This is a genomic window from Lysobacter sp. 22409 (assembly GCF_052045105.1).
In the GTDB taxonomy this organism is placed as follows: Bacteria; Pseudomonadota; Gammaproteobacteria; order Xanthomonadales; family Xanthomonadaceae; genus Lysobacter; species Lysobacter antibioticus_B.
On record NZ_JBQEOE010000036.1, the window covers coordinates 1 to 54,971 of the forward strand.

A 54,971-nucleotide genomic window follows, 5' to 3' on the forward strand; every position below is an offset into this window, starting at 1 on the left:
TCCTACCCTTTGAGCCGTCATGGCTGCAAGGTAGCTGTTGCTGTTGCCGTGCGCCATCTCAAACTCGCGAAGGCAATCGAAGACCCGGAGGGCGGCCCGCATGGATGCGGGCCGTTTTTCATCGGGACAAGGATGTCCCGTATGAAAAATACCTGCGTCAGCATCGATCGTGCGGGCCTGTGATTCAAAGTAAAGCATTTTTCTTTGGTTACCTTTCTTTTGTTGCTTATGACAAAAGAAAGTAACCCGCCGCTTTAGTGGCGGAAGCTTTTAGCGTTTGATCTAGATCTAGATCTAGATCTGGAGCTTGCTTGAGCCAGGCGCCGTAATACCGCCGCAACGCGGTCGCGGCTCGCGCCGCTCCTACCCCGGCGAAAGGACGCCGCCTCGATCGATGACAACGGCGATGCCATTCCTGCGCATCCCGCGGTCGCGGCTTGTGACCGAAGGGAATCCAGTAGGACGCCGCTCCTACCCCGGCGAAAGCACGCCGCTTCGATCGATGACAACGGCGATGCCATTCCTGCGCATCCCGCGGTCGCGGCTTGTGACCGAAGGAAATCCAGTAGGACGCCGCTCCTACCCCGGCGAAAGCACGCTGCTTCGATCGATGACGACGGCGATGCCATCGCTGCGCATCCCGCGGTCGCGGCTCACGCCGCTCCTACAGGGAAGGTGGCAGTCCAAAGGGGAAGGTGTCGCCGTCCGAATAGGGATTCGCCACCCCGCAACGAAGACAGGCCGCCCGAAGGCGGCCTGTCGATACGCTCGATTCATCCAGACCGCAGGTTTAGTTCACCGAGACCGCGCTCCAGGCGCGGGCGACGGCCTTGTACTCGTTCGAGGTGTTGCCGTAGAGATCGGTCGCGGCCTGCAGGGTGGCGGTGCGGGCCTGCGGGTAGGTGGTGCTGGAGACGAAGTAACGGGTCAGCGCGCGGTACCAGATCGCGCCGGCCTTGGCGCGGCCGATGCCGGCGATGGCGGTGTCGCCGTTGCAGACCAGTTGCGAGGGGGTGTAGTTGAAGCCGGCCGGCTTCACCGCGCCCTCGGCGAGCAGATAGAAGAAGCGGTTGCCCACGCCCGAGCTCAGGTGCGGGTCGTACTTGCCGTTCTGGCCGGTCTGCGAGGCGGTGAAGCCGCCGACGGGATAGCACGAGAACGAGCGGCCGTCGGCGTCTTGCTTGAACATCAGGCGCAGCGCCTTGGTGTCGCCAGGGTTGTTGATGTAGACCTCTTCGCCCAACAAATAATCGCCCGGGTCGTTGGCGTTGCCGACGCTGAATTCGACCAGGGTGCCGAAGATGTCGGAGGTGGCTTCGTTGAGGCCGCCGCTGTCCTTGATGTTGTAGTAGCCCAGGCGCGCGGTGGCGCCGGTCACGCCGTGGGCCATTTCGTGGCCGGCGACGTCGAGCGCGACCAGCGGGCGATAGGTCACGCCGTCGCCGTCGCCGTAGACCATCGCGCTGCCGGTCCAGTAGGCGTTGACCAGGTTGGTCGGGCCGTAGTGGACATAACTCTTCACGCCCTGGCCGTTGTTGAAGATGCCGCTGCGGCCGTGCACGTTCTTGAAGTAGTCGAAGGTGGCGGCGACGCCGTAATGGGCGTCGGCCGCGGCCGAGGCGCGGTCGGAGGTGGTGTTGTTGCCCCAGACGTTGTCGCTGTCGTTGAAGGCGACCGCGCCCGAGGTGCCGGACTGGTTGCGCGCATCCAGGGTCTGGCCGTTGCCGCGGGTCGGGTCGGTCAGGGTGTAGCCGCCGCTGATCGAATTGCTGACCAGGCCGACGTTGCCCAGGGTCAGGGTCTTGCCGGTGCCGTTGGCGGCGGCGGAATGGACGCGGTCGTCTTCCTGCAGCAGCTTGCCGGTGGCGGCGTCGAGGTAGTAGCTGATCAGGCCTGGCGCCGGGTCGTTGCGGCGGTCGCCGGTGACGTCGACTTGGTAGGCCAGGGTCGGCTCGGTGCCGCGGGCGAAGATCACCAGGGCGGCCGGCGTCATCGCCGTGACCGTGCCGTCGAATGCGGCGCCGGCTTCGACCTTGGCCTGTTCGGCGCTGATCTTCGGCTCGATCGCGGGGCGCCCGAAGCTGCGCATGTTGTCGCCCTGGCTGATCGACTTCAGCTCGCCGTTGCGCGAATGCACGACCAGGTCGCCGCCGACCACGGGTAGGCCGCGATAGGTGCGTTCCATGCGCACGTGCTCGGTGCCGTCGCGGTCGATCATGACGTCGCGGGCGACGAAACCATCGGCCTTGGCGCGATGCACTTCATCGGCGGCGACGGTCTCCAGCAGGCCGCGCGCGCGTTGCGCAGCCGGCGAAGCGGCGGCCTGTTCGGGCGAGGTCGAAGCGGCGAGGAGGTCGCTGCCCGGGCGCGCGCCGACGGCGAGCTGGCTCGGTGCCTGCGCCACATGCGGCGTGGCGACGCGGGTGGCGGCGACGGCAGCGGCGTGGGCGGTCGTGGCGGCGGCCGCAGGCGCGGTGGCGGGCGCGGCGGCAAGCGTGGTCGAACCCGAGCTCGACAGGGACACAGTCGCCAGGACGGCGATGGCGCCGACGATGGCGGTGCTCAATACGGCGGTCTTCAGTTGCATGGGTGAATCCCCTAATGAAGGTAACGGTCGTGTTTTGTGAGGTGCTGTCATTGCTTTTTCGCAGCCTCCGGCGGCGCCCTTCGTCGGCTGAGACGAGGGACGTTCGGCTTGGAGGGATCGGCCTGCCCGATGTGCGGCGGTGGCGTCTGCATGAGTCGGACGGTGGGCCTGGAGTGACGTTAGGCTGCCGGCCCGCTGTGCTTGAATGAAAAATCGGTGCGAGCGGTCACGTAACGGCGAGGCGCATTTCGCGCTTGGTCACAGAACCGGCGCGATGGGCCAAAACGCAACCGGAGCGGTGGCGGATTTCCGGCTCGATGCGCAGCGGCGGCGGTGTCGGCGCCTCGCTGCGCTGCGCTGCGGCCGAGCATGCGCTGCTGTAGGGGATCGGCCCGGCAATGCGGTCGGCATCGATGGATCGCAGCGTTCCGTTCGCTGTGCAGCCGCCTCAACCGAGGCGCAACGAGGCGCCGCCCGCCCCAAGCCGCAAAACCGGCGGCGCTCGCCGCGGCCCAGTCTTAGTACTATGCGGAACGTGCCGAGCGGTTCCCGGCGGCACCCGGGGCCGCGGCGGCAGCGCTGCGGCCCGGCCACGCGACAACGAACCGGACTGGCTGACAGGGCAAATGCGCGAAGCACAGGTGGGTGGGGTGGAACAGCGGACGGCCGCCAGGGGCGGCGAAGACGTGGTCGTGATCGGCGCGGGCGTGATCGGCCTGACCTGCGCCCTGGCCCTGCTGGAAAGCGGACGCTCGGTGCGGGTCATCGACGCCGGACGCATCGGCGGCGGCAGCTCGCACGGCAATTGCGGCACCATCACCCCGAGCCATGCGACGCCGCTGGCCGCGCCGGGCGTGATCGCCCAGGCCCTGCGCTGGATGCTGACCCCGGATGCGCCGCTGTACGTGCATCCCAAGCTCGATCCGCAGTTGTGGGGCTGGCTGTTGCGCTTCGCCGCGCGCTGCAACGACCGCGATTGGCGGGCCAGCGCACAGGCCAAGTCGGCCTTACTCAACGATTCGCGCGAACGCCTGGAAAGCTGGGTCGGGCGCTACGGCCTGGTGTGCGAATTCGACACCGCCGGCGTCGACTACGTGTTCCGCGACGCCAAGGCCTTCGCCAGCGGCCAGCTCGAACTCGATCTGCTGCGCGAGTTCGGCATCGGCGTAAGCCTGCTGGACGGCGCCGCCTACGAGGCGCAGGACCCGGCCTTCAAGCCCGGGGTCGCCGGCGCGATCCGTTTCGACCACGACGCCGTGCTGCGGCCCGACCGTTATGTCGCCGAGCTCGCGCGCACCGTGCGCGAGCGCGGCGGCCGTTTCACCGAGCAATGCGCGCTGCGCGACTTGCGTCGCGAGGGGGCGGGCATCGAACTCGACACCAGCCTGGGCCTGCTGCGCGCGCGCGACGTGGTCGTCGCGGTCGGCGCCTGGACGCCGAAGCTGTCCGACGCCATCGGCCTGCCGTCGCTGCAGCGCGCGATGCAGCCGGGCAAGGGCTATTCGATCACTTACGACCGCCCGCCGTTGATGCCGCGCCGGCCGGTGGTGCTGCGCGAGCGCAAGGTCTGCGTGACCATGTGGGACAGCGGGTTCCGCCTTGGCAGCACCATGGAATTCTCCGGCTACGACGAGAGCCTCAACCCGCGCCGGCTCGCGGCCCTGGAACGCGGCGCCGCCGAGTACCTGCACCATCCGGTCGGCCCGGTCGAACGCGAGCGCTGGTACGGCTGGCGGCCGATGAGCGTCGACGACGTGCCGCTGATCGGCCGCGTGCCCGCTTGCGAAGGGCTGTGGCTGGCGACCGGCCACGGCATGATGGGGGTGAGCATGAGCGCGGGCACCGGCCAACTCGTCGCCGACCTGATCGCCGGGCGCGAGACCGCGATCGATCCGCATCCCTATCGACCGGAGCGCTTCGCATGAGCAAGCCCCATGAAAGCGCGCCCCCCGAAAGCATGCCCCTCGAAGCCGACGACAGCCGCAGCCAGTTCGACCTGATCGTGATCGGCGGCGGTTCCGGCGGCCTCGCCGGCGCCTTTCGCGCCGCCGAGCACGGCGCACGCGTGGCCTTGCTCGAGCCTTCGCTGCTCGGCGGCACCTGCGTCAACGTCGGCTGCGTGCCGAAGAAAGCCATGTGGCTGGCCGCCGACATCGCCGGCAAGCTGCGCATGGCGCAGTCGCTGGGGTTCTCGATCGACGCCGATCCGAAACATCTTTGCGCGCTCGACTGGCCGACCTTCATCGTTCACCGCCAGCGCTACATCGCCAACATCCACGAAAGTTATCGGCGCCGCCTCGATGCCTCCGGCATCGTGGTGTTGCCGATGCGCGCGCAGTTGCTCGACGCCAATACGGTGGAGTGCGAGAACGGCGCGCGCCTGAGCGCGCCGCGCATCCTGATCGCCACCGGCGGCCACGCGGTCAAGCCGCAGATCCCGGGCGCCGAACTGGGCACGACCTCGGACGATTTCTTCCAGTGGTGCGCCGCGCCCGAGCGCGTCGCCATCGTCGGCGCGGGTTATATCGCGGTCGAGCTCGCCGGCGTGCTGCAGGCGCTCGGCAGCCAGGTCGAATTGTTCGTGCGCGGCACGCGTCTGCTCGAAGCTTTCGACGCCGAACTGACCACCCAACTGGCCGAGGACTACCGCCAGAACGGCGTGCGCCTGCATTTCGGTCACGCGGTCGCGGCGCTCGAAGCCGACGGCGCGCGCGTGCGCCTGCGCGGCGCCGACGGTGCGCTCAGCGAGGCCTTCGACCAGGTGCTGTTCGCGACCGGACGCCGGCCCAACAGCGAGCGCATCGGGCTCGACCGGGTCGGCGTGGCGCTGGATGCGCGCGGCCACATCGTCGTCGACGACCTGCATGCGACCAATGTCGCGAATCTGCACGCGGTCGGCGACGTCACCACCGACGCCCAGCTGACCCCGGTCGCGATCGCCGCCGCGCGCCGGCTCATGGACCGCGTCTATGGCGGCCGCGAGGGCCGGCTCGACCAGAACGACATCCCGACCGTGGTGTTCGCGCACCCGCCGATCGGCCGGGTCGGCCTGACCGAGGACGAGGCGCGGGCACGACATGGTGACAACCTGCACATCTATCGCGCCGGGTTTCGGCCGATGCTGTACGCCCTGGCCGAGTCGCCGCAGCGCAGCCTGTTCAAGCTGATCTGCGTCGGCCAGGAGCGCCGCGTGGTCGGCATCCATCTGCTCGGCGAGGCCGCCGACGAGATGCTGCAAGGCTTCGCGGTCGCGCTCAAGCGCGGCATCACTCTCGACGACCTGCGCGACACGGTCGCCATCCATCCGACCAGCGCCGAGGAAGTGGTGCTGATGCGCTAACGTCCCGGCGACCGTCGCCGCGTAGCGCGCGCCAGGCAGGCGATCCGAGCAGGGGCAGCGATGAATCAGGGCAAGGGACGTCATTGGATCAAGGCCGGCGCGATCGGCGTTGCGCTCTCGTGGGGCACGATCGCCGCGGCGGTCGCCGCGCCCGCAGAGCCGGCGATCGACATCGCCGACCTGCTCAGCGTGCCGCGGCCCGACCAGATGATCGGCGCGAGCGATGCGCCGGTGCTGGCCTGGGTGTCGAACGATCAAGGCGTGCGCAATGTCTGGGTGGCGCGCGCGCCCGGCTTCGCGCCCCACAAGCTCACCGCCTACGACGAGGACGACGGCCAAGCCATCGGTCCCCTGCAGCTCAGCCACGACGGCCGCTGGCTGGCCTACGTGCGCGGCAGCGGGCCGGACGCGGCCGGCAACAACAGCAATCCGACCAGCGATCCCGATGGCCAGGAGCAGGCGGTGTGGGTCGTCGCCAGCGACGGTTCCGGAAAGCCGCAACGCATCGGCGCCGGCCGCGGCATGCAATTCGCGCCGCAGGGCGACGCGCTGTTGGTGCAGGGGCGCATGCTCGGTTGCTACGCGGTGCCCGGGGGCAAAGCGCCGGAGTGGTGCAAGGAAGCCCTGATCAAGACCCGCGGCAGCAACAGTGCGGCGGCGTTCTCGCCGGACGGCAAGTTCCTGAGTTTCACCAGCGACCGCGGTGACCACAGCTTCATCGGCGTGCTCGACCTGGCCGCGCGCACGGTGCGCTGGATGGGCGCGGACTTCAATCGCGACAGCAATCCGGCCTGGTCGCCGGACGGCCGCCGCATCGCCTTCCTGCGCATGGCCGCCGCGCGCAACGGCGAGCAGTTCGACCTGACCCGCGCCAACGTGTTCGAGATCTGGGTCGCCGATGCCGCCACGGGCCAGGCCAAGCGCGTGTTCCGTTCCAACGATCACGCCGGCGGTTATGCCCAGTTCGCCGAGACCGACCCGCTGCAGTGGAGCCGCGACAACCGCCTGGTGTTCAGCTCCGAACAGAGCGGTTGGCTGCATTGGTATGCACTGTCGCCTGAGGGCGGCGAGCCGGTCGCTCTGAGCCGCGGCGAATGCGAGGCCGAAACCAGCGTGCTGGCCGAGGACGGCGGCTTCTTCTTCAGCGGCAACTGCGCCGAACTCGATTACCGGCAGATGTTCGCGGTCGACGCCAAGGGCGCCGCGCAGAAACTGTTGACCGGCAAGCACGAGATCGCGACCGAGCCGGTCGCGGTCGCCGGCGGGCAGTGGTTGGCCTTCCGTCATGCCGATGCGCGCCGGCCCAGCGCGATCGCGGTGATGCCGCGCAGCGGCGGCGAAGTGCGGCGGATCTTCCCGGCGCAGTTGCCGGCGCGTTTTCCGATTGATCGCCTGGTCGAGCCCAAGACGCTGAGCCTGCGCGCCAGCGACGGCGTGGTCTCGCATGCCACCGTGTTCGAGCCGCCGGCCTCGTTCAAGGGCAAGCGCCCGGCGCTGGTCTACGTGCACGGCGGCCCGGTCCGGCAGATGCTGCCGGGCTGGCATTACGGCAGCTATTACTACGCCGACTACGCCAGCAATCAGTGGCTGGCGAGCCAAGGCTTCGTGGTGCTGGCCTTGAATTTCCGCGCCGGCACCAATTACGGCCAGGCCTTTCGCCGCGCCGAGAAACAAGGGCCGCGCGGCTTCAGCGAGTATCAGGACGTGCTGGCCGCACACGCCTATCTGGCCAAGCGCGACGACGTCGATGCGCGCAGGATCGGCATCTACGGCGGCTCCTACGGCGGCTTCCTGACCGCCTCGGCCCTGGCGCGCAATTCGGACCTGTTCGCGGCCGGGCTCGATCGCCACGGCGTCCACGATTGGCGCGAGAGCGCCAAGGGCGGCGACAACAGCGGCCTGTGGGGGCTGGGGCCGGACGAGCTGGAGCTGGCCTGGCAATCCTCGCCGATGGCGCACGTCGACAGTTGGCGTTCGCCGGTGCTGTTCGTGCACGGCGACGACGACCGCGCGGTGAAATTCGCCCAGAGCGTCGACCTGGTCGAGCGCCTGCGCGCGCGCGGCGTGCCGGTCGAGACCCTGGTCCTGCCCGACGAAGACCATTTCTTCCTGCGCCACGCGACCTGGCTTCAGGTCCATCGCAGTACCATGGACTTCTTCCGCCGGCAGCTGAAGCCCGGCGCCGATTGAGTCCGAACGCATGACGCCGCACCCGACCGAACCCGTCTACCGACTGCACCGCGGCACCGCGCCCTTGCTGATCAGCCTGCCGCACGACGGCGCGCTGATCCCCGACGCGCTGGCCGCGCGCATGGTCGAATCGGCGCGGCGCGCGCCGGACACCGACTGGCACGTGTCGCGCCTGTACGCGCTCGCCCGCGCGTTCGGCGCCTCGATCATCGTGCCGAGCTATTCGCGCTATGTGGTCGATCTGAACCGTCCGCCCGACGACACCTCGCTGTATCCCGGGCAGAACACCACCGGCCTGTGTCCGGCGGTGCAGTTCAGCGGCGAAGCGGTGTATCTCGAGGGCCAGGCACCGACTCCGGAGGAAGTCGCCGAGCGCGTCGAACTGTACTGGCGCCCGTATCACGACACCCTGGTCGGCGAGCTCGACCGCATCCGCGGCGAGCACGGCCGTGCGGTGCTGTGGGAAGGTCATTCGATCCGCGGCGAAGTGCCGTTCCTGTTCGAGGGCCGCCTGCCGGACCTCAACCTCGGCACCGCCGCCGGCAAGAGCTGCCTGCCCGAACTGCAGGCGCGGCTCGAACGCATCCTGGGCGCGCAGAGCGACTACGAGTGGGTCGCCAACGGCCGCTTCAAGGGCGGCTACATCACCCGCCACTACGGCGACCCCGAGATCGGCGTGCAGGCGGTGCAGTTGGAGATCAGCCAGCGCAACTACATGGACGAGGCCTCGTTCGCCTACGACGAAAGCAAGGCGGTGCGCCTGCAGGTCGTGATCGAGGCCTTGCTGCGCGCGACCCTGGACGCGGACGACGCATGACCCAGGCGCCTGCGGCGCCGCGGCTGACCGTGGGTCAGGCGCGCGCCTTGCATCTGGCCGCACAAGGCCTGCTGGCCCGGCCGCGCCGGCGCGCGCGCCGGCCCGATCTGCTCGCCGCGATCGAGCGCATGCAGTTGCTGCAGATCGACACCATCCACGTGGTCGCGCGCAGCCCCTACCTGGTGTTGTTTTCGCGGGTGGGCGGTTATCGCGCGCGCTGGCTGGAAGAGTTGTTGGCCGAGCGCGAGATCTTCGAAGTCTGGGCCCACGAAGCCTGCTTCGCGCCGATGAGCGACTACTTGTTGCATCGCAATGGTTTGCCGCAACGCGCGCATCACTGGGCGATCCGCAGCGCCCAGCGTCATCGCCAGAGCAGCGGCGCCAAGATCGACCGCCTGCTCGGACACATCCGCGAGCTCGGCGCGGTCAAGTCTTCGGACTTCGAACGCGAGGCGGGCTCCGCCGGCGGCGGTTGGTGGGGCTGGAAAGAAGAGAAGCGCTGGCTCGAAGCCGGCTTCGCCCTCGGCGAGCTGATGGTCGCGCGGCGCGACAATTTCCATCGCGTTTACGACCTGGCCGAACGCGTCGCCGGCGTAGCCGTGCCGGGTTGGGATAGCACGCCGATCGAGGCCGCGACGGTGCGGCGCGACACCATCCTGAAGTCGGTGCGCGCGCTCGGCATCGCCCAGGCGCGCTGGATCGCCGATTACTACCGCTTGCGTCCGCGCCTGCGCGATGCCGACCTGGCCGAACTGGTCGAGGCCGGCGACTTGCTGCGGGTCGAGGTCAAGGGTTGGCAGTCGCCGGGCTATGTCCATCGCGATCACGCCGACTCGCTCGCGCTGGCCGCAGGCGGGCGGCTGCGCGCGACCCACTCGACCTTGCTGTCGCCGTTCGATCCGGTGGTCTGGGATCGCGAACGCGCCAGCGAATTGTTCGGCTTCGACTACACCCTGGAGTGCTACACGCCGGAGCCGAAGCGGCGCTACGGCTATTTCGTCCTGCCGATCCTGGCGCGCGGGCGCCTGGTCGGGCGGCTCGACGCGAAAGCGCATCGCGCGCACGGCGAGTTCGAGGTCAAGGCCTTGTATCTCGAAGAGGACGTCGTCGCCGACGAAGCGCTTGCCGCGGACATCGCCCGCGCGATCGACGACTGTGCGCGCTGGCACGAGACGCCGGCGGTGCGATTGACGCGGTGCCGGCCGGCAGCGTTCGCCAAACCGCTCAAGGCGGCGTTGGCGGCCTTGGCCTGAGCCGCAGGCGTCGGTGCCAGGCAGAGACCGCGACGGCTTAACCTGAGCGCTGCACGATCACCACGCAGGCCGCGACCAGGCCGAGCAGGGGGATCAGGTTCAACACCAGCGCCGGCACCGCGATGCTGTGGCGTTCGCGGCGGAACAGGGCGACGATCGCGAGCAGGCTGCCGAACAGCCAGCTCGCTGCGGTGAACAGGATCGCGCGGCCGGTGCAGTGCAGGCTCCAGGTGCCGCACTTGTCGTCCGGGGTCAGGCCGAACACGAACAGCCAGGCCAGTACCGGGCCGAGCAACAGGGCGAACCAGGCCAGGACGCCGAACAAACGCGGCCGCGCGTACTCGACGCCGGCGTCGGGAAAGGCTTCGGCCAGCGTTTCGGCGTAGGCATCGGCATCGCGCTCGCTCAAGGCGCTTTCGGCGCGTTCAACGGCCATGGCGCGGTCCCTCCGCAAGGCGCCTGCCAAGGGCGGGCCGGTAGCGATGATCGGGGCGTCCTTCCATTTCGAACTCCTTGCCCATCGATGCGCTCAAGTTGCCGCAAGCCGCGGCATGGCCGCGTGATGCCGGAGAGAACGCCGCAAGGCGCTTGTTGCGAAAAAGAAACGGGCCACAAAGAAACGCGCCGCGGGCGGGGTGGAACTCCCTAAGACGAACGCAGTCTCGGGCGAAGACCGTCCAAGATCGACGCCGCGGCAAGCTGGCGGCGCCCGAAAAAAGCCGCACGAGGCGACGGGGATTCTTTAGAAACGCCGCACAAGGCGGCGGCCAGTCCTCAAGAGAAACGCCGCACAAGGCGGCAGCCAATCCTCAAAAAGAAACGCCGCACAAGGCGGCGTTTCGTTTCTGACCCGTGGCGGAGGGCGAGATTCAGACTTCCAGCGTCGCCAGGTCGCCCTTGGTTTCCAGCCAGGACTTGCGGTCGCTGGCGCGCTTCTTGGCCAGCAGCATGTCCATCAGCGAATGGGTCTGGGCGTTGTCGTCGATGGTCAGCTGGACCAGGCGGCGGGTGTCGGGGTGGATGGTCGACTCGCGCAGCTGCGAGGCGTTCATCTCGCCCAGGCCCTTGAAGCGGGTGACGTTGACCGCGCCGCTGAGGCCCTTCTTGCGGTCGCCTTTTTCGCGCTCGATCTTTTCCAGGAGGATGCGTTTTTCCTCCTCGTCGAGGGCGTAGAACACGGTCTTGCCCACGTCGACGCGGAACAGCGGCGGCATCGCCACGAAGATGTGGCCGCTGGCGACCAACGCCGGGAAGTGGCGCAGGAACAGGGCGCTGAGCAGGGTGGCGATGTGCAGGCCGTCGGAGTCGGCGTCGGCGAGGATCACCACCTTGCCGTAGCGCAGGCCGCTGATGTCTTCCTTGCCGGGGTCGCAACCGATCGCGACCGCCAGGTCGTGCACTTCCTGCGAACCCAGCACGCTGCCGGAGGCGACTTCCCAAGTGTTGAGGATCTTGCCGCGCAGCGGCAGGATCGCCTGGAAGTCCTTGTCGCGGGCCTGGCGCGCGCTGCCGCCGGCCGAATCGCCTTCCACCAGGAACAGCTCGGTGCGCGAGAGGTCCTGCGAGCTGCAGTCGGCGAGCTTGCCGGGCAGGGCCGGGCCCTGGGTGATCTTCTTGCGGGTGATCTGCTTTTCGGTCTTCAGGCGCGCGGCGGCGCGCTCGATGGCGAGTTGGGCGATGCGCTCGCCCAATTCCGTGTGTTGGTTCAGCCACAGCGAGAACGCGTCGTGGGCGGCGCCCTCGACGAAGCCGGCGGCCTGGCGCGAGGACAGGCGTTCCTTGGTCTGGCCGCTGAACTGCGGGTCGGTCATCTTGATGCTGAGCACGAAGGCGACCCGGTCCCAGACGTCTTCCGGGGCCAGCTTGACGCCGCGCGGCAGCAGGTTGCGGAAGTCGCAGAACTCGCGCAGCGCGTCGGTGAAGCCGGTGCGCAGGCCGTTGACGTGGGTGCCGTGCTGGGCGGTCGGGATCAGGTTGACGTAGCTTTCCTGGACCAGTTCGCCGTCGGGCACCCAGGCCACCGCCCAGTCGACCACTTCGGTGTCTTTCTTGAGCTGGCCGACGAACAGGTCCGGCGGCAGCAGCTCGCGCTGCGGCTGGCCCTCGCGCAGCTCGCCCGACAGGTAGTCGCGCAGGCCGTCTTCGTAGTACCACTCGATGCGCTCGCCGCTGGCCTCGTCGAACAGCTTGACGTTGAGGCCCGGGCACAGCACCGCCTTGGCGCGCAGCACGTGCTTGATCGAGCGCAGGTTGAACTTGGGCGTGTCGAAATACTTCGCGTCGGGCCAGAAGCGCACGCGGGTGCCGGTGTTCTTCTTGCCGACCGAGTTGACCACTTCCAGCGGGGTGGCGCGGTCGCCGTTCTGGAAGGTCATGCGGTATTCGTTGCCGTCGCGCTTGATGTGCACTTCGACCAGCTTGGACAGCGCGTTGACCACGCTCACGCCGACGCCGTGCAGGCCGCCGGAGAAGGTGTAGTTCTTGTTGCTGAACTTGCCGCCCGCGTGCAGGCGCGTGAGGATCAGCTCGACGCCGGGGATGCCTTCCTCGGGGTGGATGTCGACCGGCATGCCGCGGCCGTCGTCGGAGACCTCGCAACTGCCGTCGGCGTGCAGGGTGACCTCGATGCTGCGGGCGTGGCCGGCCAGCGCCTCGTCGACCGCGTTGTCGATGACCTCCTGCGCCAGATGGTTCGGGCGGGTGGTGTCGGTGTACATGCCCGGGCGTCGTTTGACGGGGTCCAGCCCGGAGAGGACTTCGATGTCGGCGGCGTTATAGCGACTGCTCATTAACTGAAGGGCGTGGCCGTGGTGTTCGGAGCGGCGAGAATGGCGACGGCGGGCTAGGTGGTCAAGCCGCACGACGTGAAGAGTGGTCAAGAAGCTTGGCCCACTTGCGTCTCGCCCGGCGAGACCGGCTGAGACGGGCGGCCGGCCTGCTCGAGCGGACGCCGCGGCGGCCAGGCAGGGCGGGTTGATATCGGTCGATTCAGCCACCAGCATGGGGGTAGGGGTTAGGGTCCGCCGCGTCGCTCTGGGAAGCGGTGCGCCGAACGGCTCATCGCCCACGACACACGGCGCAGCCCGTCGCGCCGGTCCCCATTCCGTCAGGAGGCCACACCATGAACATCCGCAAGCTCGTGCTCCCCGCCGCCATCGCCGCCGCCCTGGCCATGCTGGCCGCGCCTGCCGCCTTCGCGCAGCAGGACCCGCAGGCCGACGCCAAGAAGGCCGAAGAGGCCAAGAAAGCCGAGGATGCGAAGAAGGCCGAAGCCCAGAAGAAGGCCAAGGCCGACAAGAAGCAGTCCGGCGACCGCGGCGTCGAGCCGGAGGAAGAGGGCGACAAGTAAGTCTTCGCCGATCTCCGGTTCCGTTGCGAAAACCCAGCGCCCCGGCCTTGCCGGGGCGTTTTCTTTGCGAGCCTCGTGCCGAGGGCTGCCGGCTGCGTGCCTCGAATGGCGGCTCGCCTCGTGCCCGACCGAGTTAATCTAGGCGTAATCGCCGATGCGGTCCCATGCATCGGCTGGCAGCGACTTTCGTTCGGGGGAGCGATGAAACTTCAACTGTGCGCCTTGTTCATCGGCGTATCGATCAGCTGCGGGGTGGCACGTTCCAAGGACGTGGATCCGGACAAGCTGGTGCCTGCGACCCAGGCCGGCGAGCTGAGATTGGATCGGTCTTTCACTTACGAGTACACGAGCTACCGGGTACTGCGCCAGTTCGTGTTGACGCCCGGCGTCTATCGGCCGGAGTTTTCGAGCAAGCAGGGCGTCTATTACCGTGGCCCGACGCATGCGGTCGAAATGGTTCTGACCTATGACAACGCCTTCGAGAAGAACCACGTCGAACGCAGGCCTCCGCTCGAGGGCGGGGTCTTCCTCGACCGTTCCGGCGCCGCGCTGATTTACCACTACGTGCAGGCCGCACAAGCGCCCGCCAGGAGTGCGCAGGAACCCGGCGGCGGGGCGATTCCCAACCTTGTCGATCGCTACCTCGCCTCCCGCGACGGCAAGATCACCTTTGCGCGGAAGATGCGGCCCAGCATGGATTTGGCGCGGCTGCTCAAGCCCGAATCGCCGCCGAGCGGGGCTGCACCCTAGACCCAGGTGGGGCATCGTCGATCGCCGGCTCGTTTTGCCTGCCGTTCCGGGGTAGCGTTAAGTCCGACAAACCCGCCGTCCGGGGAGGTTCGATGAGCGTCCGCATCGTCAGGCTTGGAAGCCCGCGCGCCGAGGGCGAGGGCACCCGCATCGGCACCGTACGGCGTCCGCCGCGCGGGGTGCCGAAGAGCGAGTTCGCGACCCAGGATTGGTACGACGTGTGGTTCCCGAATCTGGCGCCGAGCGCGGACACGATCAAGCTCGGCCAACAGGCGCAGACTCCGGCGCAATGGCAGGCCTTCGTGCGCAAGTACCGCGCCGAGATGGCCACCCCGGACGCCGGCCACACCCTGCAACTGCTCGCGACCCTGTCCCGGCACAGCGATTTCTCGGTCGGCTGCTATTGCGAGGACGAGGCGCATTGCCATCGTTCGGTCCTGCGCGAGCTGTTGGCCGAGAAGGGCGCCGAGCTGGCCTGAGCTGCTTAGCCTCCCAGGGTAGGAGCGGCGCAAGCCGCGACCGCGCGGCTTCGACCGCCGGCGCAGGTCGCGGCTTACGCCGCCCCGACCCAAGGCAGGGGACCGCGCTCGGAGAGCGCACTTGCGGCAGAGCTTGGGCCGCAACCTCCCCGGNCCCGATAACGCCGATTCCGCCGCAGGCCTTGCCGCAGCTGGCTTTGCGGGGCGTCCGGGCGATCGCCGGCGCTGTCAAGCAGTCGCGGGCCAAGCCGTCAGTCGGTAAACTACGGCTTTCCAGCGGCAGCAAAATCCATGACTCCCCTGATTTTCGTCACCGGCGGCGTGGTGTCCTCCTTGGGTAAGGGCATCGCGGCAGCCTCGTTGGCGGCCATCCTCGAAGCGCGCGGGCTGCGCGTGACGATGATGAAGCTCGACCCCTATATCAACGTCGATCCGGGCACGATGAGCCCGTTTCAGCACGGCGAGGTCTACGTCACCGACGACGGTGCCGAGACCGACCTCGACCTCGGCCACTACGAGCGCTACCTGCGCACGCGCCTGAGCCGCAAGAATTCGATCACGACCGGCCGGATCTACGAGAACGTGATCCGTAAGGAACGCCGCGGCGATTACCTCGGCGGCACCGTCCAGGTCATCCCGCACATCACCGACGAGATCAAGCGCTGCATCGTCGAGGCCACCGAAGGCTTCGACGTCGCCCTGGTCGAGGTCGGCGGCACGGTCGGCGACATCGAGTCGTTGCCGTTCCTGGAAGCGATCCGCCAGTTGCGCACCGAGCGCGGCCCCGAGCACGCGCTGTTCATGCACCTGACCTTGGTGCCGTTCATCGCCGCCGCCGGCGAACTGAAGACCAAGCCGACCCAGCACTCGGTCAAGGAACTGCGTTCGATCGGTATCCAGCCCGACGTGCTGCTGTGCCGCAGCGAGCAGCCGCTGCCCGACAGCGACCGCCGCAAGATCGCCTTGTTCACCAACGTGCCGGAAAAGGCCGTCATCTCGGCGGTCGACCTCGACAACATCTACAAGCTGCCGCAGTGGTTCCACGAGCAGGGCCTGGACGCGATCGTCCTCGACCGCCTGCGCATCCAGGCCGGCCCGGCCGAACTGCGCGAATGGAACGAAGTGGTCGATGCCACCGAGCATCCGGTCGACGAGGTCACCATCGCCGTGGTCGGCAAGTACATCGACCACCAGGATGCCTACAAGTCGCTGTCGGAAGCGCTCAAGCACGGCGGTCTGCGCCAGCGCACCAAGGTCAAGCTGAAGTGGCTGGAATCCAGCGAGATCGAGCGCGACGGCGTGGAATCGCTGAAGGGCGTCGACGGCATCCTGGTGCCGGGCGGCTTCGGCGATCGCGGCTTCGAGGGCAAGGTCACGACCGCGAACTACGCACGCGAGCAGAAGATTCCGTACTTCGGCATCTGCTACGGCATGCAGGCGGCGGTGGTCGACTATGCGCGCCACGTCGCCGGCCTCGACAACGCCAACAGCACCGAGAACGACAAGAACAGCCCGCACCCGGTCATCGGCCTGATCACCGAGTGGCGCACCGCCACCGGCGAAGTCGAGCGCCGCAGCGAAACCAGCGACCTCGGCGGCACCATGCGTCTGGGCCTGCAGGACCAGCGCATCAAGCCCGGCACCCTGGCGCGCGAGTTGTACGGCAAGGACGTGGTCGGCGAGCGTCACCGCCACCGCTACGAGTTCAACAACCGCTATCGCAGCCAGCTCGAGGACGCCGGCCTGGTGATCTCGGCCAAGTCCATGGACGACCTGCTGGTCGAGATGGTCGAACTGCCGCGCAGCGAGCACCCCTGGTACCTGGCTTGCCAGGCACACCCGGAATTCCTGTCGACGCCGCGCGACGGCCATCCGCTGTTCATCGGTTTCGTGCGCGCCGCGCGCGAGGCCAAGGCCGGCGGCAAGCTGCTGCGTGAGGTCACCGGTTGAATCCGGCTCCGGCCGATCCGGACCCGGGCGCGCAAGCGCGGGCGAGCGTCGGCCGGCCTGCACGTAACGATTTTCGCGGTACCGGCCGTTGGCTGATGTGGCTGGCCGCGGCTGTGCTGGTCGCCGGATACCTCACGTATCGGGCGATCCTCGGCGAGGCCGCCGACGGTCTCGGCCTGCTGGGCGCGACCGTATTCACCATCACCCTGGCCATCGCCGGACCTTTGGGCTTGATCGGGGGCGTACTGTGGCTGGTCGGTGTGGTGCGTTCGGCGCGTTCGAAACGCTTAAGCGGGCCCGGGGCATGATCGCCGGGCCGCGATCGCCGGGCTTGTCTGCGGCGGGCGCGGCAACCACTGATGAAGATTCCTTCGTACTCATGAATTCAGGAAGCAAGCGATGAAACTCTGCGGCTTTGACGTCGGCCTCGACCAGCCTTTCTTTCTGATCGCCGGCCCCTGCGTGATCGAGTCGATGCAATTGCAGCTCGACGTCGCCGGCCAGCTCAAGGAAATCACTTCCTCGCTCGGCATTCCCTTCATCTTCAAGTCGAGCTTCGACAAGGCCAACCGCACCTCGGCGACGAGTTTCCGCGGCCCGGGCATGGAGGAGGGGCTCAAGGTCCTGGCCGAGGTCAAGCGCCAGATCGGCGTGCCGGTGCTGACCGACGTGCACGAGTACACGCCGATGGACGAGGTCGCCTCGGTCGTCGACGTGCTGCAGACCCCGGCCTTCCTGTGCCGCCAGACCGATTTCATCCAGAAGGTCGCGCGCGCCGGCAAGCCGGTCAACATCAAGAAGGGCCAGTTCCTCTCGCCCTGGGAGATGAAGCACGTCACCGCCAAGGCCCAGGCCACCGGCAACCAGCAGATCATGGCCTGCGAGCGCGGCGCGAGCTTCGGCTACAACAACCTGGTCAGCGACATGCGCTCGCTGTCGGTGATGCGCGACACCGGTTGTCCGGTGGTGTTCGACGCGACCCACTCGGTGCAGTTGCCCGGCGGCATGGACGGCAAGTCCGGCGGCCAGCGCGAGTTCGTGCCGGTGCTGGCGCGTGCGGCGATCGCGGTCGGCGTCTCGGGTGTGTTCATGGAAACTCATCCGCGCCCCGAGGAAGCCCTGTCCGACGGCCCCAACGCGGTGCCGCTGCCGAAGATGCGCGCGCTGCTCGAGACCATGGTCGAACTGGACCGCATCACCAAGAAGAACGGCTTCCTGGAACAAGATTTCTGATGTCGCCCGCGTTGCGGTTCGAACCCGGCCGCAGCGCGGCCGTCGCTGGGCCGGGGCGCGCGTCGTCCCGCCCGCATTCCGGCAAGCACATATCGGGCTGGCCGGAGCGGTTCTGCCGCGCTGCCTGCAGCGTGTCCGTGCGGCCCCTCCGGATCGATTCGATCCGCCACCGAATGTCGCCAATTTCGACGGCGCCCACCCGGGCCGGCCGCGATCTCGGCTATCGTTCGTCCCGACCCCTTTCCCACTGAACCCCGACTCTTCCGACATGAGCACGATCACCCAGATCCACGCCCGCGAAATCCTCGACAGCCGAGGCAACCCGACCCTGGAAGCCGAGGTCACCCTGGCCGACGGCAGCTTCGGCCGCGCCCTGGTCCCCTCCGGCGCTTCGACCGGCAGCAAGGAAGCGGTTGAACTGCGCGACGGCGACAAGACCCGTTACCTCGGCAAGGGCGTGCGCAAAGCCGTCGAGAACGTCAACACCACCATCGCCCAGGCGCTCAAGGGCCTGGACGCGACCGACCAGGCCGGCCTCGACCGCCGCATGATCGATCTGGACGGCACCGAGAACAAAGGCCGCCTGGGCGCGAACGCGCTGCTCGGCGTTTCCCTGGCCAATGCGCATGCGGTCGCCGCCTCGCGCAAGCTGCCGCTGTGGAAGCATCTGGCCGGCGACCGCGCCGCAGTGCTGCCGGTGCCGATGATGAACATCATCAACGGCGGCGCCCATGCCGACAACAACGTCGACCTGCAGGAATTCATGATCCTGCCGGTGGGCGTGCCGACCTTCGCCGAGGCGCTGCGCGCCGGCGCCGAGGTGTTCCACGCGCTGAAGTCGGTGCTCAAGGGCCGCGGCCTCAGCACCGCGGTCGGCGACGAGGGCGGTTTCGCCCCCGACCTGCGCAGCAACGAGGAAGCGCTGGAAACCATCCTCGAAGCGATCGGCAAGGCCGGCTACAAGGCCGGCGAAGACATCCTGCTGGGCCTGGACGTCGCCTCCACCGAGTTCTTCGACAACGGCAAGTACCACCTCGTCGGCGAAGGCAAGCGCCTGACCAGCGAGCAGTTCGTCGACTTCCTCGCCGGCTGGGCCGCGCAGTACCCGATCGTGACCATCGAAGACGGCATGGCCGAGGACGATTGGGCCGGCTGGAAGCTGCTGACCGACAAGATCGGCAACAAGGTGCAGCTGGTCGGCGACGACCTGTTCGTGACCAACCCGAAGATCTTCAAGGAAGGCATCGACAAGGGCGTGGCCAACTCGATCCTGATCAAGGTCAACCAGATCGGCACCCTGACCGAGACCCTGGAAGCGATCGCGATGGCCGACGCGGCCAAGTACGCGGCCGTGGTCTCGCACCGTTCCGGCGAAACCGAGGACACCACCATCGCCGACATCTCGGTGGCGACCACCGCGACCCAGATCAAGACCGGCTCGCTGTGCCGCAGCGACCGCGTGGCCAAGTACAACCAGCTGCTGCGCATCGAAGAGCAGCTCGGTGCCGCGGCGAAGTACGCCGGACGCGATGCGTTCGTGTCGCTGCGTCGCTGAGCGCGGCTGAGTCGCGATGGTCGAGAAGACGGGCAAGCGCTGGCTGAGCGTGCTGGTACTGGCGTTGCTGGCGCTGCTCGCTTTTCTGCAGTATCGGTTGTGGTGGGCCGGCGGTGGCAGCGGCGGCAGCGTCGCCGCGCTGCAGGCCCAGGTCGACGGCCAGACCCGCGAGAACCAGGGGCTGCAGCAACGCAACGACGCGCTCGCCGCCGAGGTCGAGGACCTCAAGTCGGGCGAGGCAGCGGTCGAGGAGCGCGCGCGCAGCGAGCTGGGCATGATCAAGCCCGGCGAGACGTTCTATCGCGTGGTCGAAGCCAAGCCGCAGGCGCCGGGTGCGAATGCGGCCGCGGCGGTCAGCGCGGTGCAGAACGGCGCGGTGCCGGGCGAGCAGGCCGCGCCGGAAGAATCGAGCCTGGAAGAACAGGTCGACGAACCGCCCAGCGAACTGCCGCCTCCGGCGCCGGAGCCTGTGCCGTCCGGGCCGCCGGCGCATTGAAGCCGTGAGCGCGGAGACAGCGTCGGGCATCTGTTACCGCAAGGGATACGAGACATGATCTGGGCCGTGATTCCCGCTGCCGGCCGCGGCCAGCGCTTCGGCGGGCCGACGCCGAAACAATATCTGCATGCGGCCGGCAAGCCGCTGATCGAGCACGCTCTGAACGCCTTGCTTGCGCACCCGCGCGTGGCCGGGGCGATGGTCGCGCTGTCGCCCGCCGACACGCTTTGGCCGGGCTGGACCGAGCTGCACGGCAAACCGGTGTTGCGTTGTATCGGCGGCGGCGAGCGCGCCGATTCGGTGCTGGCGGCCTTGCGCGCGCTGCCCGAGGAGGTCGGGGACGAGTCCTTGGTGCTCGTGCACGATGCGGCCCGGCCGAACCTGCGTCGCGGCGATATCGATCTGCTGATCGCGGCGGCCGAAACCGGCGCCGACGGCGCGATTCTCGGTGCGCCCTTGCGCGACACCCTGAAGCGCGCCGCCGTCGGCCGCATCGCCGCCACCGAACCGCGCGACGGCCTGTGGCGCGCGTTCACGCCGCAGGCCTTCCGTCGCGGCGCCTTGACCGCGGCACTGGATGCGGCGGCGCAGGCCGGCGTGATCGTCACCGACGAGGCCTCGGCGATGGAGCGCATGGGCGCGAAACCGCACCTGGTCGAAGGCCGCGAGGACAACCTCAAGGTGACCACGCCGGCGGACCTGGCGTTGGCGGAATACCTGCTAGACAAAATCTGAGGAGATCGAAGTGAGGAGTGAAAAGTGAGGAGTGAGGAGCGAGCGAAAGCGCCGCATGCCGGCGCAACGCTCGGCTCCTGCTTCCGCTCACTCCTGAGTCCTCTTCGCTCACTCCTTCTGTGAGGAGTGAGCGACGGCGCGGCATGCTGGCGCCCAACGCTCCGGCTCTTGCTTCGGCTCACTCCTCACTCCTCTTCGCTCATTCCTTTACCGCAGGTCCACTCATGAATATTCGAATCGGCCAAGGCTACGACGTCCACGCATTCGGCGACGGCGACCACATCATGCTCGGCGGGGTGCGCGTGCCGCACGACCGCGGCGTGGTCGCGCATTCCGACGGCGACGTGGTCATCCACGCGCTGTGCGACGCGCTGCTCGGCGCGCTCGCGCTCGGCGACATCGGCCAGCATTTCCCGCCCAGCGACGAGCGTTGGCGCGATGCCGACAGCCGCCAATTCCTGCGTCATTGCCAGGTGCTGATCGCCGAGCGCGGCTACAAACTCGGCAATGCCGACGTCACCGTGGTCTGCGAACGGCCCAAGGTCGGCCCGCACGCGCAGGCGATGCGCGAGGCGTTGGCCGCCGATCTCGGCGTCGAGCTCGATGCGATCAGCATCAAGGCCACCACCAGCGAACAACTCGGTTTCACCGGCCGCCGCGAAGGCATCGCGGCGATGGCGGTATGCCTGCTGGTGTCGGCATGAGCGAGGATTCGCAGGACGGTATGGCGCCGGTCGGCGCCACGCAGGACGCCGCGCTCGCCCGCGCCCACGGTGCGGCCGTGCTCAGCGCGCGCATCCGCACTTCGTCGGAGGATTTCCGGGTCGAGGAACTGCCCGGTTTCGCCGCCAGCGGCAGCGGCGAGCATTTGCTGCTGACCGTGGAAAAGCGCGGCATGAACACCGCCTTCGCGGCCAAGCGCATCGCCGCCTGGGCCGGCATCGGCGAGGTCGGGATCGGCTACGCCGGGCTCAAGGACCGGCATGCGGTCACCGTGCAGCGCTTCAGCGTGCACCTGCCCAAGCGCATCGCGCCGGACCTGGCCGGCCTGCAGGACGACGAGTTGCGCGTGCTCGACAGCCAATGGCATGCGAAGAAACTGCCGCGCGGCGCCTTGGCCGGCAACCGCTTCGTGCTGACCCTGCGCGAGATCGAAGGCCAGCGCGAGGCGATCGATGCACGCCTGGCCCACATCGCCGCACGCGGCGTGCCGAACTATTTCGGCGAACAACGCTTCGGCCGCGACGGCGACAACGTCGCCAACGCCCTGGCGATGTTCGGCGGGCGCCGGGTGCGCCGCGAGCAACGCAGCCTGTTGCTGTCGGCGGCGCGTTCGGAACTGTTCAACCGCGCCCTCGCGGTGCGTGTGGCCGACGGCAGTTGGGACGGTTTGCGCGACGGCGCGCCGCTCGCCGGCGAGGTCTGGGCCCTGGCCGGCAGCCGCAGCGTGTTCGGCCCCGAAGCCTGGAGCGAAACGCTCGCGCAACGTCTGGCCGCTTTCGACATCCATCCCAGCGGACCCTTGTGGGGGCGCGGCGAACTGCGCAGCACCGACGCGGTACGGGCGTTGGAGCTGGCCGCGCTCGAAGGCGAGCAGGTCTTGGCCCTGCGCGCGGGTCTGGAAGCGGCGGGACTCGATCAGGAGCGCCGTGCGCTGCGTCTGCGCCCGGATGGCCTGGCCTGGCGCTGGCTCGACGACGGTGCCCTGGAAGTGTCTTTCGCTTTGCCGGCCGGCGCCTATGCGACCGTGGTTCTGGCCGAGCTCGGCGAGATCCGTTCCGGCCCGGGCTGAGGTCGAATCCGCGTTCGCGCGATTCTCGCCAACCCAGGCGGCGCTTGCCTCAAACCAACGGATTCGCCCGCGTTCTCGCCGCTTTCGGCCTTCGTAAACGACCGTTCGTCGGGTGCGACGTGGTGGCACTGGTTCACGATTCCGGCCGGCGTATAAGCCGAAGGTGACAGCCGGCAGGTGCCGGTTGCCGTTCGGTCGCGCCAAGCCGCCGCCGGACTCCACCGCGTCAGGGAGTCGGGTCATGAACGCTATGTTGCGTATTGCCGTCCTGTCGTTGTCGGTGCTGGGCCTGGCGGCGTGCGCCGGCACCCAGACCAAGAGCAGCTATGCCGAGCCGTCGGTTTCCAGACACGCCGTCGCCGGCATGTCGCGCGACGATCATTACGTCAGCGCGGTCGAGCGCCTCGCCAAGAGCCGCGGCATCGAAGTGGTCTGGGTCAATCCGCCGGACCGCCGCACGATAGGCGGGCATCAGGAAGAGTGACGCCGCCGGCGGGTCCGCCCCGAGGGTCGGGTTCGAACTCGGCCCAGGGGCTCAGCGCCGTTTGCGCGGCGCGAGCAGTACCAGCACCGCTCCGGTGCCGCCCTGCGCGGGCGGTGCCGAGTGGAAGGCCAGGGTGTCGGCGCGCTGGCGCAGCATCCGGTCGACCAGGTTCTTGAGCACCGGCAGGCCGCGGCTGTCGACGAAGTCGTTGCCGCCGCCGCGGCCTTTGCCGTGGATCACCCGCACGCAGCCCACGCCGTGTTCGCGGGCATCGTTGAGGAAGGCGCGCAGCAGCGCCTCGGCCTCGCGCACAGGGCTGCCGTGCAGGTCCAGTTCTTCCTGCGCCGAGATCTCGCCGCGTTTCAGGCGCGCGAACACCCGCGGCGGCAATTCGTCGCGGCGATAGCTCAGCGCATCGCCGGCTTCGAGCAGGTTTTCTTCCAGGGCATGGCGGAACTCGTCGCGGGCCTCGGCCTCGTCGCGTTCGGCCATGCGTGCGCGCGGGCGCGGCTTCGGCGAGGTCGGCGGCAGCGGCGCGTCGGGCAGGCGGCGGACCTCGCCGATCGCGGCACGGAACAGGGCCGCGTCGTCGCTGTCGTCGTCGGGACGGTCGGGTGGGGGCGTCATGGCCACAGCATAAAAGCCCCGGCCCATCCTTGGGACCTGCGACCCGTCGGTATCGGGCCGGCACCGGGGAAAAACGAAAGAGCGGTGCGCGCCAAGAAGTCCCCTCGCGCCGTTCGGCGCGCATGCGTCGGCGAACACCGCGAGCATTCAGTTCAGCATGGACGGCGGGCGATGCGTGGGCCGGCCTGTAAGAACAGACAGGTGAGGGCCGGGCAGGGCAGATGCGGCCCGGGCGAGTGCCGGGGCCGAATCGCCGCGGGCTCGCAGGCGGCCGCAGCGATGACAGGCAGCGGGACAGACTGCGGTTATAGGAAGATCAGCCCCAGCGCCACCGCACGCGCGCAGGCGGCGCGCCGGCCCTTGACGCCGAGCTTGCGCGAGACCTGCTGCAGGTGGAAGTTCACCGTGCGCTCGCTGATCCGCAGGATCACCGAGATCTCCCACGAGGTCTTGCCGACCGCCGACCAGCGCAGCACTTCGCGCTCGCGTTCGCTGAGCGTCGGCAGCGGTTGGCGCTGGCGCATCAGGCGGTCGAGGGTGGCCTGCATGCAATTGACGAAATACACCGCCGAGGCGACCGTCGGGACCATCTCGCGCGGGTCGACGATCGCGGTGTGGGTGAAGGTCATGAACGACCAGCGCATGCCCTGCGACCAGCTCGGCACGGTGATGCCGCCGCGCAGGCCGTGTTCGCCGGCGATCTCGAGCGTGCGTCGCGTGCGCTGCATCAGGTAGACGCGTTGGCCGAGCTCGTAGCTGGTCTGGCCGCGACAGTTCCATGACGCCGCCGGCAGGCCCTCGCGGGCCTGGATGATGCGCGGGTCGGAGCGTTCGGCCTGGGCCGAGGCGAGGCCGGGATAGGTCTTGGACCAGTCGCTGGCGAAATCCTCGAAGTAGAAGAAATCCTTGGACGGCCCGCCGCCCTGGCCGGGCTGCAGCGCCGGCTCCTGCAGTTTCATCGCATAGCCATGATGCTGAAACCCGAGCGCCCTGGTATAGGCGGACGTGGCGGACTTCACTTCGTCGAGCGACTGGGCCCGAAACACGCGATCGATATGCTCCCAATACTGCATGCCTTACCTGCATTCAGTCGGTACGGAGCCCATCTTAACGCCAGGCGCCTGTCCGAACCCCCCGGCCAGATCGGGTATCATCCTGCCTTTGATTGCGGAATCCTCATGCGCGTATTGGTCAGCAACGACGACGGCGTCGACGCACCCGGCATTCGCATTCTCGCTCAGGGGCTGCGCGAGGCCGGTCACGAGGTGCTGGTGGTTGCTCCCGATCGCGACCGCTCCGGCGCCAGCAATTCGCTGACGCTGGACATGCCGATCCGCGTGCACAAGCTCGACGAGTCGACCTGGCGCGTGTCCGGCACCCCGACCGACTGCGTGCACGTGGCGATCACCGGCATGCTCGAAGCCGAGCCCGACATCGTCGTGTCCGGCATCAACAATACCGCCAACCTCGGCGACGACGTGATCTATTCGGGCACCGTCGCCGCGGCGATGGAAGGCCGTTTCCTCGGCCTGCCGGCCGTGGCCATGTCGCTGGCGACCGCCGACCACGTCGGCCATCACTACGAAACCGCGGCGCGCGCGGCGGTGGAGATCATCGCCCGCCTGCGCACCGATCCGCTGCCGGCCGACACCATCCTCAACGTCAACGTGCCCGATCTGCCCTGGGGCGAGATCGCCGGTTTCGAAGTCACCCGCCTGGGCAACCGCCACCGCGCCGAAGCCTGCACCCCGCAACAAGACCCGCGCGGCCGCCAGTGGTGGTGGATCGGCGCGGCCGGCGCCGAGCAAGACGCAGGCCCCGGCACCGACTTCCAGGCCGTGCGCACCGGCAATATCTCGATCACCCCGATTCACGTCGACCTGACCCGCTATCAGGCGCTCGAACAGGTCGCCAGTTGGGTCGGCGGCCTGGCCGCCGCGCTCGCGCAGCCGGAGCCACGGGCGCCGGAGTCGACCGCATGATCCAGCGCATGCGCCTGCAGCCCGAAGCGATCGGCAGCGGCCTGACCTCGCAGCGCGTGCGCGACCGCCTGGTCGAGCGCCTGCGCGAGGCCGGCATCCGCGACGAGCGCGTGCTCAACGCGATCCGCACCGTGCCGCGCCACCTGTTCGTCGACGAAGCGTTGGCGATGCGCGCCTACGAAGACACCGCCTTGCCGATCGGCCACGGCCAGACCATTTCCCAACCCTGGGTGGTGGCCAAGATGACCGAGGCCCTGCTCGAAGACGGCATACCCGGCAAAGTGCTGGAGATCGGCACCGGCTCGGGCTACCAGGCCGCGATCCTCGCCGCGCTCGGCCTGGAAGTGCATACCGTCGAACGCATCGGCGAGTTGCTGCGCACCGCGCGCAAGCGATTCCGCCAACTCGGTCTCAACGTGCGCAGCAAGCACGACGACGGCCGCATCGGTTGGCCCGAAAACGGTCCCTTCGACGCGATCATCGTCACCGCGGCCGCGCCTGCGCTGGTCGATGCCTTGACCGACCAGCTCGCCGTCGGCGGCACCCTGATCGCGCCGGTCGGCGCGTCCTCGTCGCAGTCGCTGTTGAAGCTGCGCAAGGACGCCGACGGCAACATCAGCCAACATACGCTCGCGCCGGTGGTCTTCGTGCCATTGCTGTCGGGCATGATCGACTGACACCTCACCCGACAGGGGTTCGCTTTTGAAGATCTTCGGACCGCTCTACGAGCGCGCGTTGACCTGGGCCCGGCATCGCCACGCGCCGGCCTATCTCACCGGCTTGAGCTTCGTGGAAGCCATCATTTTCCCGATCATGCCCGAGGTGATGCTGGCGCCGATGTGCGTCGGTGCGCCGCGGCGCGCGTTCTGGTTCGCCACCTTGAGCCTGATCGGCTCGATGGCCGGCGCCCTGGTCGGCTATGCCCTGGGCCATTACGCCTTCGAGGCGCTCAAGCCGGTGTTCGCGGCGATGGGCATGCTCGCCGGCATCGAGTCCGGCATCGCCACGGTCCAGGCCAAGATGGCCGAATCGCCGTGGGCGGTGTTCACCTTCCTGGTCCTCGGCGGTTTCATGCCGATCCCGATGAAGGTGTTCACCTGGGCGTCGGGTATCGTCGGCGTGCCTATGCTGCAATACGTGCTGAGCATGTTGATCGGCCGCGGCAAGCGCGTGTTCCTGCTGGCGCTGGCGATCCGCATCGGCGGCGAACGCGCCGAGGCGACGCTGCGACGCTACATCGAGCCGATCGGCTGGATTGCCACGGCCATCATCGCGGTCGCCGTAGTCTGGCTGATATGGCGCTCGCAGCAGGGCTGAGGCCGCTGCGGACCCCGCAATGACGAAACACCGGTACATGGACGCTGCAAGAGGATGCGCATGATCAAGACGACCCGGACCCCGACCCTGGCGATGGCCGCCTGCGTTCTGGCCGCGCTTGCCCTGATCGGCTGTTCGAGCACGGTGGTCCGCGAACCCTCGCGCGGTCATTCCAGCCGCGGCCCGTCGCGCCCCTCCTCGCGTCCGGCGCCGCCGCGTCCATCCAGGCCGAAGCCCGGCGCGACCATCGTCGTGCAGCGCGGCGAAGGCTTGTATCGCATCGCCACCAACAACGGCATCCAGGTCGCCGACCTCGCCGCCTGGAACGGCCTCTCGCCGCCTTACACCCTTTACCCGGGCCAGCGTCTGCGCCTGTACCCGTCCAGCGGCGGCGGGACTCGCCCATCGCCAGGGGCACCGTCGAGCGCGGGCACCAGCGCGCCGCGCCCCGTGCCGGCGGCGCCGGTCGCCGCACCGATCAACAGCGGTATCCGCTGGCGTTGGCCGGCCGACGGCCCCTTGCTGAGCCGCTACGTCGCCAACGAGCCGACCAAGCAGGGCGTCGACATCGCCGGCTCCAGCGGCGCCGCGGTCCGCGCGGCTGCCGACGGCGTGGTGGTCTATTCGGGCACCGGCCTGGTCGGCTACGGCGAGCTGATCATCGTCAAGCACAACGAACAGTGGCTGTCGGCCTACGGCCACAACCGCAAGCGCCTGGTCAACGAGGGCCAGGTGGTCAAGTCCGGCGAACAGATCGCCGAGATGGGGCGCAGCGGCGCCGCGCGCGACATGCTGCACTTCGAGGTGCGCTACAACGCCAAGCCGGTCGATCCGTTGTTGTACCTGCCGGCGAAGTAATCGGCCGCGCACCCGCCGTCGCGGCGGGGCGCCGAGTCAGCCCATGGATTTCGCGACCTTGAAAGCGGCCTGGCCATGGATCGGCATCGTCGACTGTCCGGGCCGGTTCGTGCTCAAGGATGCCGATCCCGCGCTGATGCCCGCGGACCTGCTCGGTTCCGATATTCCCGTGTCCGAACACCGCAGCATCCGGGCGCGCGACGCGATTCTCGTCGCGTGGCTGATCGATGGCGGCCTGATTTCCTATCGCCGGGCCGACGGGGGCTGCCTGCACACGCTCAATACGCCCGAGGGCATGACGCGAAAACTGTCGCAGTTGGGCCTCGCGCCGCCTTAGGCGCGGCCACGCATCGCCACCGCGCCTGCCGTTTGCCGATGCGCCGTGCCCCGGGATTCGACCGCAGAAGCACCCGCGCGCGAGCGTGGGCCGGATCGATGCAGAATTAGCCGCGAAAAACAGTCTGAAGGATCAGCATGTCGACACCGCCCGACGAAGACAACACCCGGCCGCTGAGCCTGGACGAGATCGCTCGCCTGGATGCGCTCAAGTCCGACGGCGTGCCGGCTGCGATATTGATCGTCGTGGTGACGCTCGTGGTGGTGTTGATGACGTGGGAACGTTACGGCGCTTTCTGGACCGCGGTGGAGTTGCTCGTCGGCCTCGCAATGGCGGCGATGACGGTGCTGGGCCGTTCCGGCGCCAACGCGAATCTTCAGGCCGACATGGACGGCGGCATCAAGCGGCTCGCCGTGGCGACGGTGGTGAAAGTTACTCATGATGATGAGCAATCTCGCTGCCGCATCGGACTGCGGACCGAGGAAACCCCACCGTGCACGCTCGAATTTATCCCGCCGGCCCGCGTGTTCTTCGAGGTCGAATACGGCGAGCAAGTCCGCATCGCCTATGCGCCGCTCAGCAAGACCGTCATCAGCGTCGTCGCGCTGGGATGCGAGTACGAGCTGGGTGCGCAGAGTACGGCTTCGCAGGCCGCACCGGAGCACGACGATTCGGCCGACGCGCGTCTGCAACTGCGCAGGGCTCAGCGCGACGCCGCGCGAAAACTGCGACGGACCGCGCCGTCCACGCGAGCGGATCTCGACCGCCAGGACGATCTTGGTCAGCTTCGCCCGGAAGCGACGGCGAGCAGCGATGACGCGCCGCAAGCGGCGAAGCCGCGCGTAACCGGGCCCCTCAACGGACACGACCGGGACAGATTGGCTGCGAGGCGAGTGAGCGGCTGCGGAATCGTCGCGTTCCTCTGCATCCTGGGCCTGGTTTTAGCGGTGGTATGCATTTTGGCCAGCTTGAACGGCATCGACGCAGGAGCGACCGCGGCCATGGTGGTCGCGGTTCTCCTGGCGGCGGCCGTGGTGGCTTTCGTCGTGACGAACGAAGACGACAAGTTGCAGTCCGACCTGGACATGGGGGTCAAGGTCAGCGTCTGCGGCCGCATCAGCCACATGCGTACCGAGAGTTCCGAAGGCGGCGGCAGCCCTTATTGCTTCATCACGGTGACGGTCGACGAGCCGCCGCCGCGGACGATCGTGTTCCTGGTGGAAAGCCGCTTGTTCCATGCGCTGCTGCCGGAAGATGCGGTGCGCATCGTCTACGTCCCGGCGAGCAAGACCCTTCTGCATCTGCAGACCGACTCGTACAGCTACTCGTTGCGCCTGGAACCGGATTGACCGCGATCGGCGGCGCTCGATCGAGTGATGACAAGCCGAGGGGCGGCGAAGCTCGGCCGCGACGACGGGGCGGCATCGATATCGGAGGCCGGATCGATAGCGATTTCGACGCGGCAGTTCGACCGCGGCGATGGCGGCGCGCGGAGCGATGCCGCTCTTTAAAGCGCGGCGGGTCGGTTTGCCTCATGTTTCAGGCGAGTGCCGGGCACGCACTGCGATGTCCGGTAGGTGTAGTCGTGTCCCCAGGCGCGGAACCCGGTGGTGTCGATGTGCAGACGGCGAGCATCGTAAAACCCGAGGCCGAAGCCGCTCGCCGGTCCGCGCCGGCGCCAGAACGCGCACAGCTCGCGTGTCGGGGCGTCGGTGGCGAGATCGAAATCGTAGGCGCCGCCGCTCATGTGCCGGCTGCGCGAGCTGCCGCCTTCGCAGCGATTGAGGGCTTCGTCGCGGTATCCGGACGTGATCTCGGCGCCGTCGAGCAGCCCGGCGCCGCGCAGCTCAGCGATCAGGCGCAGGCTGCGCACCGTGTCGGGCCAGGCCGGTTTCGGCGGCAATGCGAATTCGGGCGCGCCGCAGATACGCCAGCGGCGGCCGCTGCGCAGTAACTGCATCATCGGTACGGACTCGCCAGCGCCGTGAGCGAGCAGATAACGGCGATATTCCTCGACCGCGGCGTGGTGGCCGTCGCCGAGCCAGCGCTGGTAGCGCTGCGCCGGCGTAGGCAGGGCGCAGGCGGCGAGCAGGATTGCCGGCATCAGTACGAGGCCACGCGTCGGCCAGCGCAAGCGCGGCCCGGCCGAGCTCATGCGCCGAGCACGAATCCCATGACGATGCGCCGGCCTTCGCCGGCCAGCACGTTGAAGGTGCGCGCGGCGGCGGGGTTGGTCATGGTTTCCAGGCCGACGCCGCGGCCGAGGCAGGCGGCCAGAGTCGCGGGCGGCGGAAACGCCTGGGTCGCGCCGCAACCGAGCACGATCAATTCGGGTTCCAGGGCGAACACCGGCGCCAGGTCTTCGATGGTCAGGGTCTTCACGTCCAGTACCGGCCAATCCTCGATGAGCCGGTTCGGCGCGAGGATGAAGCTGCGTTCCAGGCGGCGATCGTTGACCAGGGCGACCTGGCCGTCGGCGCCCCGCAGGAAGAACTCGTGATCGGGGCGTTCCAGGGTCAGTTGCATGGGGCGGGAATCGGGAATGGGGAGTCGGGAATGGCTTGAAGCCGGAGTGGAGCTGGGGTGGGGGCTTTCCGACTCCCTATGCCCGACTCCCCATTCCCGGCTTCATCAAGTCCGCGGCAGGACGATCTGGCGCTTTTCCTTGCTCGGGCGGTACAGCACGGCGGTATGGCCGATGCGTTGGACCAGGGCGGCGTCGGTGCGCTCGGCAATCTCAGCGATGGCTGCGTCGCGGGTGTCGCGGTCTTCGGCGCCGACCTTGATCTTGATCAGTTCGTGGTGCTCGAGGGCGTTATCGACCTCGGCGACCAGCGCATCGGTGATGCCCTTGCCACCGACCTGGAGCATGGCCTTGAGGTCGTGGGCCTGTCCGCGCAGGAAACGGGTCTGGGCGGAGGTCAACAGGGTGGGCATTGGGTCACACGAACGGAGCGGGAGGGGCGCTCAGGGTATCATGGCGTCCCCAACCCCCACCGGGACGGCCGCCCGCACATGGCGACCCGCAGCAAAAGCAGCCAACGCTGGCTCAAGGAACACTTCTCGGACCCCTTCGTAAAGAAGGCCAAGGCCGAAGGTCTGCGTTCGCGCGCCGCCTACAAACTCGAGGAACTGGTCGAGCGCGACCGGCTGCTCAAGCCGGGCATGGTCGTGGTGGACCTCGGCGCCGCCCCGGGCGGGTGGTCGCAATGGGTCCGCCAGGAGCTGGACCGCCTCAACGCGGCCAAGCCGGGCCGGATCATCGCCCTGGACATCCTGGAGATGCCCGGCCTGGCCGGGGTCGAGTTCATCCTCGGCGATTTCCGCGAGGACCAGGTCTTAACCCAGCTCGAGCAGGCCCTGGCCGGGCAGACCGTGGACCTTGTGCTGTCGGACATGGCCCCCAATATGAGCGGTGTGGACGCGGTGGACCTGCCGCGGGCGATGCACCTTTCCGAGCTGGCGATGGATTTCGCCGACCGGCACCTAAGGGTCGACGGCACCTTCCTGATCAAGCTGTTCCAGGGGGTGGGCTTCGATGATTACGTGCGGGAACTGCGCCGTCGCTACGCCAAGGTCTCGATCCGCAAGCCGGCGGCCTCGCGCAAGCGATCCCCGGAGGTGTACGCGCTGGCGCAGGGCAAGCGGGCCACGCCGACCTGAACGCCAAGGCGTCGGGCCGGCGGCCGGCCGACCCAGCTGCTTTTGGCAGGTGTCCGGTGGCGGGTGGTGTGACAATCTGAGCGGTACCGCCGGCGCAAGAGGCGTCGGAGGACACGAGGCCCCACAGGGCCGCAGGCTAGGAAATACATGAACGATTTGGCCAAGAATCTGCTGCTTTGGGTAATCGTCGCCGTCGTACTGATGGTGGTGTTCCAGGCGTTCGGCCCGCGTGCGGCGGGCACCGATGCGATCTCCTACGATCAGTTCATCGCCCAGGTCCAGAGCGACCGGGTCAAGGAGATCAAATTCTCCGACGATCGCACCACGATCACCGGCACGCGCAAGGACGACACCAAGTTCACCACCTACGCCGCGCAAGACCCTTACCTGATCAACGACCTGCTTAATCACAAGGTCGAGACCGTGCAGACGCCGCAGTCGAGCAGCCCGTCGCTGGTGGTGATCCTGATCAACGTCCTGCCCTGGTTGCTGTTCATCGGCATCTGGGTCTATTTCATGCGCCAGATGCAGCAGGGCGGCAGCAAGGGTGCGATGAGCTTCGGCCGTTCGCGCGCCAAGTTGCAGGGCGAGGACCAGGTCAAGGTGACCCTGGCCGACGTCGCCGGTTGCGACGAGGCCAAGGAAGAAGTCGGCGAGCTGGTCGAGTTCCTGCGCGATCCGTCCAAGTTCCAGAAGCTCGGCGGCAAGATCCCGCGCGGCGTGCTGATGGTCGGCCCGCCGGGTACCGGCAAGACCTTGCTCGCGCGCGCCATCGCCGGCGAAGCCAAGGTGCCGTTCTTCAGCATTTCCGGTTCCGACTTCGTCGAGATGTTCGTCGGCGTCGGCGCCAGCCGCGTGCGCGACATGTTCGAGCAGGCCAAGAAGCACGCCCCCTGCATCATCTTCATCGACGAAATCGACGCGGTCGGCCGTCATCGCGGCGCCGGTCTCGGCGGCGGTCATGACGAGCGCGAGCAGACCCTCAACCAGTTGCTGGTCGAGATGGACGGTTTCGAAGGCGGCGAAGGCGTGATCGTGATCGCCGCGACCAACCGCCCCGACGTGCTCGATCCGGCGCTGCTGCGTCCGGGCCGTTTCGACCGCCAGGTCGTGGTCGGTCTGCCGGACGTGAAGGGCCGCGAGCAGATCCTGCGCGTGCACATGCGCAAGCTGCCGCTGCACGACGACGTCGAGCCGATGACCATCGCCCGCGGCACCCCGGGCTTCAGCGGCGCCGACCTGGCCAATCTCTGCAACGAGGCGGCATTGTTCGCCGCGCGCGAGAACGGCAAGGACGTGCGCATGGAGCACTTCGACAAGGCCCGCGACAAGATCCTGATGGGCGCCGAGCGCCGCTCGATGGCCATGAGCGAAGACGAGAAGAAGCTGACCGCCTACCACGAGGCCGGCCACGCCATCGTCGGCCGCGTCGTGCCCGAGCACGACCCGGTCTACAAGGTCACCATCATTCCGCGCGGCCGCGCCCTCGGCGTGACCATGTACCTGCCGGAAGGCGACAAGTACTCGATGAACCGCGTGGCCATCGAATCGATGCTGTGCTCGCTGTACGGCGGCCGTGTCGCCGAGGAGCTGATCTTCGGCGTCGACAAGGTCACCACCGGCGCGTCCAACGACATCGAGCGCGCCACCAAGATGGCCCGCAACATGGTCACCAAGTGGGGCCTCAGCGACGAGATGGGCCCGATCGCCTACGGCGAAGAAGAAGACGAAGTCTTCCTCGGCCGTTCGGTCACCCAGCACAAGAACGTGTCCAACGAGACCGCGCGCAGGATCGACGAAGTCGTGCGCGGCATCCTCGACAAGGCCTACGGCCGTACCTCGCAGATCCTCAAGGACAACCTCGACAAGCTGCACATGATGGCCGAGGCCCTGCTGCAGTACGAAACCATCGACGCCGCGCAGATCGACGAGATCATGGCCGGCCGCGAGCCGGGTCCGCCGGCCGATTGGGCCAAGTCGGGCCGCATCTCCAAGGACGACCCGGGTCCGGGTCGCCCCGGCAGCCAGATCGGCGGGCCTGCGGCGCAGACCTGAAGGCCGGGATTCGGGTTTCGGAACTCGACATCGGTAAAGCAAAAGCGAACGGCGCCCGAGAAATCGGGCGCCGTTTTGTTTGGGCCGGGATTTGGGATTCGGGATTAGGGATTGGCAAAGGCCAGAGCCTGGAAGGACATCCAGGTCAGCTGGATATCTTTGCTTCCGACCGGAGATGAAAGCCCCAGGACGCTTGCGTAAGTTAGAGGCAGCGCGAAAACTCTTCCCGATTCCCGATTCCCGATTCCCGATTCCCGATTCCCGATTCCCGATTCCCGATTCCCGATTCCCGATTCCCGATTCCGGTCCCCAATCCAATGTTCGAACTCGCCACCACCCTCGACTGCAACGGCCGCCGCCTCGTCCTCGACCGCCCGCGGATCATGGGCATCGTCAACGTGACGCCCGATTCCTTCTCCGACGGCGGCGCTCACAACAGCCTCGAGGCTGCCGTGGCGCATGGCCTGAAGCTGGCCGGGGAGGGCGCCGACCTGCTCGACATCGGCGGCGAATCCACCCGCCCCGGCGCCGCCGAGGTGCCGCTGGAGGAAGAGCTGCGGCGCACGATCCCGGTGATCGAACGTCTAGCCCGCGAGACCGGGCTGCCGATCAGCATCGACACCTCCAAGCCGGAGGTCATGCGTGCCGCGGTCGCGGCCGGCGCCGGCCTGATCAACGATGTCTACGCGCTGCGCCGCGAGGGCGCGCTCGATGTCGCCGCCGAACTCGGCGTGCCGGTGGTGCTGATGCACATGCAGGGCGAGCCGCGTTCGATGCAGGCCGACCCGGTCTACGACGACGTCGTCGCCGAAGTGCATCGTTTCCTGGTCGAGCGTCTGTTCGCCGCCGAGATGGCCGGCATCGCCAAGAAACGGATCGTCGTCGATCCCGGCTTCGGCTTCGGCAAGACCCTCGCCCACAACCTGGCCTTGCTTGCGCAGTTGCAGCGTTTCGGCGAACTCGGCGTGCCGGTGCTCGCGGGGCTGTCGCGCAAGCGCAGCATCGGCGAGCTTACCGGCCGCGACGACGCGCACGAGCGCGTCCACGGTTCGGTGGCCGCGCACCTGATCGCGGCCCAGCGCGGCGCGAAGCTGCTGCGCGTGCACGACGTCGCCGCCACCGTCGATGCGATCAAGGTCTGGGAAGCGGTCGCGGCGCAGCCGATGCCGCGGCGCGCGGCCGCGTCGGCGCCGGGTCTGAAGTGGCCCGACGACGAGTAAGTCCCTTCGCCGTTGCGATGCCCGGCGCGTAGCCTCGATTACCGGAACGGAAGCGGCGGCCCGCGGCTTGAGCGCGGAAAACCGCAATCGCCGCAGCGCAGGGTCTGCGGCGCAGTGCGTTCAGCGGCAGATCGTTGCGAGCGATCTGTCGCCCGCTTAGCGCCATCTCGTCTTCAACAATCGCCATGATCGCGAAAGCCTTGCCGCGCAAGGCGTGAAACACCTTGCATGAAGATTGTCCGCAGCCTTGTCCACAGGCATCGCGGACGGCGCGATGCGCTCGCTTCGATGCGCCCGAAGCTGCGGTGCCGTCCCTCCTGAGTTTCGGGCACCGAAGCATCGAGCCGTATCGATGCCTTCGATCCTGACCTGAGCGGGCGCTCGCGAAGTCAAGCATTTGACGCGGTGGGCAAGGCTTGTTCTTCGACACGGGAGCGGCGGTCAAAATTTCGCCATAATCCGTGCGCCCTTGCCGTACAAAGCGTGAAACCCGATTCCATCGTATGTGTCCGCAGCTTTGTCCACAGCGATTGTGGACATTGCGCAAGCCGTTTCGCGCAATGAGCGGCCTGCGCTTGTGCATCGGCCGGAAAATTTGCGCGATCCCGGGCGGGAGCGAAGCCTGCCATGCGCGTTCGAGCCTCGTTCGCGCCAGGCGGGACCGATGCGCGGCCAGGCGATTTCGGCCCTTTTCGTGCGTGGTCAAATTTTCGCCATAGTTGCTTCGGCCTTGCGGCATAAGGCGTGAAACCCGATTGCATCGCCGCTGTCCGCAGGTTTGTCCACAGGCTTTGTGGACATCGCTGCGCGCATGCCGCGGGCGATGCGGTCGCCTGTTTGTTGCGAGGCGATACGACACCATGCCGTTTGTGTCCGTAGCGGCGACGGGCGTTCATCGAGTGCTGCATCGCCTTCCATGTCAAGCCTTCGGCGACGAATTCCCGCGGATTTCCTCGCGACGGACGCGTGGCGAAAAATTGATCAAACTTGTCGCGGCCTTGTCACATAAGGCGTGAAACACGGTTGCACGGTGTCTGTCCGCAGGTTTGTCCACAGCGATTGTGGACAGCGCTTCGCGTCGCTTGCGCGCGCCGTGGTCGTGCGGCGATTCGGATCGGTTGGGGATGCCGACTATGAGATGCAAGTCAAGAAAAATAAGTGATCAATAAATGATCAAACTTATCGCGAGCGTTACGCCGCAACGGATTGCGCTTGCTCCGCGACAGACTGTCCGCAGGCTTGTCCACAGGCTGTGTGGACAAACGTCATGGCCTGGTCAAAAAAACGACAAACAAGCGTGATCCCTTGCCAGGCCTGGGCGCGATGGGTTTGTCCACAGGCTTGCCCCAGTGCTTCTCCACAACGTCTGTGGAGCGCGCGTTGCCGCGCCGACCAGGTCGCGAGTGGGGCAGGTTGGGCCGAACCGCCGCTTCCTCGATGCCCGCGCCTGTGCGAGGCTGCCGGCTCGCTCCACCGCCGTGCCGCCGTCCCGCATGAACGTTTCCGCCGATCCCCGTCCGCTCGTCATCGCCCTGATGGGCCCGACCGCGTCAGGCAAGACCGCGCTCGCCCTGGAGTGGGCGCGGCGCCTCGGCGGCGAGATCGTGAGCGTGGATTCGGCCCTGGTCTATCGCGGCCTGGACATCGGCGCGGCCAAGCCGAGCGCCGCCGAGCTGGCCAGCGTGCGCCATCACTTGATCGACGTGCGCGAGCCCTGGCAGCCGTATTCGGCCGCCGAGTTCGCGCTCGACGCCCGCCGCGCGCTCGACGACATCGCCGGCCGCGGGCGCCTGCCGATCCTCGCTGGCGGCACCGGCCTGTACTTCCACGCCTTGCTGCACGGCCTGTCGGCCATGCCCGAGGCCGATCCGGCCACGCGCGCGCAGCTCGTCGCCGAAGCCGAGACGCTCGGCTGGGCGGCCCTGCACGAGCAACTGGCACAGGTCGACCCCGAGGCCGCGGCGCGCATCCACGCCACCGACGCCCAGCGTATCCAGCGCGCGCTGGAAGTGTTCCGCCTGTCCGGGCGCAGCATGAGCGAGTGGCGTCGCGCCTCGCTCGCCGCGCCGCGCCTGCCGTACCGCGTGCTCAAGCTGGTGCTGGCGCCGGCCGAGCGCGCGGTGCTGCATGCCCGTATCGAGCGCCGCTTCGAGCAGATGCTCGCCCAGGGTTTCCTCGATGAAGTCCGCGGCCTGCGCGCGTTGCCGGCGCTGCAGGCGCATCCGCGGCCGCAGGACTTGCCGGCGATCCGCGCGGTCGGCTACCGCCAGGCCTGGGAGCACCTCGACGGCGACTACGACGCCCGGGAATTCCGCGATCGCGGCGTTTACGCCACCCGCCAGCTCGCCAAGCGCCAGTTGACCTGGCTGCGCGGCGAGCTTGACGCCCGCTGGTTCGATCCTTTGCGCGATGCGGCCGAACTGGAGGGCGCCCTGGCCCTGTTTATGGGCGCCGGCCCGCTATAGACACATTCGGCGCTTAGAATGAGGCGCGTAAACCCGGAACCGGGTCGCAATGTTTGCTATCACTTGCGTTAACATCGGCCGGTCGCCCTGTGGGGACAACAGCCGGCGATACGGCCGTGCTCCGCACCATCGGTGCCGGGCGTGCCGTCCTAATAACTAGAACATGCTGGGGAATTAGAAGATGTCTAAGGGGCAATCCCTACAGGATCCTTTCCTGAATGCGCTGCGTCGCGAACGCGTACCGGTCTCGGTCTACCTGGTCAACGGCATCAAGCTGCAGGGCACGATCGAATCCTTCGACCAATTCGTGGTGCTGTTGCGCAATACCGTGAGTCAGATGGTCTACAAGCACGCCATTTCCACCGTGGTTCCCGCGCGCAATGTCCGCGTCGGTCCGGGCGGCGGCTATGTGCAGTCCGCCGATGGCAGCGACAATGGCGACGGCGGCGACGAAACTGAGTAATCCGATGACGATGGCGGCGCTCGCGCCGACGGTGCGGACCAGTGTTTGAACGTTCGCGCAAAGGTGAGCACGCGCTGTTGATCCAGCCTCATGCCGGCGGGCCGCCGGATGAGGACCTGCTGGAAGAGTTCGCCGACCTGGCCCGGTCGGCGGGCGCGAGCGTGGCCGCGGTCCTGACCGCGCGCATCGACCGCCCGAACGCGGCGACCCTGATCGGCAGCGGCAAGCTCGACGAGGTCAAGGCCGCGGCCGAGGCCAGCGGCGCCGACCTGATCTTGGTCAATCACCCCTTGTCGCCGGGCCAGGAGCGCAATCTCGAGCGCTTCCTCGAACGGCGCGTGGTCGACCGCACCGGCCTGATCCTCGACATCTTCTCCCAGCGCGCGAAGAGCTCGGAAGGCAAGCTGCAGGTCGAACTGGCCCAGCTCAAGCACATGGCGACGCGCCTGGTGCGCGGCTGGACCCACCTGGAACGCCAGCGCGGCGGCTCCATCGGCCTGCGCGGCCCCGGCGAAACCCAGCTCGAAACCGACCGCCGCCTGCTGCAGAAACGCCTGGAGCAATTGCAGCGCCGCCTCGACAAGGTCGAAGTGCAGCGCACCCAGATGCGCCGCGCGCGCCTGCGCAGCGAACTACCGCGCGTGGCCCTGGTCGGCTACACCAACGCCGGCAAATCCACCCTGTTCAATGCGATGACCGGTGCCGAGGCCTACGCCGCCGACCAGTTGTTCGCGACCCTCGACCCGACCGTACGCCGGATCGAGCTCTCCGGCGGCGCCGCGGTGCTGGCCGACACGGTCGGTTTCGTCCGCGACCTGCCGCATGAGCTGGTCGCCGCGTTCCGCTCGACCCTGTCGGAGGCGCGCGAGGCCGACCTGCTGCTGCACGTGATCGACGCCGCCGACCCGCTGCGCGACGAGCGCATCGCCCAGGTCGACGCGGTCCTGAACGAAATCGGCGCCGGCGATCTGCCGCAGGTGCTGGTGTTCAACAAGATCGACCGCCTCGACGGGGTCGAGCCGCGCATCGACCGGCCCGGCGAAGACAGCAGCCGGGTCTGGGTGTCGGCCCGCGACGGCCAGGGCCTGGACCTGCTGCGCAGCGCGCTGGGCGAGGCCCTGCAGCTGCGCCACGTCGCCGGCAGCGTGCGGATCGCGCCGCAGGACGCACGCCTGCGCGCGCGCCTGCACGAGCTCGGCGCGGTGCGTTCGGAACAGGCCGACGAGCACGGCTGGCTGGTCGAGGTCGACCTGGCCGTGGCCGACGCCCAGCGCCTGTTCGCCCAGGCCAACGGCGAAGCATTGCGCCCCTTGCTTGAGGCCGTTCAGGCCCCCACCTAGAATCGACGGGTTCGTGCGCGGGTGACTGCGTGCGGACTCCCGCGGCGCAACCGGCGCCGTGGACCGGTCGCGGCGCAGGCCGAGGCCGGTGCAGCGGGCTGGACACAGGACGTCCCGCCCGGCGCCCACATCTTTAGGAGCAGGCATGGCCTGGAACACCCCTGGCAGTGACAATTCCGGCGACAACCCGCGTCCGCCGCGACAACGCAAACCGCAAGGTCGCGGTCTCGATGCTGTGATCGAGCCCTTGCGCGGCTTGTTCGGCAACGGAGGCGGCGGGATCCTGCGCTGGGTCGCGCTGCTGATCGGCCTGTGGCTGGTGTTCAACTGCTTCGTGCTCGTCACCGAGCAGGAACGCGGCGTGGTCCTGCGCTTCGGCGTGTTCTCGCGCGTGCTGCAGCCCGGCCCGCACTTCAAGGCGCCGTGGCCGATCGAACGCGTGACCAAGCTCAACGCGACCCAGAGCCAGGCCTACACCGAGACCATCCCGGTGCTGACCCGCGACGGCAACATGGTCAACGTCGAGATCAACGCCCAGTACCGGATCGAATCGCCGCGACTGTTCCTGTTCGGCTCGCGCAAGCCCGACGACGTGCTCAAGCAGGCCGCCCAGAGCGCCGTGCGCGAGCAGATCGGCCGCTCCGACCTCGACACCGTGCTCGGCGCGCGCAGCGTGCTGACCACGCAGGTGCGCCAGCGCCTGCAGGCCTCGCTGAAGGACTACGAGACCGGCCTGATCCTGACCGAGCTCAACCTGCCCAACGCGCGCCCGCCGGACGAGGTCAAGGACGCGTTCGACGAAGCGCAGCGCGCCAACGCCGACAAGACCACCTCGATCAACCAGGCCCAGGCCTACGCCAAGCAGATCGTTCCGGAAGCGCGAGGCGAGGCCCAGCGCGTGCGCACCACGGCCGAGGGTTACAAGACCTCGACCGTCGCCCGCGCCCAGGGCGACGCGACCCGCTTCTCGCTGCTGGTCGACCAGTACAAGAGCGCGCCCGACGTCACCCGTAAGCGCCTGTGGCTCGACACCGTGCAAGACGTGTTGAGCCAGAACCGCAAGATCGTCGGCGGCGATTCGCGCCAGGTGCTGTACGTGCCGATGGATCGCAACGTGCCGACCACCCCGGGCCCGGTCAGCGTGCCGCTGGTGACCCAGCCGGAAATGCTGAGCCCGGTCACCGCGACCGAATCGCAGTCCACCGTGCCCTATGTCGGCCGCCCCGCGCGTCCGAAGTCCCGCGACGAGGTGATCCGATGAGAGTTCCCGCCCTGATTGCCGCGGGCATCGCCTTGCTGCTCGCGTTGCTGGGTTCGGTGTTCGTGGTCAGCGAAGGCCACAGCGCGATCGTGTTCCGCCTCGGCACCGTGGTGCGCGAGGACATCGGCCCCGGCCTGCGCTTCAAGTGGCCGCTGATCGAGACCGCGCGGGTGTTCGACCGCCGCCTGCAGATCCTCGAATCGCCGCCGGAGCGTTACCTGACCGCCGACAAGCTCGACGTCAGCGTCGACTTCTTCGCTCTCGGCCAGATCGACGACATGCGCCGCTTCTTCCAGGCTACCGGCGGCGACGAAACCGTCGCGGTCGAGCGCCTGGCGCCGATCATCCGCGATTCGCTGCGCAACGAGATCAACTCGCTGAATCTGCTCGACGTGGTCAAGGGCGATCGCGAAGCGGTGATCGGCAAGCAGCTCGAGACGATCAACAAGGGCGCCGCGACCCTGGGTATCCGCATCAAGGACATCCGCATCAAGCGCATCGACCTGCCGCAGGACAGCAACGTGCTGGCCTCGGTGTACAACCAGATGCGTTCGCAGCGCCTGCAGGTCGCCAGCCAACTGCGCGCCGAAGGCGTCGAACAGTCGCAGGCGATCCGCGCCACCGCCGACCGCGACAAGACCGTGATCCTGGCCGAAGCCGAACGCGACGCCCAGCGCCTGCGCGGCGAAGGCGACGCCGAAGCCACCCGCCTGTACGGCGAGGCCGCCAGCAAGGACCCGGCGTTCTTCACCTTCCAGCGCAGCCTGGAGAGCTATCGCAAGTCCTTCGCCGACGGCCAGAGCGTGATCGTGCTCGACCGCGACGATCCGTTCCTGCAATACCTCAAGTCCGACCGCTGATCGCGCATGGTCGGTGAGTTGATCCGGGCACTGTGCCTAGTCGCAGTGCTCGAAGGCCTGTTCCTGTTCGTCGCCCCTCACGGCTGGAAACGCGCAGCCGAGCAACTGCAGGCATTGCCCGACCGCCACCTGCGCATCGTAGGCGGCGTCGTGGTGGCGATCGGGGTGGTTTCGCTGTGGGTGTTGCGGGGCGGGTGAGGGCGTGGTCGTTCACCGGCCTGCGGCGACTACCGTGCGTCGGAAATGCCGATCTCGCGTGCCGCATCGATGACGTCCCGGACCCGCTCGGGGCCGGGCCAGCCGACGATCTTGCGGACCACCCGTCCGTCTTTGATGAAGTAAAAGGTGGGCGTGTTCCAGGTGTCGAGCTCGCGCCACTCTTTTTCCTTGTAGACAATCGACATCGGGACGTCGGGGTGCTGCTGGTTCCAACTGCGAAGTGTTTCGATCTGGAATTGGCGATCCTGCGGCGTCAGCCAATGAGCACCGCCGAAGAAGGTGGACGATCCTCCTGGCGCCGTTTTTAGGTCCTGCACCGCGCGGCGGGTGAAACCGCAGGACGGGTGAGCGACCACGATGATCTCCGCCGCCTTGACCTGGCGAGGCTGCAGCGATAGAACGCCCCGTTCGCCGATTTTCCATTCCCGTGCGCCGTTGCCTGGCGCGGACGCCTGTTCTCGCGGCGGAAGCGGCTCCATCTCGGGATTACCACGACGTGCGTAAAGCGCTGCGGCATCGTCCAGGCGTCGGGTTTGGACGAGCGCGCCATACATCGCCGCATACTGCGCTGAGGTGGCTTGCCGCTTGGCCTCCAGCAATTTCAGGTAATGCGACATGTCGTCGAGATAGCGCTCATTGAGCGTATAGAACACGGCTTGTGAGGCAGCGCGAAACCCCAACGACAGATCCTTGGTGGATCGATTTGCCTCGGTTCGCGCTGCCTCGTTTCCGAACAGTTTCTGGTAACTGCGTTCGATCGCGGAAGCTTTCTCCGCATCGGGTTTGTCCAGCACGGAAACAACGAGGCTGTCGAACTTCTGGAACTTCTCTTCGATGACGCTCAGCTTCGCAGACTCCGCCGACGCCGCGGCGCACAGAGAGCAGAGAAGCGAAACTGCCAGGAGTGGAATGAAAGAATTCTTCATCGATAGCTCGTCGTTTTCGCCATGGAGGCCGGTGCCGTTACTCTTTTGCGCAGTTGCCGCCGATGCAGATGTAGTCGGTAGCACGTCCGCAGGTGGCGGGGGTCACGCATCGATAGTCGTTGTAATCGCTCATCGGTCGAACGATGCCGGCGTTGTCATCCAAACGCATGATGGCCTCATCGGTGTCGTTTTCCAGGCGAATTCCGTGAATCAAGGAAGTCGTGTGCTCAACGCCGAATAGGCTCAGGATCCGATAAATCTGACTGGCCGTCAGCTCTTGTTTCAGATCTGCGTAGTTGTAGCTTGTCAGGCCGTTCTTGTTGAACGACAAGCCCTGGATGAATCTCGCTCTGGCTCCTTCGGACAGCGTCGCCAGAGGCGATAGGGATGTCGGCGTGGATCGAATGTACGTGGCGAGGGCTTGTGAGCTCTTGATCGGCGCGAGCCGGAGCGCAATGTCGCGACGAGCTTGCTCATCCTCTCCGAGTGTGGTCAATACCCGTGTGATTTCAGTATCTTTCGCGACAGCCACGGTATCGTTGGCGGCTCGTACGTTGAAACATGAAATCGCGAAGAGACCAATGATCGTCGTTAACAGAGTTCTGTTCATGCAATTCTCCTTATGCATATATTCCCCTGCTCTGTGATTAGATCACTGGTTCCGCGGGTCAGATCATCGCAATGGCGATACTGTGGAAACAATCGTGAATAAGCACATTTGAATTTGGCGAACTGTGAAATAGCTTGGTACTTAGTTAACAATGCTCTCTGTTGATTCATCACAGAGGTGTGTCGATAGGGCTCGATAAATGTACCGATACACTAATGGCTGGGCGCATTCAGCAAGCACTCTGCTCACGGCCTTTACATGACCGGGCGCCCAATCGGGAGCGAATCCGAAGCGACGTCTTGGCTGCATCCGAGTAGCGCGGCGGCTGCAACCGGCAAGAACATGGTTCTCAGCCCGTGTACGGGCCCTTGGCCTCGCCCCAGCCCCAGCGCGGCATCGGTGCCTGCGGGTCGACCGTGACGCCCGGCTGCGAATTGATCACCGCCAGGCGCGAACCCCACTCCAGATAGCCCACCAGCGCCGAGCGGAACTCCGGGTCGTCCGGCATGCCGAGCTCGTCCGCGGTTTCCAGCAGCAGGCTCACCCAGCGGCGCCGCATCTGCTGGCTCAGGTGGCGATTGAGATGCTGCTGGACCATATGCGGATGTCCGCCGTGCCGCTTGCTGTAGTCGTCCGGCCCACCGAGCACCTCGGCAAGAAAGCTCGCGACATGACCCGGATGGTCCGCGCCCATGTGCTCGAACACAGGCCCCAACAACGCGTCGGCCTTGACGTGCTCGTAGAAACGATCGGTCAGCCGGTTCAGCGCATCGATGCCGCCGAGCCACTCGAATAAGGAGGGAACGCTTTGGTTGGACATGGTGTCGTTTGAGGGCTGTCGGTTGGCGGTTGGGTCAGGTCGGATTGCGGATTCAGCGAGCTGTCACACCGGAGCTTATCGTCGCCAAGGTGTAATCCGACCGATAACAAGCTCTACGAAATACCAAATGACACATCCCATTAATCCCGTCACGCAGACCCCGGTCAGCCCGAATGCGATAGAAATGCCCAGGGGCCACACTGCCAGCATGCTGAGAGCGGCGATGCCCATCGATATCAGCGCGCCGAGCCAGAGCAGAAAACTAAAGACCCATGCTCGGGGATAGCGGGAGGGAATCTTTTCGAGGATCTTCAGCATGTCCTTCGTTCGCCCATAGTTGCCAGTTTGATCGTGGTTCAAAGTTTGGCCGAGCACTGCTAGCACTTAGGGCCATACACGTCGGTGGGGAGCCGGGGCGGCTTACCGTCTTATCGGGACAGTGCCGATGATCGACGCGCGCGCTGTGTCCTTGGCGAATCAGCGAGCGGCGTCCTGCTCGGGTTCCCAAACGAAGCTGTCGCCCTGGGCCTTGATATGGCCCAGCCCGGGGAAGGGGAAATGCACCGAGTACACGCGCAGTTTGCCGTCGGCGGCACGTTGCAGGAGCGCGCGCCGGCTGGTCTGGGCCAGCGGTGCGTTCATGTCGTACTGCACCGTCCAATTCGGGCGCTGCACCGAGATCACGTAATGATGCGCGGTGTCGCCGATATAGAGCAGGCGTTCGTCGCCCGATGCGATCTCGTAGGCGCTGTGCCCGGGCGTGTGCCCGTCGACGGCCACCGCGGTGACCACGCCGGGAACGATCGCCGCACCGGGCTGGAAGGTCGCGACCTTCGGCGCGATCGCAGCGACCAGTGCGGCGGCGTCGCGGTCGCCTTTCAGGGATTCCCATTCGGGCGCCGAGAGATGGATGGCCGCGTTGGGGAAGGCCAACGAGCCTTCGCGCGTCAGCAGGCCGCCCACATGATCCTGGTGCTGGTGCGTGATGAAGATGTCGGTGACCTGCGAGGGCTCGACGCCGGCCGCGCGCAGCGAAGCGGGCAAGCGCCCGGCGCGCGCGAACGAAGCATCCGCTGCGCCGGTGTCGAACAGCAGGGTGCGCGCCCCGCTGCGGACCAGCAAGGGCTGGATGCTGAGGTGCAGTACGTCGGTCGGCGCACCCGCGGCGGTAAGCAGCGCGTTCACCTGATCGGCGGGCTGGCCGATGGCGAAGGTCTTGCCGTCGTTGGCGGCTTCGATGTCGCCGTCTTTCAATGCTGCCGCCTCGAGCGTGCCGATGCGGAAGCGCAGCACGTCGGGGTTGCTCGCTTGCTGCGGTGCCGAGGGCGTGGTCGGCGTCGGCGTGTCGGTCGCGACAGACTGGGGTTGCGAGCATCCGGATAGCATCGCGCTGGCGAGGAGCGCACTGGCCAGGGGCGCGATAGCGAAGACAAAGCGGCAGGTGCGAGTCATCAAGTTGCTCTCGAGAAGGGGCGGTGGTGTTTGCCGATGACCGGCATCGCGATTCGACGAGCTTATATACGGCGATGTCCGCCAACAAGGCGATGCACATCATCGCTGACCAGCGGGCATCCATGGACATGAGGTATGAAACGATGTGAATCGCGTGGTGGACTCTTTTGGATTAATGCTCGGTCCGCAATGGACAGTGGCGACGCAGCTCGAAGAGAGCGTCCGATTTCTGCGTCCTGCGGCGGACGCAGTTGCGTTCCGGAACCGGCCATTGCAACGCGTCGGCAAGGCTTCGCTTCGCGACTCACCCAATCTATCGCCTACACGACGCGCATCAACTCTGCCGAGAGAACCGCATCACCGTTGAGCGCGGTTCGCCCATCGCGTTGCGAATCCTTCCCGCACCGTCCCGGTTCCGACCCGGTTTCGTCCTGTCGCGGCGGTGGATATGCGTTTACAACCGGGGCGACGAATCAGTGCGCCAACCGGCAGTTGCAGCCAGGCTGCAGCCCCGCCGCTTCGGTTGATGCAGGCGGCCTTCGTGGGCGGGCCGAATCCAGGCTGGGTTACCGATCGCGCGGGGCAGGCGAAGTCTTGAGCGGTTGAAGTCGCCGGGCGCGTCGGACCGCCCGGCGGCATGCGGGCCCGGTGCAAGGCCGGGCCCGCGTTTTGACCTGCAGGGGAGAGGCCCAGAGGAGGAGGCCAGAGGGAGGCGTGGGGCGGGGCCGGGCGAGGGATCTCCCGGCCCCTTCCATGAACGAATCGCCCCAATTTCCCCCAACCGCCCGATCCGGACCGATTTGGGGTGGCCTTGGCCTATCGAAACCCGGATAATGCACAAAAGCCGGCCGGGGACATCCCCGCCGGCTTTTTTCCGTTCATGGCCCTGTGGCGCGGCATCGGCTGCGACTGGGTCGGGGCGGTCGCCTCGCGGCCAATGCCGCTTTCACAGCAAGCGCAGGAGTTACAAGGTCATGGGTCAGTCAGTCGTCGTTCTCGGTGCCCAATGGGGCGATGAAGGCAAGGGCAAAATCGTCGACCTGCTGACCGAGCAGATCGGCGCCGTCGTGCGGTTCCAGGGCGGCCACAACGCCGGCCATACCCTCGTCATCGGCGGCAAGAAGACCGTCCTCCACCTGATTCCGTCGGGCATCCTGCGCGACGATGCGTTGTGCCTGATCGGCAACGGCGTCGTGTTGAGCCCGGCCGCGCTGCGCAAGGAGATCGGCGAGCTCGAGGAGACCGGCGTGGAAGTGCGTTCGCGCCTCAAGATCAGCCCGGCCACGCCGCTGATCATGCCGTACCACATCGCCCTGGATCAGGCCCGCGAGAAGGCCGCCGGCGGCAAGGCCATCGGCACCACCGGCCGCGGCATCGGCCCGGCGTACGAAGACAAGGTGGCGCGCCGCGGCATCCGCGTCGCCGACCTGCATTACCCGACCCAACTCGCCGAGCAACTGCGCACCGCGCTCGACTATCACAACTTCGTCCTGACCAAGTACCTGGGCGTCGACGCGGTCGACTACCAGCAGACCCTGGACGAGGCGCTGGCCTTCGGCGAATACGTCGAGCCGATGAAGTCCGACGTCGCCGGCATCCTTCACGACCTGCGCAAGCAGGGCAAGCGCGTGCTGTTCGAAGGCGCGCAGGGCTCGCTGCTCGACATCGACCACGGCACCTATCCCTACGTCACCTCGTCCAACACCACCGTCGGCGGCGCGCTCGCCGGCACCGGCGTCGGCGCGGACTCGATCGACTACGTGCTCGGCATCGCCAAGGCCTACGCGACCCGCGTCGGCGGCGGCCCGTTCCCGACCGAACTCGACGACGAAGTCGGCCAGGGCATCCGCGACCGCGGCCAGGAATACGGCGCCACCACCGGCCGCCCGCGCCGCTGCGGCTGGATCGACATCGTCGCGCTGAAGCGTGCGGTGGCGATCAACGGCATCACCGGCCTGTGCATCACCAAGCTCGACGTGCTCGACGGCATGAAGACGCTGAAGATCTGCATCGCCTACGAATACCGCGGCAAGCGCACCGAGTACGCGCCGCTCGACGCCGCCGGCTGGGACGAGTGCACGCCGGTTTACCTGGAGTTCCCGGGTTGGGAAGAGAACACCCACGGCATCACCGAGTGGGACAAGCTGCCGGCCGCGGCCCGCGCCTACCTGCGCGCGCTGGAAGAACTGGCCGGCTGCCAGTTGGCGATTGTCTCGACCGGTCCGGACCGCGCCCACACCATGGTGCTGCGCGATCCCTGGGCGTAAATGTCCAGCGACCGGCGCCCGCCGACGCGATGAACGACGAAGCCCCGCGAAAGCGGGGCTTTTTCGTGGCGCCGGCGCCGCGGCCGGCAGCGGTGCCGCGATCTTGATTGGTGCCTGACACGATGCGCAGAGTCGATGAAAATGCGTCACTGCGGAATATTTGGATTGGATAAGGTAGGTCATCTCTTCCCGAGGCGTCCCTCATGTCCACGACCACGATCAACGCAGCATCGAAGCCCGAGTCCGAAAATCCGCAGCGCCCCAAGCGGGTGCTGATCGTCTACGCCCACCCCGAGCCGGCGTCGTTGAGCGGTTCGCTCAAGGACACGATGCAGGCGCATCTGCTCGCAAGCGGGCACGAGGTGCAGGTGACCGACCTGTATGCGCAAGGCTGGAAGGCCACCGTCGATGCCGGGGACTTTCCCGAACACGATCCGCGCGAACGCCTCACTGTAGTCAGCAGTTCCAAGCGCGCGTATGCCTCCAATGCGTTGACCGAAGACGTCGTGCGCGAACAGGAGAAACTGCGCTGGGCCGATGCGGTGATCCTGCAGTTTCCGCTGTGGTGGTTCACCATGCCGGCGATCCTCAAGGGCTGGATCGATCGCGTCTACGCTTATGGTTTCGCCTACGGCGTCGGCGAGCATTCCGACACGCGCTGGGGCGACCGTTACGGCGAAGGCCAATTCGCCGGCAAGCGCGCGATGTTGTCGGTCACCGCCGGCGGCTGGGCCGACCACTACGGCCCGCGCGGCATCAACGGCAACATCGACGACCTGCTGTTTCCGATCAACCACGGCGTGCTGTATTACCCGGGCTTCGACGTGCTGCCGCCGTTCGTGGTCTATCGCAGCGACGGCCTCAATGCCGAACGTTTCGCGGTTGCGCAAGACGAGCTGCGCCAGCGCATGGACAGTTTGTGGACGCAGGCGCCGATTCCGTACCGCAAACAGAATGCGGGCGACTACGAGGTGCCGTCGATGACGCTCAAGCCCGGGCTCGAATCGGTGGGCGCGCGCGGCTTCGCTCTGCATCTCGATCATCGCAGCGTGGTCGCCGACTGAGCGGGCTGTCGCGACGGTTGCAGCAGACGCGGCGCCTTTGGCCGCGTCGCGTCGTGGGGGCCGTTTTCCTCTTGGTCGGCACAGGAGACGGCCATGGCCACGCACTCGCACCTGTTCATCAAGAAGTTGCTCATCGCGGCCGCGGCGGCCTGCGGCCTGTTGCTGGTCGCCGGGCCGGCGCGAGCGGCCGAATGCGCGATGAGCCGTTCCTTCCTGCAGCCCGACGGCAATGCGCCCGGCGGCCAGACCGCGGTCTGGTCGGACCGCGAAGGCTCGGCGCTGCTGTTCGTCGAAGGCCTCAACGTCAACACCGACGGCACCCGCCGTTCCTACAGCGTCGAGGATTTCTGGGGCGAGACCCGTGCGCTCAACAATCTGTGCAATGCGATGAGCGATGCCTGCGCCGGTCTGTCCAGCGCCGGACTGAAAGCGCGCCGTATCGCCACGCAACAGGCCGCCGCGGCCGGCTGGCCGGCGGAGGCGTTGCGGCGCACCAAGATCTCTGCGGCGATCATTCCGTTCCGCGACGGTAAGCCCTGTCCGGCGGTGGACGGCTTCCTGGTCTCGGCGACCTCGTTGCGCAAGCCGGGCGGCGGCGACGCCTGCGACATCCAGACCTATGTCGATGCACTGGTGACGCCGGCGCTGGTGATTCCCAAGAGCCCGTCGCCGTTTTCCAGCCGGGCCAAGGTCGGCGACCTCGCGGTGGCGATGAAGCCGGGCAGCGATCAGCCGGTGTTCGCGGTGGTCGGCGACAGCGGCCCTTCGCGCGAACTCGGCGAGGCCTCGATCGCGCTCAACGGACGCCTGCTCGGTCGCAGCGCCTTGCCGGCCAACTATCGCGAGGTACGCGGCCGCGGCGAGTTCGGCGGCCGAGGCTGGACCGTGCCGCGGGCGATCGTGTTGATCTTTCCGGGCACCCGCGACACCGCGAACCCCTTCATGACCCCGCAACGCATCGACGAGGCGGCGCAGCGTCGCTTCGAACAATGGGGCGGCGTCGCGCGCCTGCAGGCCTGCGCCGAAGCCTATTCGCGCTGAGGCGCGGTTCGCTTCGGCCGCAGCGGCCGCGATAGCCAGCAAGGCCTTGTCATGCCGGCGGCATACCGCAGTGCCAGGATCGTCGTGCGCGAGCGACCTGGTCTGATTTTGTGACCGCGGTCCGCCTCGGCTGCGGGCTCTCACGGTTCTTGCTAGGCTGGCCCAGCCACGGTACGACACCGTATGTCGCAAGACGCTACGGTAGGGGATACGTTCCGCGCGCGTCGTTCGACGTCCCGCCATGCAGCGGGCCTATGGGGTAGGCAGTGCTCAGGAGGAGTGCAAGATGGCAGTAGTCGATATTCATGAGGTGTTCGCCGATCCGGCCGTGGCCGAATTGGCCGAGGCGGTCGCCGCCGGCGACAGCGCGGACATCCGGCGTTTGGCCGCGGGCGTGGACCTGCGTACGCATGGCGATAAGAACGTCACCCTGCTCGAATGGGCGGTGCTCAATCAAAGCCTCGACGGCCTAAAGGCCTTGCTCGAAGCCGGGGCCGATCCGGCCGAACCGGGCATCGACGGCGGCACGGTGGTGCACATGGCGGCGATGGCCAACGATCCGGCTTATCTCGACGTCCTGCTCGCGCACGGCGCAGCGCCGGACACCCCGCACGGCGAAAACGGCTCGGCCCCGCTCAGCGCGGCCTTGATGGGCGAGCGCTCGGCGCAGTTCCATCGCTTGCTCGAAGCCGGCGCCAACCCGAATCACGTCGACCGCCTGGGCAATACCGCCCTGCACGTGGCCGGCAAGATCAACCAGCCCAATCGCGCGCTGGACTTGCTCAAGGCCGGCGCCGAGGCCGATGCGCGCAATCGCCAGAACGTCACCTTCCAGCGCTATCTGTTCATGACCCCGCCGAGCCTGTTGAACGCGCAGACCCGCCAGGATCGCGAGGCGCTGGTGGCCTGGTTGCGCGAGCACGGCGTCGCGGTGGAAAGCGGCGGCTGAGCGCTGCCGCAACTGGCAGCGCGTGGCGCGCGGATCAGGGGAGTGATCGCCGCCGCGCCGCACTCGGTAGTTAGGGGTTTCAAGGATTCCAGGGATTTCAGGGAGATCGAATCATGAGCGAGCAGTCCGCGCGTCCCGCCAGCAGCGGTGAACCGTCGTTTGCCGAGCAAGTCCGAGGCCAGGACGCCAAGCCGATCGACAAGACTTTGGCGCGGCTGATGGCCGACCTGTACGACGAAGGTCCCGGCATCGATGGCTTCAAGCCATTGAATGCCGAGCAGCTGCGCGACGCCGGCATCGACCCGGCCACGCTGAAGAACGAAGACAGCGGTTTCCTGGCGCGCATCTACGGCGACGACAAGGGCCATTACGTTCTCGCCTATTCCGGCACCGACGAAGGCAAGGACTGGCTGACCAATCTGCGCCAGGGCGTGGGCCTGGAAGACGCCCAGTACAACCAGGCCATCGCGCTCGCCCGCGAAGCGCGCGTCGCCTTCGGCAACGAAGTCGTCATCACCGGCCACTCGCTCGGCGGCGGCCTGGCCGGCGCGGCTTCGATCAGCAGCGGCATTCCGGCGGTGACCTTCAACTCGGCGGGCGTGCACGACAAGACCCTCGAACGCATCGGCATCGATGCCGACCGCGCCAAGGAAGAGGTGACCGACAGCGGCCAGGTCCGGCGCTATGCGGTCAAGAACGAAATCCTGACCGACCTGCAGGAGCACAGCATTCCGCTGAAGTGGGCGATGCCGGACGCGGTCGGCCACAAGATCGAACTGCCCGATCCCGACCCGCAATCGTTCTGGCGGCGGATGATTCCGGGCAACGGCATCAAGCACGGCATCGACGTGCATTACATCGATGCGGTGATCAAGGCGCAGGAGATGGCGTCGCCGACCTTGTATCCGCAAGGCACCGCCGCGGTGACGCCGCTGCACTCCGGCCGCGACGCGCACCCTGCGACGTCGCCGGCGAATCCGGATCACCCGAACCACGCCTTGTACGGCCAGGCCTTGCGCGGCCTGCAGGGCATCGACAGTCGCACCCTGGATTTCCAGGGCGAGCAGGGCTATCGCAACGCCGCGACCCATGCCGCCCATGATGCGCGCGCGCACGGCATGGACCGGATCGATCACGTGGTGGCGAGCAACAACGGCGCCGGCTTCTTCGTCGTCCAGGGCGGGCTCGACGATCCGGGCAACCGTCGCGTGTTTCTCGATCAATCGCGCGCCTTGTCGCAGCCGGCCGAACAGCCGGTCGTGGCCCAGGTCGCGCAGACCGAAACGCCGGTGCAGACCGAGTCGCGCCGTGCCGTGATGGGCTGAGCTTCAATCCTCATCGGCTTCGGCGAACGGCTGCCTCGGGCCGCCGTTCGTTTATCCGCGGTAAGCGTCCGATCAGGCCTTCCAGGCGCCGACCGGCTGCTTTACCGCGACGTTGAGCCGGTTCCACACGTTGATGTTGGCGATCGACACGACCAGCGCGGCCAGCGAAGCTTCGTCGTAGTGCCTGGCGGCTTCGTTCCAGATCTCGTCGGAGACCGCATCGGGACGGTCGCTGATCCGCGTCAACGCCTCGGTCAGCGCCAGCGCGGCGCGCTCGGCCTCGTTGAAATAGGGCGCCTCGCGCCAAGCCGACACCGCGAACAAACGCTCGTCGCTCTCGCCGGCCTTCTTGCCCTCGCGCGCGTGCATGTCGACGCAGACGCTGCAGCCGTTGATCTGGCTGGCGCGCAGCTCGATCAGGATCAGCGTCCGAGCCGGTACGCCCTTGTTCTCGGTCGAGGCTTTCAGCGCCCACAGCGCTTTCATCGTGTCCGCGTGGATCAGGGCCGGGTTGTTCATTCGTGCTTGCGTCTGCATGTCGTCGTTCCTCGTGGCTGGGTGTGTGTTGCATCGTCATAGGTCTGACGAACCAGCCACCGGGAACGTGACATGTCGGGGAAAAAATAGCCGGCAGTGCGGGTGCAGTCGCCACGGCGATTGCAAGGGGTGATTCTCAGGGCCGGCGCCGGCCCGACGCCGGCCTTGCGCTGCGGCTTACTTCAAGCGCGACAGCAGTTCCTTCGCCACACCGACCGCCGAGGCCGGGTTCTGCCCGGTGATCAACTCGCGATCGACCACGACGTTCGCGCTCCACGGTGCGGTATTACTGCGATAAACCATGCCGGCCTGTTGCAGCGCGGTCTGCGGATAGAACTTCATCGCCCCGCCGCCGAGCGCGGCCTTGGCCAGCTCTTCTTCCTGGTTGCTGATCACGGCGACTTGGTAGCCGGCATAGATCCACTGCGTCGGCGCGGTGGCCTTGCGGGAGTCCGCCAACTGCGCCGTGAACTGTTGAGCCTGCGGCAGGGTCGAGAGCAGGGCGATCGGACCGTGGCAGACCAGGGCGGTGGTCTTGCCGCGCTGGTGGAAATCGCCGAGCAGACGGCCGAGCGCCGGGCTGTGCAACAGATCCTGCATCGGCGCGTGGCCGCCGGGGATGTAGACCGCGTCGAATCGACCGTAGCCGATCTGTTCGATGCGGGCGAGGCTGAGCACCGGCGATGAGTCTTTCGCGGTGATCGCCAGGCGATCGAGCAGGGCTTGGTGCGTCTTCAAGGCCTCGGTGTCGCCGCCGAAGTACATCGGGTCGATCGACGAGCGGTCCACGGTCGGCGCCCGGCCTTGCGGCGTGGCGAAGGTGACCTGGTGGCCGGCATCGAGCAACAGCTTCACCGGCTGCATCAGTTCGTTGAGATAGAAGCCGGTGGCGAAGGTCTTGCCGTCCCTGAGGTCGAGGCGATCGGCATCGGACAGCACCACCAGGACATTGCCGGCGTGGGCGCTGCCGAAGCTGATCGCGAGAGCGATCGCAGCCACGAGTTTTTGTATCGGTTTCATCGAAGTAGTCCGTATGAGGAGAGTCAGGCGGAGGCCGGGGCGAGCAGCAGCTCGCGCATGGCCGCACCGACGGCGCTGGCCGATTGCGGGTTCTGGCCGGTGACGAGGCGGCCGTCGACGACGACCTGCGAGGTCCAGTCGGGCGCCGGCTGATGCTGCGCGCCGCGTGCGCTCAGCCGGCTGGCGAGCAGGAACGGCACCACGCCTTCCAGCTTCACGGCGCGCTCCTCATCGTCGGTGAACGCGCTTACGCGTTTGCCGGCGACCAGATAGGCGCCGTCGCTCAAGGTCACCTCGACCAGCGCGGCCGGGCCATGACAGACCGCGCCGACCACGCCGCCTGCCTCGTAAATCTCGCGTGTGACCCGCTGCACCGCCGGGCTGTTCGGGAAGTCCCACATCGCGCCATGGCCGCCGGCGAAGAAGATCGCCGAATAGCGGGACGCATCGGCGTCGTGCAGCGGCAAGGTCTGGCGCACGGCTTCGCGAAAGCGCGGGTCGTTCCAATAGCGTGCATTGATGGCGTCGTCGACGTCGGTGCCGTCCACCGGCGGTTCGCCGCCCTGGATCGAGGCGAACTCGACCGCGATGCCGGCGGCCTCGAGTTCGGCCAACGGATGAGTGACCTCGCCGAGGTAGTAGCCGGTCGACTGGCCGCTGTCGCCTTTACGGCCGTGGCTGGTGAGGACGAACAAGACCGGCTTGAGGCCGGCGGCAGGGTTCGGGGACATGCGTGTTCCTGAGGGGAAGTAGGTGATGGGCACTGTATTGCGTCTCCTGGCGGCGATAAAATCCTCAGCCGGGAAATGATTTGTTCTTTAGAGGCAAGAATGAGCCGGCGATTCGACCACCTCGGGGATGTGGAAGCCTTCGTTGCCGTGGTCGAGCACGGTTCCCTGACCGCGGCCGCGGTAGCGCTGTCGACCACGCCGTCGGTGATCAGCCGCGCCATCGGCCGGCTCGAAACCCGCCTGGGCAGCCAATTGCTGCGCCGGACCACCCGCCGCCAGGGCCTGACCGAGGCCGGTCGTGTGTACCTGGAGCATTCGCGCGCCGCCTTCGCCCTGATCGACGACGCCGAGCGCGCGATCCAGGGCCAGGACGGCGAACTGAGCGGGCGCGTGCGCCTCAGCGTGCCGACCACCTACGGTCATTACCGGTTGCCGGCGCTGTTGCAGCGCTTCGCCGTTCGGTACCCGCAGGTGCAGATCGAACTCAACATCGCCAACCGCAACGTCGACCTGGTCGCCGAGGGCTTCGACCTGGCGATACGCCTCGGCCAA

General features: G+C 67.4%; 55 protein-coding genes and 1 pseudogene (1 of these 56 running past the window's edge). 39 read left to right on the forward strand and 17 right to left on the reverse strand.

The genetic code is table 11. The features are described 5' to 3' along the window. Positions 1–183: hypothetical protein (locus ACTJJK_RS17190; protein ID WP_440730797.1), on the forward strand; the 183-nt coding region annotated here is incomplete at its 5' end. 607 nt (positions 184–790) lie between these two features. Here ACTJJK_RS17190 and ACTJJK_RS17195 read toward each other — a convergent pair. Beyond that, a complete protein-coding gene (locus ACTJJK_RS17195) occupies positions 791–2,587 on the reverse strand; it encodes a M4 family metallopeptidase (protein ID WP_440730798.1) in 1,797 nt (598 codons plus the stop codon). Between the two features lie 650 nt (positions 2,588–3,237). On the opposite strand from ACTJJK_RS17195, the gene ACTJJK_RS17200 reads away from it, so the two are divergent. The 5 genes from ACTJJK_RS17200 to ACTJJK_RS17220 are packed head-to-tail and all read left to right on the forward strand — an operon-like array spanning position 3,238 to position 10,187. Continuing rightward, positions 3,238–4,512: an NAD(P)/FAD-dependent oxidoreductase gene (locus tag ACTJJK_RS17200; RefSeq protein WP_440730799.1), complete on the forward strand. Its 1,275-nt coding sequence runs from the start codon at positions 3,238–3,240 to the stop codon at positions 4,510–4,512. Between the two features lie 32 nt (positions 4,513–4,544). Next, complete coding sequence (gorA, locus tag ACTJJK_RS17205; protein WP_440730823.1) at positions 4,545–5,927, forward strand: glutathione-disulfide reductase; 1,383 nt, start codon at positions 4,545–4,547, stop codon at positions 5,925–5,927. A 60-nt stretch (positions 5,928–5,987) separates the two neighbouring features. Next, positions 5,988–8,117 (forward strand): prolyl oligopeptidase family serine peptidase, encoded by a 2,130-nt coding sequence (locus ACTJJK_RS17210; RefSeq protein WP_440730800.1) that lies wholly within the window; start codon positions 5,988–5,990, stop codon positions 8,115–8,117. A 10-nt stretch (positions 8,118–8,127) separates the two neighbouring features. Continuing rightward, the gene (gene hutG / locus ACTJJK_RS17215; protein WP_031374373.1) at positions 8,128–8,934 is read left to right on the forward strand and encodes an N-formylglutamate deformylase; all 807 of its coding nucleotides are present in this window, start codon (positions 8,128–8,130) and stop codon (positions 8,932–8,934) included. After that, positions 8,931–10,187 carry a winged helix-turn-helix domain-containing protein gene (locus ACTJJK_RS17220; RefSeq protein WP_440730801.1) on the forward strand — a complete coding sequence of 419 codons (1,257 nt, stop codon included), beginning with the start codon at positions 8,931–8,933 and terminating at the stop codon, positions 10,185–10,187. The genes hutG and ACTJJK_RS17220 overlap by 4 nt, the downstream gene beginning before the upstream one ends. A 37-nt stretch (positions 10,188–10,224) precedes the next feature. On the opposite strand, the gene ACTJJK_RS17225 is transcribed toward ACTJJK_RS17220, so the two are convergent. Further along, positions 10,225–10,623: a hypothetical protein gene (locus ACTJJK_RS17225; RefSeq protein WP_031374371.1), complete on the reverse strand. Its 399-nt coding sequence runs from the start codon at positions 10,621–10,623 to the stop codon at positions 10,225–10,227. 433 nt (positions 10,624–11,056) lie between these two features. Beyond that, positions 11,057–12,976 (reverse strand): DNA topoisomerase IV subunit B, encoded by a 1,920-nt coding sequence (gene parE, locus ACTJJK_RS17230; protein WP_031374370.1) that lies wholly within the window; start codon positions 12,974–12,976, stop codon positions 11,057–11,059. 332 nt (positions 12,977–13,308) lie between these two features. On the opposite strand from parE, the gene ACTJJK_RS17235 reads away from it, so the two are divergent. The 12 genes and pseudogenes from ACTJJK_RS17235 (at position 13,309) to ACTJJK_RS17290 (ending at position 23,010) form a co-directional block, all read left to right on the forward strand. Continuing rightward, positions 13,309–13,536, forward strand: coding sequence for a hypothetical protein (locus ACTJJK_RS17235; RefSeq protein WP_031374369.1), 228 nt, complete (start codon positions 13,309–13,311; stop codon positions 13,534–13,536). A gap of 201 nt (positions 13,537–13,737) precedes the next feature. Then, a complete protein-coding gene (locus ACTJJK_RS17240; protein ID WP_031374368.1) occupies positions 13,738–14,286 on the forward strand; it encodes a hypothetical protein in 549 nt (182 codons plus the stop codon). 92 nt (positions 14,287–14,378) lie between these two features. After that, a complete protein-coding gene (locus ACTJJK_RS17245) occupies positions 14,379–14,765 on the forward strand; it encodes a DUF488 domain-containing protein (RefSeq protein WP_031374367.1) in 387 nt (128 codons plus the stop codon). Between the two features lie 291 nt (positions 14,766–15,056). Continuing rightward, positions 15,057–16,715, forward strand: coding sequence for a CTP synthase (locus ACTJJK_RS17250; protein WP_031374366.1), 1,659 nt, complete (start codon positions 15,057–15,059; stop codon positions 16,713–16,715). Next, positions 16,712–17,023: a hypothetical protein gene (locus ACTJJK_RS17255; protein WP_152566446.1), complete on the forward strand. Its 312-nt coding sequence runs from the start codon at positions 16,712–16,714 to the stop codon at positions 17,021–17,023. Before ACTJJK_RS17250 ends, ACTJJK_RS17255 begins: the two co-directional genes overlap by 4 nt. Before the next feature lie 91 nt (positions 17,024–17,114). Further along, positions 17,115–17,948, forward strand: a complete 834-nt coding sequence (gene kdsA / locus ACTJJK_RS17260; protein WP_031374364.1) for a 3-deoxy-8-phosphooctulonate synthase — start codon at positions 17,115–17,117, stop codon at positions 17,946–17,948. 268 nt (positions 17,949–18,216) lie between these two features. Continuing rightward, a complete protein-coding gene (eno, locus tag ACTJJK_RS17265) occupies positions 18,217–19,503 on the forward strand; it encodes a phosphopyruvate hydratase (protein WP_031374363.1) in 1,287 nt (428 codons plus the stop codon). 16 nt (positions 19,504–19,519) lie between these two features. Next, positions 19,520–19,891: pseudogene (gene ftsB, locus ACTJJK_RS17270) on the forward strand (cell division protein FtsB); the annotation flags it as partial. A 153-nt stretch (positions 19,892–20,044) separates the two neighbouring features. Further along, positions 20,045–20,734, forward strand: coding sequence for a 2-C-methyl-D-erythritol 4-phosphate cytidylyltransferase (gene ispD, locus ACTJJK_RS17275; RefSeq protein ID WP_440730824.1), 690 nt, complete (start codon positions 20,045–20,047; stop codon positions 20,732–20,734). A gap of 224 nt (positions 20,735–20,958) precedes the next feature. Continuing rightward, complete coding sequence (ispF, locus tag ACTJJK_RS17280) at positions 20,959–21,438, forward strand: 2-C-methyl-D-erythritol 2,4-cyclodiphosphate synthase (RefSeq protein ID WP_031374360.1); 480 nt, start codon at positions 20,959–20,961, stop codon at positions 21,436–21,438. Continuing rightward, positions 21,435–22,526 (forward strand): tRNA pseudouridine(13) synthase TruD, encoded by a 1,092-nt coding sequence (gene truD / locus ACTJJK_RS17285; protein WP_440730802.1) that lies wholly within the window; start codon positions 21,435–21,437, stop codon positions 22,524–22,526. Before ispF ends, truD begins: the two co-directional genes overlap by 4 nt. A 241-nt stretch (positions 22,527–22,767) precedes the next feature. Then, entirely contained in the window at positions 22,768–23,010 is a 243-nt protein-coding gene (locus tag ACTJJK_RS17290) for a hypothetical protein (protein WP_152566445.1), read from the forward strand. Between the two features lie 51 nt (positions 23,011–23,061). On the opposite strand, the gene ACTJJK_RS17295 is transcribed toward ACTJJK_RS17290, so the two are convergent. Both ACTJJK_RS17295 and ACTJJK_RS17300 read right to left on the reverse strand, forming a co-directional pair. Continuing rightward, on the reverse strand, positions 23,062–23,637 hold the full coding sequence (locus ACTJJK_RS17295) for a Smr/MutS family protein (protein ID WP_031374357.1): 576 nt from the start codon (positions 23,635–23,637) through the stop codon (positions 23,062–23,064). Between the two features lie 305 nt (positions 23,638–23,942). Further along, the gene (locus tag ACTJJK_RS17300; protein WP_440730803.1) at positions 23,943–24,710 is read right to left on the reverse strand and encodes a helix-turn-helix transcriptional regulator; all 768 of its coding nucleotides are present in this window, start codon (positions 24,708–24,710) and stop codon (positions 23,943–23,945) included. A 105-nt stretch (positions 24,711–24,815) separates the two neighbouring features. On the opposite strand from ACTJJK_RS17300, the gene surE reads away from it, so the two are divergent. From surE to ACTJJK_RS17330, 6 genes are all read left to right on the forward strand, one after another. Next, positions 24,816–25,619 (forward strand): 5'/3'-nucleotidase SurE, encoded by an 804-nt coding sequence (gene surE, locus ACTJJK_RS17305; protein ID WP_031374355.1) that lies wholly within the window; start codon positions 24,816–24,818, stop codon positions 25,617–25,619. Further along, positions 25,616–26,296: a protein-L-isoaspartate(D-aspartate) O-methyltransferase gene (locus tag ACTJJK_RS17310; protein ID WP_031374354.1), complete on the forward strand. Its 681-nt coding sequence runs from the start codon at positions 25,616–25,618 to the stop codon at positions 26,294–26,296. The genes surE and ACTJJK_RS17310 overlap by 4 nt, the downstream gene beginning before the upstream one ends. A gap of 25 nt (positions 26,297–26,321) precedes the next feature. Then, positions 26,322–26,936 carry a YqaA family protein gene (locus tag ACTJJK_RS17315; RefSeq protein WP_031374353.1) on the forward strand — a complete coding sequence of 205 codons (615 nt, stop codon included), beginning with the start codon at positions 26,322–26,324 and terminating at the stop codon, positions 26,934–26,936. Positions 26,937–26,996: 60 nt separating this feature from the next. Continuing rightward, positions 26,997–27,794: a peptidoglycan DD-metalloendopeptidase family protein gene (locus ACTJJK_RS17320; RefSeq protein WP_152566444.1), complete on the forward strand. Its 798-nt coding sequence runs from the start codon at positions 26,997–26,999 to the stop codon at positions 27,792–27,794. A gap of 43 nt (positions 27,795–27,837) precedes the next feature. Continuing rightward, a complete protein-coding gene (locus ACTJJK_RS17325; protein ID WP_440730804.1) occupies positions 27,838–28,131 on the forward strand; it encodes a hypothetical protein in 294 nt (97 codons plus the stop codon). Positions 28,132–28,268: 137 nt separating this feature from the next. Continuing rightward, positions 28,269–29,480, forward strand: coding sequence for a hypothetical protein (locus ACTJJK_RS17330; RefSeq protein WP_440730805.1), 1,212 nt, complete (start codon positions 28,269–28,271; stop codon positions 29,478–29,480). A 158-nt stretch (positions 29,481–29,638) separates the two neighbouring features. Here ACTJJK_RS17330 and ACTJJK_RS17335 read toward each other — a convergent pair whose 3' ends face one another. The 3 genes from ACTJJK_RS17335 to yhbY form a co-directional block, all read right to left on the reverse strand. Continuing rightward, positions 29,639–30,286 carry a D-Ala-D-Ala carboxypeptidase family metallohydrolase gene (locus tag ACTJJK_RS17335; RefSeq protein WP_440730806.1) on the reverse strand — a complete coding sequence of 216 codons (648 nt, stop codon included), beginning with the start codon at positions 30,284–30,286 and terminating at the stop codon, positions 29,639–29,641. After that, a complete protein-coding gene (locus tag ACTJJK_RS17340) occupies positions 30,283–30,657 on the reverse strand; it encodes an Mth938-like domain-containing protein (RefSeq protein WP_031374348.1) in 375 nt (124 codons plus the stop codon). The genes ACTJJK_RS17335 and ACTJJK_RS17340 overlap by 4 nt, the downstream gene beginning before the upstream one ends. 105 nt (positions 30,658–30,762) lie before the next feature. Then, positions 30,763–31,068 carry a ribosome assembly RNA-binding protein YhbY gene (yhbY, locus tag ACTJJK_RS17345; protein WP_031374347.1) on the reverse strand — a complete coding sequence of 102 codons (306 nt, stop codon included), beginning with the start codon at positions 31,066–31,068 and terminating at the stop codon, positions 30,763–30,765. 78 nt (positions 31,069–31,146) lie between these two features. On the opposite strand from yhbY, the gene rlmE reads away from it, so the two are divergent. The 3 genes from rlmE (at position 31,147) to folP (ending at position 35,069) form a co-directional block, all read left to right on the forward strand. Then, the gene (gene rlmE, locus ACTJJK_RS17350; RefSeq protein ID WP_031374346.1) at positions 31,147–31,794 is read left to right on the forward strand and encodes a 23S rRNA (uridine(2552)-2'-O)-methyltransferase RlmE; all 648 of its coding nucleotides are present in this window, start codon (positions 31,147–31,149) and stop codon (positions 31,792–31,794) included. A 201-nt stretch (positions 31,795–31,995) separates the two neighbouring features. Next, positions 31,996–33,849: an ATP-dependent zinc metalloprotease FtsH gene (gene ftsH / locus ACTJJK_RS17355; protein ID WP_440730825.1), complete on the forward strand. Its 1,854-nt coding sequence runs from the start codon at positions 31,996–31,998 to the stop codon at positions 33,847–33,849. Positions 33,850–34,166: 317 nt separating this feature from the next. Further along, positions 34,167–35,069 carry a dihydropteroate synthase gene (folP, locus tag ACTJJK_RS17360; RefSeq protein ID WP_031374344.1) on the forward strand — a complete coding sequence of 301 codons (903 nt, stop codon included), beginning with the start codon at positions 34,167–34,169 and terminating at the stop codon, positions 35,067–35,069. A gap of 702 nt (positions 35,070–35,771) precedes the next feature. Here the strand turns inward: folP and ACTJJK_RS17365 are convergent. Beyond that, positions 35,772–35,987 (reverse strand): hypothetical protein, encoded by a 216-nt coding sequence (locus ACTJJK_RS17365; protein WP_152566441.1) that lies wholly within the window; start codon positions 35,985–35,987, stop codon positions 35,772–35,774. Between the two features lie 575 nt (positions 35,988–36,562). Here ACTJJK_RS17365 and miaA point away from each other — a divergent pair. The 6 genes from miaA (at position 36,563) to ACTJJK_RS17395 (ending at position 41,656) form a co-directional block, all read left to right on the forward strand. Beyond that, positions 36,563–37,534: a tRNA (adenosine(37)-N6)-dimethylallyltransferase MiaA gene (gene miaA / locus ACTJJK_RS17370; protein ID WP_440730807.1), complete on the forward strand. Its 972-nt coding sequence runs from the start codon at positions 36,563–36,565 to the stop codon at positions 37,532–37,534. Between the two features lie 181 nt (positions 37,535–37,715). Beyond that, on the forward strand, positions 37,716–37,997 hold the full coding sequence (gene hfq, locus ACTJJK_RS17375) for an RNA chaperone Hfq (protein WP_031374342.1): 282 nt from the start codon (positions 37,716–37,718) through the stop codon (positions 37,995–37,997). 41 nt (positions 37,998–38,038) lie between these two features. Beyond that, positions 38,039–39,337, forward strand: coding sequence for a ribosome rescue GTPase HflX (gene hflX / locus ACTJJK_RS17380; RefSeq protein WP_031374341.1), 1,299 nt, complete (start codon positions 38,039–38,041; stop codon positions 39,335–39,337). 145 nt (positions 39,338–39,482) lie between these two features. Further along, the gene (gene hflK / locus ACTJJK_RS17385; RefSeq protein ID WP_031374340.1) at positions 39,483–40,598 is read left to right on the forward strand and encodes an FtsH protease activity modulator HflK; all 1,116 of its coding nucleotides are present in this window, start codon (positions 39,483–39,485) and stop codon (positions 40,596–40,598) included. After that, positions 40,595–41,458, forward strand: coding sequence for a protease modulator HflC (gene hflC, locus ACTJJK_RS17390; RefSeq protein WP_408950584.1), 864 nt, complete (start codon positions 40,595–40,597; stop codon positions 41,456–41,458). The genes hflK and hflC overlap by 4 nt, the downstream gene beginning before the upstream one ends. Positions 41,459–41,464: 6 nt before the next feature. After that, complete coding sequence (locus ACTJJK_RS17395) at positions 41,465–41,656, forward strand: DUF2065 domain-containing protein (RefSeq protein WP_031374338.1); 192 nt, start codon at positions 41,465–41,467, stop codon at positions 41,654–41,656. 29 nt (positions 41,657–41,685) lie between these two features. Here the strand turns inward: ACTJJK_RS17395 and ACTJJK_RS17400 are convergent, their stop codons facing one another. The 5 genes from ACTJJK_RS17400 to ACTJJK_RS17420 form a co-directional block, all read right to left on the reverse strand. Beyond that, a complete protein-coding gene (locus ACTJJK_RS17400) occupies positions 41,686–42,603 on the reverse strand; it encodes a hypothetical protein (RefSeq protein WP_440730808.1) in 918 nt (305 codons plus the stop codon). A gap of 37 nt (positions 42,604–42,640) precedes the next feature. Then, the gene (locus tag ACTJJK_RS17405) at positions 42,641–43,213 is read right to left on the reverse strand and encodes a hypothetical protein (protein ID WP_152566440.1); all 573 of its coding nucleotides are present in this window, start codon (positions 43,211–43,213) and stop codon (positions 42,641–42,643) included. A 349-nt stretch (positions 43,214–43,562) separates the two neighbouring features. Next, on the reverse strand, positions 43,563–44,033 hold the full coding sequence (locus tag ACTJJK_RS17410; protein ID WP_440730809.1) for a group II truncated hemoglobin: 471 nt from the start codon (positions 44,031–44,033) through the stop codon (positions 43,563–43,565). A gap of 75 nt (positions 44,034–44,108) precedes the next feature. Beyond that, complete coding sequence (locus ACTJJK_RS17415) at positions 44,109–44,351, reverse strand: hypothetical protein (RefSeq protein WP_440730810.1); 243 nt, start codon at positions 44,349–44,351, stop codon at positions 44,109–44,111. A gap of 159 nt (positions 44,352–44,510) precedes the next feature. After that, a complete protein-coding gene (locus ACTJJK_RS17420; protein WP_440730811.1) occupies positions 44,511–45,485 on the reverse strand; it encodes an MBL fold metallo-hydrolase in 975 nt (324 codons plus the stop codon). A gap of 974 nt (positions 45,486–46,459) precedes the next feature. Between ACTJJK_RS17420 and ACTJJK_RS17425 the strand changes: the two genes are divergently transcribed. The 5 genes from ACTJJK_RS17425 (at position 46,460) to ACTJJK_RS17445 (ending at position 52,131) form a co-directional block, all read left to right on the forward strand. Next, a complete protein-coding gene (locus ACTJJK_RS17425; RefSeq protein ID WP_031374330.1) occupies positions 46,460–47,752 on the forward strand; it encodes an adenylosuccinate synthase in 1,293 nt (430 codons plus the stop codon). A 203-nt stretch (positions 47,753–47,955) separates the two neighbouring features. Next, entirely contained in the window at positions 47,956–48,816 is an 861-nt protein-coding gene (locus tag ACTJJK_RS17430) for an NAD(P)H-dependent oxidoreductase (protein WP_081931398.1), read from the forward strand. 93 nt (positions 48,817–48,909) lie between these two features. Then, on the forward strand, positions 48,910–49,857 hold the full coding sequence (locus ACTJJK_RS17435) for a glycoside hydrolase family 75 protein (protein WP_031374328.1): 948 nt from the start codon (positions 48,910–48,912) through the stop codon (positions 49,855–49,857). 286 nt (positions 49,858–50,143) lie between these two features. Beyond that, complete coding sequence (locus tag ACTJJK_RS17440) at positions 50,144–50,806, forward strand: ankyrin repeat domain-containing protein (protein ID WP_031374327.1); 663 nt, start codon at positions 50,144–50,146, stop codon at positions 50,804–50,806. A 113-nt stretch (positions 50,807–50,919) separates the two neighbouring features. Continuing rightward, the gene (locus tag ACTJJK_RS17445; RefSeq protein WP_440730812.1) at positions 50,920–52,131 is read left to right on the forward strand and encodes an XVIPCD domain-containing protein; all 1,212 of its coding nucleotides are present in this window, start codon (positions 50,920–50,922) and stop codon (positions 52,129–52,131) included. A gap of 72 nt (positions 52,132–52,203) precedes the next feature. On the opposite strand, the gene ACTJJK_RS17450 is transcribed toward ACTJJK_RS17445, so the two are convergent. From ACTJJK_RS17450 to ACTJJK_RS17460, 3 genes are all read right to left on the reverse strand, one after another. Continuing rightward, positions 52,204–52,668, reverse strand: a complete 465-nt coding sequence (locus ACTJJK_RS17450) for a carboxymuconolactone decarboxylase family protein (protein WP_440730813.1) — start codon at positions 52,666–52,668, stop codon at positions 52,204–52,206. 177 nt (positions 52,669–52,845) lie between these two features. Then, entirely contained in the window at positions 52,846–53,688 is an 843-nt protein-coding gene (locus ACTJJK_RS17455) for a type 1 glutamine amidotransferase domain-containing protein (protein WP_440730814.1), read from the reverse strand. A 23-nt stretch (positions 53,689–53,711) separates the two neighbouring features. Beyond that, positions 53,712–54,419 carry a type 1 glutamine amidotransferase domain-containing protein gene (locus tag ACTJJK_RS17460; protein ID WP_031374323.1) on the reverse strand — a complete coding sequence of 236 codons (708 nt, stop codon included), beginning with the start codon at positions 54,417–54,419 and terminating at the stop codon, positions 53,712–53,714. A gap of 99 nt (positions 54,420–54,518) precedes the next feature. Here ACTJJK_RS17460 and ACTJJK_RS17465 point away from each other — a divergent pair, with 99 nt between their 5' ends. Then, positions 54,519–54,971 carry the beginning of a LysR family transcriptional regulator gene (locus ACTJJK_RS17465; protein WP_440730815.1) on the forward strand. It continues 465 nt past the right edge of the window, so the window shows 453 of its 918 coding nt (coding positions 1–453); it begins with the start codon at positions 54,519–54,521; its stop codon lies beyond the right edge, outside the window.

Coding starts and splice junctions, on each gene's coding strand:
- ACTJJK_RS17195 (WP_440730798.1), bottom strand. CDS start 2,587: ATGCAACTGAAGACCGCCGTATTGAGCACCGCCATCGTCGGCGCCATC.
- gorA (WP_440730823.1), top strand. CDS start 4,545: ATGCCCCTCGAAGCCGACGACAGCCGCAGCCAGTTCGACCTGATCGTG.
- ACTJJK_RS17210 (WP_440730800.1), top strand. CDS start 5,988: ATGAATCAGGGCAAGGGACGTCATTGGATCAAGGCCGGCGCGATCGGC.
- hutG (WP_031374373.1), top strand. CDS start 8,128: ATGACGCCGCACCCGACCGAACCCGTCTACCGACTGCACCGCGGCACC.
- ACTJJK_RS17220 (WP_440730801.1), top strand. CDS start 8,931: ATGACCCAGGCGCCTGCGGCGCCGCGGCTGACCGTGGGTCAGGCGCGC.
- ACTJJK_RS17225 (WP_031374371.1), bottom strand. CDS start 10,623: ATGGCCGTTGAACGCGCCGAAAGCGCCTTGAGCGAGCGCGATGCCGAT.
- parE (WP_031374370.1), bottom strand. CDS start 12,976: ATGAGCAGTCGCTATAACGCCGCCGACATCGAAGTCCTCTCCGGGCTG.
- ACTJJK_RS17235 (WP_031374369.1), top strand. CDS start 13,309: ATGAACATCCGCAAGCTCGTGCTCCCCGCCGCCATCGCCGCCGCCCTG.
- ACTJJK_RS17240 (WP_031374368.1), top strand. CDS start 13,738: ATGAAACTTCAACTGTGCGCCTTGTTCATCGGCGTATCGATCAGCTGC.
- ACTJJK_RS17245 (WP_031374367.1), top strand. CDS start 14,379: ATGAGCGTCCGCATCGTCAGGCTTGGAAGCCCGCGCGCCGAGGGCGAG.
- ACTJJK_RS17250 (WP_031374366.1), top strand. CDS start 15,057: ATGACTCCCCTGATTTTCGTCACCGGCGGCGTGGTGTCCTCCTTGGGT.
- kdsA (WP_031374364.1), top strand. CDS start 17,115: ATGAAACTCTGCGGCTTTGACGTCGGCCTCGACCAGCCTTTCTTTCTG.
- eno (WP_031374363.1), top strand. CDS start 18,217: ATGAGCACGATCACCCAGATCCACGCCCGCGAAATCCTCGACAGCCGA.
- ispF (WP_031374360.1), top strand. CDS start 20,959: ATGAATATTCGAATCGGCCAAGGCTACGACGTCCACGCATTCGGCGAC.
- truD (WP_440730802.1), top strand. CDS start 21,435: ATGAGCGAGGATTCGCAGGACGGTATGGCGCCGGTCGGCGCCACGCAG.
- ACTJJK_RS17290 (WP_152566445.1), top strand. CDS start 22,768: ATGAACGCTATGTTGCGTATTGCCGTCCTGTCGTTGTCGGTGCTGGGC.
- ACTJJK_RS17295 (WP_031374357.1), bottom strand. CDS start 23,637: ATGACGCCCCCACCCGACCGTCCCGACGACGACAGCGACGACGCGGCC.
- ACTJJK_RS17300 (WP_440730803.1), bottom strand. CDS start 24,710: ATGCAGTATTGGGAGCATATCGATCGCGTGTTTCGGGCCCAGTCGCTC.
- surE (WP_031374355.1), top strand. CDS start 24,816: ATGCGCGTATTGGTCAGCAACGACGACGGCGTCGACGCACCCGGCATT.
- ACTJJK_RS17310 (WP_031374354.1), top strand. CDS start 25,616: ATGATCCAGCGCATGCGCCTGCAGCCCGAAGCGATCGGCAGCGGCCTG.
- ACTJJK_RS17320 (WP_152566444.1), top strand. CDS start 26,997: ATGATCAAGACGACCCGGACCCCGACCCTGGCGATGGCCGCCTGCGTT.
- ACTJJK_RS17325 (WP_440730804.1), top strand. CDS start 27,838: ATGGATTTCGCGACCTTGAAAGCGGCCTGGCCATGGATCGGCATCGTC.
- ACTJJK_RS17330 (WP_440730805.1), top strand. CDS start 28,269: ATGTCGACACCGCCCGACGAAGACAACACCCGGCCGCTGAGCCTGGAC.
- ACTJJK_RS17335 (WP_440730806.1), bottom strand. CDS start 30,286: ATGAGCTCGGCCGGGCCGCGCTTGCGCTGGCCGACGCGTGGCCTCGTA.
- ACTJJK_RS17340 (WP_031374348.1), bottom strand. CDS start 30,657: ATGCAACTGACCCTGGAACGCCCCGATCACGAGTTCTTCCTGCGGGGC.
- yhbY (WP_031374347.1), bottom strand. CDS start 31,068: ATGCCCACCCTGTTGACCTCCGCCCAGACCCGTTTCCTGCGCGGACAG.
- rlmE (WP_031374346.1), top strand. CDS start 31,147: ATGGCGACCCGCAGCAAAAGCAGCCAACGCTGGCTCAAGGAACACTTC.
- ftsH (WP_440730825.1), top strand. CDS start 31,996: ATGGTGGTGTTCCAGGCGTTCGGCCCGCGTGCGGCGGGCACCGATGCG.
- folP (WP_031374344.1), top strand. CDS start 34,167: ATGTTCGAACTCGCCACCACCCTCGACTGCAACGGCCGCCGCCTCGTC.
- ACTJJK_RS17365 (WP_152566441.1), bottom strand. CDS start 35,987: ATGGAAGGCGATGCAGCACTCGATGAACGCCCGTCGCCGCTACGGACA.
- miaA (WP_440730807.1), top strand. CDS start 36,563: ATGAACGTTTCCGCCGATCCCCGTCCGCTCGTCATCGCCCTGATGGGC.
- hfq (WP_031374342.1), top strand. CDS start 37,716: ATGTCTAAGGGGCAATCCCTACAGGATCCTTTCCTGAATGCGCTGCGT.
- hflK (WP_031374340.1), top strand. CDS start 39,483: ATGGCCTGGAACACCCCTGGCAGTGACAATTCCGGCGACAACCCGCGT.
- hflC (WP_408950584.1), top strand. CDS start 40,595: ATGAGAGTTCCCGCCCTGATTGCCGCGGGCATCGCCTTGCTGCTCGCG.
- ACTJJK_RS17395 (WP_031374338.1), top strand. CDS start 41,465: ATGGTCGGTGAGTTGATCCGGGCACTGTGCCTAGTCGCAGTGCTCGAA.
- ACTJJK_RS17400 (WP_440730808.1), bottom strand. CDS start 42,603: ATGAAGAATTCTTTCATTCCACTCCTGGCAGTTTCGCTTCTCTGCTCT.
- ACTJJK_RS17405 (WP_152566440.1), bottom strand. CDS start 43,213: ATGAACAGAACTCTGTTAACGACGATCATTGGTCTCTTCGCGATTTCA.
- ACTJJK_RS17410 (WP_440730809.1), bottom strand. CDS start 44,033: ATGTCCAACCAAAGCGTTCCCTCCTTATTCGAGTGGCTCGGCGGCATC.
- ACTJJK_RS17415 (WP_440730810.1), bottom strand. CDS start 44,351: ATGCTGAAGATCCTCGAAAAGATTCCCTCCCGCTATCCCCGAGCATGG.
- ACTJJK_RS17420 (WP_440730811.1), bottom strand. CDS start 45,485: ATGACTCGCACCTGCCGCTTTGTCTTCGCTATCGCGCCCCTGGCCAGT.
- ACTJJK_RS17425 (WP_031374330.1), top strand. CDS start 46,460: ATGGGTCAGTCAGTCGTCGTTCTCGGTGCCCAATGGGGCGATGAAGGC.
- ACTJJK_RS17430 (WP_081931398.1), top strand. CDS start 47,956: ATGTCCACGACCACGATCAACGCAGCATCGAAGCCCGAGTCCGAAAAT.
- ACTJJK_RS17435 (WP_031374328.1), top strand. CDS start 48,910: ATGGCCACGCACTCGCACCTGTTCATCAAGAAGTTGCTCATCGCGGCC.
- ACTJJK_RS17440 (WP_031374327.1), top strand. CDS start 50,144: ATGGCAGTAGTCGATATTCATGAGGTGTTCGCCGATCCGGCCGTGGCC.
- ACTJJK_RS17445 (WP_440730812.1), top strand. CDS start 50,920: ATGAGCGAGCAGTCCGCGCGTCCCGCCAGCAGCGGTGAACCGTCGTTT.
- ACTJJK_RS17450 (WP_440730813.1), bottom strand. CDS start 52,668: ATGCAGACGCAAGCACGAATGAACAACCCGGCCCTGATCCACGCGGAC.
- ACTJJK_RS17455 (WP_440730814.1), bottom strand. CDS start 53,688: ATGAAACCGATACAAAAACTCGTGGCTGCGATCGCTCTCGCGATCAGC.
- ACTJJK_RS17460 (WP_031374323.1), bottom strand. CDS start 54,419: ATGTCCCCGAACCCTGCCGCCGGCCTCAAGCCGGTCTTGTTCGTCCTC.